The following is a 57,671-nucleotide window of genomic DNA, read 5'->3' as shown; positions in this document are numbered from 1 at the left end:
CCCTGACAGTCAGTTTCAAGTCATGTGCTTGATCGTTTGCATCCAGTGTAAGGACTGATTTGAACGTGTCGGTTGGAGAAAGCTTCACAATCTCCTTCAGATACGTTCGGTAGCGGCCTTTCAACTCCACAATAGCACCATCAAACACGGACGTTGCATAAGCATATACGATGGCTTCACGCGTCTTCTCATCCACTTCTAAGTTGACCGCAGCATCGATGGAAGCATTTTTTACGACGCCAATATGTTTATAAGGCATGAAATATTGCTTGAACGATTTTTCCTCATAAGGTTGCAACCACGTGAAATCTGGTTGGTTATCTGTGTAAACGCCTGTCATGAGCTCAATATAGGGACCATCTTCATCTGTTAGGTTGCGATCCCATGCTTGCCCGAATTCGCCGTTCCCCCACGTCCATTGCTTCTTCCCTGGTGAAACATGATGATTGGCTACGTGCAACAAACCTGCTCCAACGCCATGATCATAACCACCGACGAAATTATAATCGGATTTGTAGGCCATATACGAGGTGGGAACCGGAATGTTCTTGTAGCGTGAGATATCTACGCCGGCTGAATAATCCATTTTGTAGTACGTTCCGGTTGCGACAGGAAACCTCGAGACGTCACGTTTACCATGGTCAAAGACAGCCGTAACATCAGGCGGAAATACAGATTGCGTATGATCATTAACCGCGACCGCGGGGTTCGCCCACCACAAGAACGTTTGTGGTTCCGATGTCCGGTTATATAACTGCGCAGAAATTTCTAGATAGGCTTTGCCTGGATACAAAGTGAAACCTGCCGTCACTTTCGTGCCATACATACGATCGATCTCACTCACCCATACGGTAGCGCTTCCGTCTTCTTGCTCGGTGAGTTTATATTCAACCGGACCGTACGTATTCGGACGGTGATGCTGCGGCCAGTTGAATTCGATGCCACCGGAAATCCATGGTCCTGCAAGGCCAACCAAGGCGGGTTTAATCACGCGATTATAATAAACGAAGTCATAGTCGTTCGTTTTGTCCAGCGCACGATAAATGCGTCCGCCAAGTTCAGGCATAATCTCGATGCGAACATATTCGTTTTCCAAGATCACCATACGATACGACTGAGGCTTCTTCTCATCTTCAATTTTATCAATAACGGGATGCGGATACACCTTACCAGAGCTTCCTTGATAAACACGTTTCTCAAGGAACATCGGGTTTCGATCCGGTTCCCCAATGCCATACGTCGGGATCGACTTTTCTTCTTCCCATATGCGAACCTTCTGACTCAACATTATCACTCCTTTATCTGATTATCTCTACTTTACCTCGGATGATGGCGGCAGCCAATTGACAAAATGCTTAATGTAATGGATTATATTCTTATTATTGGAGGGGGCCTTACAAATGGATACGACAAGAAAGCCTGAAGGATTTGAAGAAGAGAAGTTATTCATTCTTCCTGAATATATGCAGACGGAATTATCCCGCTCGGAGCTGACGCGAGATTTATTTGTAAGTGATATCGGCTTCTTCCCTACTGCCCGTCATCATTATCGGGAGCGCCCTGAGGGCAGTAACTCCCATATCTTCATCTTTTGCTCGGAAGGAGAAGGCTGGATAGAATTAGGGCAACAGGGTGCCTTCACCTTGACTAGGAATCATCTAGCCGTCATCCCTGCCCACACCCCTCATCGATATGGTGCATCTAGCCATGCCCCATGGAGTATTTACTGGTTTCATCTTCAAGGTAACCATACAGCAGCTTTTATAAAAATGTACGGGATGGATACAGGTCCGCTACATTTACCCATCGGGGCAATGACCGAATACAAGGATGTTTTTGATCAATGTTACTATCTGCTATCCGATAAGACCTACTCGTTACCCATCCACACACACGTTTCGCAGTCTATCCGACAATTGATTAGCAGTATTGGTATGCGGGTAGGAGGTACGGCCAAGGAGAAAAAGAGAGAGCAATACCTAGAGGTTGCCATCCGATACATGAATGACCATTTAGAACAAGCCATTAATCTCCCTGAATTAGCCCAACACACAGGTTTGTCTAGACAGCATTTAATTTTATTATTCAACGAAGGAACAGGTATTCCACCAATTGAGTACTTTCTAAGGATGAAAATTCAAAAAGCCGCTCAAATGCTCAGTTTAACGCCTCTGTCCATCAAAGAGATTGCCTCCAACATGGGTATTTCGGATCCCTATTATTTCTCAAGATTATTCAAGAAAATAACCGGTTCCTCCCCAAGTAATTATCGAAACGTTCCTAAGGGATAACAAATTTGGTTCACAATAAAAAAAATCCCGCCCCAAAGACACGCACTTAGGGACGAGATTATTGTTCAACTTATGACTCATAAACCCCTACGGGAATCAATTCCCTTCGGGATCTTCCGTATCATAGCCAAATTCATCAAGTGCCGGCCATAGCTCAGGGGCAATCGGGTAATTCGCGAGCTCCAATGTCTGGGCTACGCGTTCCGGTTTACTCATGCCGACGACCGTGCTGGCGATTCGCGGGTCGCGAAGCGAGAATTGAAGCGCTGCTGCGGCTAGTGGTACATCGTATGCCTGGCACACTTTAGCGAAATTACGTGCTCGTTCTACTACGATTGGCGAAGCATCGCTATAGGCATACCGAGCGTATGCTTCCGGACCTTTCGCTAATATGCCGCTGCCATAAGGAGCTGCGTTAATTACAGCGACGCCTAAGCGATTAGCAACATCAAGCAATGGTTCGGCAGCTCGATTGAGCAGCGTATATCGGTTGTGGGTTTCTACAGCGCTGAACGCTCCCGTTTCCACATAATCGATGAGCATATCGATCGGTCCACCGGATATGCCAATGTGATCGATGATTCCTTGCGCTTGAAACTGTTGAAGTACTTCTAAAGGCCCGCCGGGTCCCATCACATTAGCGAAGGTTGTATGTTCAGGATCGTGGATGTAAACGTATTGCAGACGATGGAGCCCTAATCGTTCGAGACTTTCCTCGATGGAACGTTTGATCTGTTCGCCGCTGAAATCGCCAGTCTTGAAGTCGCGGTCGGCTTTGGTAGCCAGTACGTAACCAGCCGGAAGTCCTCCGTTCGCTCGAATAGCCATGCCAATCCGCCGTTCGCTTTCACCCTCACCGTATGCCGCAGCCGTATCTATGAAGTTGATCGGGCTCTCGAAGGCGGTGCGCAACGTAACTAATGCCTGTTCTTCTGACGTGCTATATTGAAACGTCTCCGGCATATCCCCGAGCGGAGCGGCTCCAATACATAGGGGTGATATGAGTAGGCCAGTACGACCAAGCGGCCGTAGGGATAATAATGCGTTCGTCATGGAATTTACCTCGCTTTCTATTCATGTCTGCCTTATAACGACACGCCAAATAATCCTCGTGTCATTTGAAAATCGATATTACCTTGCTGATAGAGACGTGGTACATACGTATGTTCCAATATTTCTTTGCTACGCTCAAGGATATGGTCCACCCAAAAGCTCGGGGTGCCCTCGAGTACCAAATCGATATCTTGCTTATGTTTTTGCAGTACGACTTGATCTGACGTCACTTGCAGCATGGGGACAAAAGGATGTGTCTGCATGGGACGGTCACCGACCAGCGCGATTATTAATTCCACACCTGTAGCCGCTAGTCCTGTTATCGTCTCTACCCCATGCTTTGTTGGAGTCTCCATAATATGAAATCCATTGTGACGAACATGTTCCCCATATGCGATAGACGGCCCCACATGAGTCGCACTAAATAGTTGCTGGTTGAACGAATCCTCGGCAAGCAATCCGCTATTCTCGGGAACGACGACCAAGCCTCCAGCTCCGACAATCATTTTGGTTAGTCGTCCCAGCTGCTCGCTGGCATCTTGGTTAATAGCCCCAACACTTACGATTCCGATGCGCAGCCCTTCCAAACCGACCGTCACTTTCTCCACAGGATCTGCCGCAATTAATCGATCGGCGAACCAAGCTTCAACCTTCTCGCTCACCTTAGCAATTCCGCCGTCAAGCTGGATGCTGGCATAACCAAGACGGCTCGCATCGACGCCCATCACATCCATCTGATGACGCATGTAGTCGTTATGCGTTTTCTCGCAGCCATGCTCCAGCAGCAAACAATGCTCTACCATCGGATGTGTAATATAGCCAATCATTGTGCGTGAAAACAGCGATTCGGCTGGCCCTCCCGAGGTGCCGCAGCCTTCCGTATGCGCCAATGTTACGAAGCGCGAGAGCTCAGGCTGCCCTGCTCCTTGTTCATTCAGGCGCTTGGTGATCATACCGGCTACCTGTCCCGCACAAAGACTGGTTGGCACAATCAAGCCGATATGGTCACTAGACTGCCGATCGCGATGCCGCGTAAAAGAAAATTGGAGCGGATTAACCATAGTAGTAGCATCATCTTCAATGGCTATCGGTACTCCCGTTGGTACAGGAGCGTGAAGCAGCGTCTCTAGCTGGCTTGCATCGTTCTGCTGCCAGTTGCGCCAAATCTGTACTTGGGCATGGCCCGCCTTCTCGCCGACACTTCGCTGACCAGAAGCAATGTGGATCGCTAACTCGAATACCTCATGGCCCAACTCATCCATCGATTTGCCTTCCAGATACTGCCCCGCGTTCACATCCATATCGTTCGCAAGCAATTGGAAGCGGCGAGTTGTCGTGACTACCTTGACCGTAGGCACATACGGAAAGTTGGTAATTGAACCATTACCTGTTGTAAAGAAGATCATGTTGCAGCCTGCGGCTACCTGTCCGGCTATACTCTCCAGGTCATTGCCAGGACTATCCATGAAATAGTAACCGCCATCCTTCATGAGCTCCCCGTACTCCGTTGCATAATCGATTCGTGTTATCGGGTCTTTCTTCATAGCAGCGCCTATAGATTTGAGATAAATGTTGTACAAGCCGCGATACATATTGCCGCCTGACGGATTACCTTCCGCACTGGTGCCGTGCCAGGACGTACGCTCTTTAAAACGGTTCACAAGTTCAATAAATTTGCGCGCGGTTTCTACGTTGCGTACTTTCGAGAGGACGTAAGGCTCTGCGCCAATCAACTCATCCGTTTCGGCTAGACTAGCCGCACCGCCGTAACGCACCAAATGTTCCGAAACCCAACCGAGCAGTGGATTCGCGGATACGCCAGAGAATGCGTCCGAACCGCCGCACTGCAAGCCGATTCGCAGGTGGCTGACGGATTCAGGCGTTCGCTGCATCGCATTGACCGTTGATAGCCATTCGCGTACTAACGCTTCACCTTTTACCAGTTCCTCTTCAAAGCTGCCTGAGAGCGATACGAACTTATGCAGAACTTCATCGATTGGATAGCTATGCTCACGTGCGTAAGCCTCCACCATCTTGTTCGTAACCGATTCATTGCCATAATCGACAACCAATACCGCTCCAACGTTCGGGTTGACCATGAAACCTGCGAGCGTTCGCAGCAGCAAGTCCACATTATTCGGCTTCTCTGTGCCGCCCTCCGTGTGGGCGACGGGAACAATTCCGTCTATGTTCGAGTCATTCTTCCATATACCTTGCAGACGAGTGGCAAGCTCAGTCACGTAGCTCCCCGTGTGCGAGGTGGTTCCGAGCAGTACGATGTAGTTCCGGGTACCTACCCCGCGATCTTTATGGCGTCGATATCCCATGAAAGTGCGCGTATCCGTAAAAGCTGGCAATGCCTGAGCCGGCAGAAAGTTCTCCTCGTCAAAGATAAAAGGAGCAATTTGATCCGCGAAATTAGGCTCCGCCGGCACCGCGAATGTCAATTGACGCACACTCAGCGCTTCCCGCACTGTTTCGTTGATCACATAGTGGCCGGGCTGAATCGGCTTACGCGCCACGCCGAAAGGCAAATGCCACGAAAGTAGATCTTCACCAGGAGCAATCGCTTTCACCGCAAATCGATGACCTTCCATCACCGTGTAATCTAAGGTGAGAATTTGGTTTTCATACTGAATGGCGGTACCCGCGTTCAATTGGCGAATCGCAACGGCGCAATTATCCCCAGGTAAGGGAAGTCTCGCTACTTCTTCAAATTGGTAAACGACGTCCATCGATGACTAGCTCCTTTGATGAGATTTTCTGAACAATTCAAGTTTACTAATATTGTATCAAGATTATGGCATTTGTTAATTCTTTACCTTTGCAGAAACATACTCTATTTTGATATTCTATAAATAAAACAAATGAAGGAAATAAGTTGATCAGAGGAGGCTCGCAACATGCAAAAACCGCTTGTAAAGAACTTTACAAACGACGATCTCCTACCATTTGATATTGTTTTTAAGGATCAAAAGACACCAATTCGAGAACTTCCTGAACATCTACATGATCGCTATGAGTTGGTTTATGTTTATAGTGGGAAAGGCACGTTTTTCTTGAACCAAATGCTCTACGAAATGAATGAAGGAGACCTTTTCATCATTCCTGGCAATACCATTCATCAGGCATTGCCAGATTCTGAATCTCCTGTGACTGCCACTGCTGTCTTTTTTGATCCGCAACTAATTGGACATTATTCAACAGGTGATTCGTTTACGAATAGGCAAGTTTTTGAGCGAGCACGAAAATACAGGAGTTACAAGCTTGTTGTCCCAGTAGCCATGCGCCCTCATCTAGAAGAAAAGCTCCAACACATGCATGATGAAATGGAACGACATGAAGCTGGTTTTAGATACGCAGTCCAACTACTTTTAAATAGCTTTCTAATCAGCATTAATCGTTTGATAGTAAAAGAATCCCATCAACAACTGGCCAAATCCGATGTCGGACCCTCCTGGTTACTTAACATCCTTCAACACTTAGATCAGTTCCACACTGACCATATCGTTGGACTTTCGTATTTGGCTAAGCAGACTTCCGTCTCAGCCCCTCATTTATCTAGGGTGTTTAAACAATTAACCGGGATGAACATCACCGACTATGTGAACGCCAAGCGAATTTCAACTGCCAAGGAGCAGCTTTTAACGACGGATTTAGGTATCGATACCATCGCTTACAATTGCGGATATGAGAGCTTGCCTTATTTTCATAAGTTATTTAAGAAGTTTACTGGCGTTACCCCAGGCCAATATCGTAGAAAAGTAATGAAAGAAATGAGCCTTCAAATAGAGAAAATGACTTAACGAAGAAAAGAGATCTACCTATGGAAGGCGGATCTCTTCAACTCTTTTACAAGAAATGATAACTAGCTGTGTCTTTGCCCTTCAAATTGTAACGTTGGTAATGCTGATAATGTGCCTTATATAAATCACCATTTTTACTTGGGGAATACGTTAAATACAACTGTTTACGACTTACTTGTGAGGTGTTAGCCCCGCTTTGGTGAGGTGTGAAGGAGTGGAAAATAATAACATCACCTGGGTTTGTTTCTACAATTTCACCCTTCTTAGGGTAAATTTCTGCAATTTCTTCCGCATTCATGTTCCTTAATTCGCCTGGTGTTGAACGCAAATGTCCGTGGTATCCAGGAAACAACTCCAAGCCGCCGTTTGCAGTTGTCGCGCCATCAATAGCGACCATCACAGAGATAAGTCCTTCGATAGGGAATCCTTGCCACCAAGACGCATCTTGATGCATCGAGTAACCATTGGACCCCGGGAGCTTATAGATCAGTTTATCTTTAAAAAGTAACGGCTCATCCAAATATATGTCACGAAGTGGAGCTAATAGTCGCTCGTCTTTCACTAAATCAGCGAACACCGCTGAAATATCGTGCACAGGATCTAGGCGCTCTATGGCAATTGATCCATCGACGTAACTTTTATGACCTGCTCGGATATTAAATTTATCCGTATATTCACCTAAAGTTAGCAATTGATCGCATTCCGTCTGAATTACTTTCGCTTCCAACTCAGTAAATACGTTACGCAAAACCAAATACCCCTGCTCGTTATACGTATTCAATTGCTCATGAGTCAAGATATTCAAGGATTTCTTTTTCATGTAATTCACAGCCTTTCATTTGTTTTTTTGCCGCAAACCAGCAATCTTCGGCTTGTTTATATCTTTATATTACAGCGAATACTTCCCTTATTCCATGCACGAAGTTATACTAATACATATACTTTTTTGTATGGAAAGGAGAACTCGTTAATTGATTCAAGACATCAAATTAACACGCTATTATTATGCTGATCAAAGAGAGCAGTTTTCACTTACTGAAGATACGTATCAAGGTTGGGTCATGTTAGCCGCCCAAGATGGCAGCTTTTCGTTCACCATTGATGGGGGGGACGATACCAAACAACAACTAGCTCAATTTGGCGAATTGATCTTTTGTCCGCCGAACCACATATTGAAACGACATGTCCTGCAAAAGCTTTCCTTTCATTTCTGCGAATTCACCTGTTTAGGAGATTGGACCCTCCCCCAAATCGTACGCTTGAAAGATATCAGTCGGCTTCGTTCCACATTTCAATACTTGCAAGAGTGGCAAGAATCGGAAGATCTTCACCAACAGTTCACATCAGATGCACGCCACCTTATCAAGGATCTTATTTTCCAATCTCATCGTGAACAATACAAAACACAGCATCATAGTGCGGGCACCATTGACCCCTTAATGAATAGGGCAGCTGCCTATATTGAAACACGGACATGTGAGCACGAACTATCCTTACAAGAGCTTGCCACAACACTCGGCATAAGCAATTCTCAACTTACTCGTCGTTTCCAAGCTGCCTATGGCTTATCCCCCGTCCGGTTTTCAACCAAAGTGCGATTAACCCGTGCTCGGCTTTTACTCGTTGAAACCCAAGATTCTCTGGAAAACATTGCGGAGCAATGTGGTTTCCAGAATGCGTTCTATTTCAGTCGCGTTTTTTCACAGCACATGGGGATAAGTCCTTCTGGCTATCGTAAGAATTATCGCGTTTAACACAGCAAATAGCGGCAGCCTCAGACGATAAAACACGTCCTAGGCTGCCGCTATTTGCATTCATCTTATTTAATTCCCGTCATCGCTAGCTATTCTACTATCCGCTTATCCGCATTAAGTGCCTGGACGGACAGCACGCTGTGAGTCCCGGTACCTTTCCAGACAACTGTAACTGTGCGGCTCTCCCCAGGGAGCAGATGGAATCCGCTGTGGCTAATATACCCCCATCCTTCGGCATCCAGAGATCGTTCATCATCGATTCGGACAAGCAAGGCGGCACACTCCCCTCGGTTTGTAACCGTAATGCTCCAATTTGGACCCTTGCAATCCGATTGAATATCCAGCACAGTGCGTGGAAGATCCAGCATCGGCTGAAGATTTTCCGTCGTCGTGAACAGATAACGATTAGAGGCAATTACAATACCAGATGGCATCTTGAGCTGAAGTGTAAGAAAAAACAGATTGCCATGAATCTTAGGTAATTGACAGCTGATATCTCCAAAGCTATCCGCTACATTAGCTCCCACATTTATCCTACGCATACCGCTTGCAAAGCCGTTGCCATTATCTCCTTCCATCGACCAATGTAGCTCCGCCTCTGTGTAATCTTGGGTACCGCCGTTGGTCACCCACAATTCCGCTTTAAAATCCAAATCGTTCGCCCAAGCTTGCTTTGCGAATTTGGCCGTTACGGAAACAGTGTTATACGCTTGTGCCGAGGCGTAATACAAATGCTTCGGTCGGCCGAAATAATCAATGGCCGACGTGCATGCTGCCATGGGATATGGTTCGTTGAACATCCACGGCAAAACACCGCTGTTGCGGAATTTGCGAGCACGATTCCTCTCAATCGCGTAACGCACACCCTCCGCCTGCAAGTATTGGGTTGCTTCAATGGCCGTCTCAAGGTCGGAGAGTTCGCCGAAAATGTCACGCCATTGCTTTTCCTGCACCCACCAGGAGCCTAGGTGATACCACACGGGATTGTGCAGCGTAACCGGCCAGCGGTTTTCCGGCTTCAGGGTCGCCTCCAGCGCCTTCAGGTTCGTGAGGCCGTCAGCTCCGAATTCACTGTGTAATAAATTAGCTCCGGCATTGAAAAGCGTATATTGCGCAGTCAAGCCCTCGTGGTGCCAAGGACCATGGACATCGTGCAGGTCATCCGGCCGGTTCCGACTCATGTTAATACCGTTGAACGGCAGCGGACCTGAAGGTGAACAAGGCAGCCATAAGCGGTCTGGATCGAGTCGTTTGACTATCGCTTTGAGCGCGGCAAGCACAGGTTCTTCCTCGTTTAATGGAAGCTTGTCCAACGACTCCAGTTCATTCCCCCCGCACCACAACACGAGTGACGGATGGTTTCGCTTGAGGGGGATGATGCTCTCCGCTTCCTGTATAACTTGGTTGATGAACGATTCATCCTCTTTCGGCTTACTGTTAAAAGCGGAGCTGGTCAGGTTGAACTCCTGCCAGACCATGAGCCCGAGCCGGTTACATAGGTTATAGAAAGCATCTGTCTCAATGAGGCCCACGCCATTGACTCGAATGAGATTTACATTCGCTTCCTTCGCAAGCGTAAGTAGATGCTCTAGCTTTTCCAAGCGCTCTACCCCGTAAAGGACATCGATCGGCACCCAATTATACCCTTTGACATATACCTTTCGGCCATTCAACGTGAATGTGTACGGCAAAGCCGTCGGATGAGAGGTTTCGTTAGGTGAAAACTCCACCTGTCGGATGCCAAATTCGGTCTCCCGCTGATACATCACCTCTTCAGCGCCTGACTCCCTTACACTAACTGTCAGCTGGTATAGCGGCTGCGCACCTTCCCCATTCGGCCACCACAGCTCCGGATCGTCGATGGGCATCATGACCTCGAGCTTCGTTACTCCTTCAGTTAACTTCTGCGCAGAGCAGGTTAAGATGGCGACTTGGCTCCCGTTATGAGCTATCGTCAGATCGATTTCGGCAGAGATAGCCTTTCTGGATATAAGCTCGATGTCTACGGAAACCTCCGCACGGGTATAATCCATGTTTAGCTGCGGCCGGATGTAAATATCTTCGACCGTTACGGGTCCGGAAAATGCAATGTACACTTCCTGCCAAATACCCAGATGAATCATACGGGGTGTAAAATCCCACCAATAATTCATTCTTGTTTTCGTATGTCCGACTTTGGACGTTCGCCCCATCTGGGACTCAGAAGGAGGAGCCGGATCAAGGACCACGGTCAACAAGTTATCTGCCCCGTATCGGAGATGGGAAGCAACCTCATACTCGGCAGGTACAAACATGGACTCATGACTGCCAAGCAACGTACCATTTAGGTAAATGTGCGCTCTATAATCAATACCGTGCAGGTGCAACCGTGCTTCGCTTCCCTCTTTCCCCCCTTCAACAAAAAACGTCTTTCTATATACCCATGAGCGCTGTGGAATCCACTCCAGCATAAGGCTGTTTTGTTCAAAATAAGGATCTGGCACGATTCCATTGTCCCAGAGGTCCTGGTGAATGCTCCCTGGAACCGTCGCCTTAACCCACGGCCGAGGATCTGTCGGTTCGTCACTTTCTACCTGTTTGGTCCGCCATGCTTCGTCGATAAAATCTAATATTTTCCAGTCATTACCTTTTAAAATAAGTTTGCTATTCATGCTTGATTCCTCCTGAGAGATAGCCTTATCTAAACGCTATATTGAATCCTTTCACCCGTACTATCCAAATACGTGATGACAGTTCGCTTCGTTTTCAAATCGATAAATAACGTACAGGAGTGGCTATCCTTACACCAGGACAGATGAACTTCATCCTTAGCGGATTCCAGAACTTGAAAGTCCCCATTGAATGCGGGATAGTCATTTCGAAATCGAATAAGCTTTAACAAGCGTTGAACAACGTCTTTTTTCAAAGAAGCTTCAATTTCTTGCATGGTGTAGTTGTGACGGTTCATGGCACGATTTTCTCCCGTCGCTTTGACAGCCTCATTATCATTTTCCCCTGCCAATAAGCCAACATAATACACTTGCGGAATACCCGGAGCAAAGAATTGAATCGCCCTTGAAGCTATATAGGCATCATCATTGAAACCCAGTACCGAATAGTAGGTTCCGCCAATTTGGTGAACATCAAAACCACCTTCGCCTTTATGCTCATCGGACACGATCAAACTAAGTGTTGAGCCTCTTTCTACACAAAGATCGACTACATTTCTGGCAGCCTTCGTATCGACAAGACCAGCCAAATCAGGTAAAACAGGAATGCCATCATGGCAGTCCAACATGGTAAATTGCTTGCTCGGACGTACTTTTAAATACTCGCAAAGCTTCTGGCTAGAATTGTTCAACATCGTCTCAAGAATCGTATATGGCAAAATAAAATCATAGATCCAGTATCCGCGTTCAGCCAGTTTATTTTGGATCTGAGAATGAGCATGCACTTCAGGCAACAGCTCGATTCCTAAGGAATCAGCCATTTCCTTAATCCAATCAAGAAAATCGTAAATTTCTGGCTCTACGAAGAAACAGCTTGTTCCCAGCTTCTTAATTACAAAGCCGACAGCATCGAGTCTCACCGTCTTCACATTATTTGCGGAGAAGTTGGTGAAGAAAGCGGTTAATAGCTGTTTAACCTTGTCCGATCGAATATCGAGGTCAATCTGCTCGGAGGGATCTTCCTTGCCGAATGTGGTCCAAACGGTTTCCTCGGTACCCGTTTCTTCAATGTGAAAAGTAGAATAGGGTCTAGGTCTTCTTAAGAAGATTTTATCGACATCATCCTTAACAGGCTTTCCATCCTCCCAGACCTTATCTAACGTAATAAATAGATCTGCATATTCGGAACGGCGTCCGTTTTTCAAAAAATCCTGAAAATACGTTGATTTCCTGGAAATATGGTTAACCATTAAGTCGACAAGCACATCATATTGACGCCCTATCGCCTTTATATCCTCCCACGTGCCAAACGTAGGCTCTATTTCCAAATAAGTTAATGGTGCAAAGCCTCTATCCCCTGACGAAGGAAACGGAGGCAAGATATGAATGCCGCCTTTAAACAAATCTGAGAGATAGTTGCTCAGCACTTGATGTAGGGATTGTAAATCACCGCCAAGGGAGTCTGGGTACGTAATCAGTTGAACTTGATTCTTCTGTGGCATCGTATTCCTCCTAGAATTGAGATGTATGCGTTATCGTTTAGCGTTCATTTCTAGACGGTTGTCTTACCCACATGTCGTATTCTAATAGCAATGGGCGAAGGTGAGCGAAGCCTTTTTGAAAAATGGACTGGTACTGATCATATATAGCACGATCAGGCTTATAGATGTGCAAGCGGCCTGTTGGAACAGCACGCATAGCTTCTTCAAAGGAAGCGTACACACCGGCACCCACCCCAGCCGTTAGCGCTGCGCCGAGCAGCGTTGCCTCCGGCAAATCGGGATGATGCAGCTCGATCCCCGATACGTCTGCTTTGATTTGCAGCCAATGTTTGTTTTTGGCCCCGCCACCAACAACCACCAACTTGATAATGGGTTCTCCGCCTACTTGTTCAGCTTGAAGTCGCAACCACTCCATGTGGTAGGAATTTCCTTCCAGAATAGCCTTGAACATGTCACCGCGACGATGGCGGGAAGTCAGACCAATCCAAGCTGCTTGTGCCATAGCATTCGGAGCTGGTGCACCGCAACCGGACAAATAAGGATAATACAGAATACCAGTTGGGCCTGATTCAACCTGATCGAGCAAGCCCAGAATATCCGAATACGATAAATCTCCTGTATCGAGGAGGTCTCTTAACCATTCAACGGAACCACCTGACGCAGAGTGACCTCCCATCCAAAACATTTGATTCGCCAAAGGATGCCGTCCAAATGCTAGCCCTGAATGGTAATCGTTTAGTCCAAGCGCTCTAGCACCAAAGCTTCCTACTAATGTTTCAGCTGTGCCCATGGAGTTGTACACGTTACGTTGCTCAGGTTGACCTATCGTCAGTGATGCGCAGACATGATCATGCCCAGCGAGACAAACGATGGTCGAAGGCCCTAAACCGAACCTTTGACCCACATCAGGGAGAACCGTGCCAATAGCCGCACCCGTAGCAACGACTGTAGGGAAGTGACTTTCTTTTAAACCGAAATGATGAATCAAAGGCAAGTTCCACTCCCGCTTATCCATCCGATAGACGAATGTTCGGGCAGCAAGCGTTTCTTCTTCCGCAAATTTCCCCGTCAGCAAGTAGGCCACATAGGAGGAAACAGACAGCCACACGCTGCCATGGAGTGCTTCAGGCTGTGTTTCTTGAATCCAGAGCAGCTTGGACAACCCTTGTTTGAATGATGGGTGCAGTCCGCTTTGGCAAAACTGTTCATACGCGTCGATCTCCTGTTTGATTCGCTTCTCATGAGGAAGTGAGCATGATTCGAACCACGGTATAATCTTCGTTCGAGCCGTACCTGCTTGGCGATCGACTAACAGCCCGCTTTCCGCCATACTTGTGATGCCAACGGAGCAAACCGTCGTGACTCCTGCCGTGGAAATAACCTCTTGAATAAGCAATGCAATGGTATGCCACAAATCCTGAGGATCGTAATACACGTAACCTTCTGAATGCTGCTTCTTCTGGTTTACTCGAATTGCTGTAGCAAGCAGCGCCCCTTTTTCATCCGCAATGCCTGCTTTGATATTCGTTGTTCCGATGTCTAGGGCTAGAAACACGGCTGCCGCCTCCTTTAATCACGTTCATCCCTTCTACTCCGCTTAGCCTCGCAAAATGGATTCACTGTTCGTTTCAATATCAAGCTGCGTCTGAAGTGGGTACGTATGCCGATAAGGCTGCTCATTATCCAGCCAACTACGTAAGCTTACTGGATCCTTCGTGAGGAACTCCCCGCTAATCGCCTTTAATTGTTGAAGTGCTTGCTTCGCTAGAAGCGATCGGCCATCACAGACATATTGGATCAGCACATCATAACCAAGCCTGCTTCCACACCGGGCAAGTGCCCTGCCAATGACCAGTTCCAGCATCGCTCTCCTCTCCAAAAAGTAGTCGGATTGCGGAACACTCGAGCTCATCTGGGCATGTAAATAGGGTATCTGATGCAATCGCTCTAATAGAGGAATCGCATCGCGATCTCCAAGTCTTTCGGCTCCTTGACTTACCGCATCTACGTAGTAATAGAGACCTAGCCAAGTATCTTTAAAGTCTTCTTCACTTGGCTGCATCAGCTCGACAACCCGCTCCCATACGGCTATTGCACGTGAGTCCTGTGTTTGTGCAAGGGAGTATAACAAGTACACCACATCTGGCATCGCGCCGTGATCTGGAGGTAGTTGGACATACATCATATCTGCCGTCCGACGTGGAAGTTCCGTACCCTGCAGCTCTTCCATAATCCGCGCGATTAGGACCGGAACAGCCGCTTTACTTCCAAGAGTGGCTAGTGCTTGCGCCAGTCGGAGCTCCCGCATCCCTGTTGCATGCTCCATCGCCTCAATTAAATAAGGAACAATTCGCTGTCCTAGCGAGCATATTTCTACGAAAGGAATGCACTCCTTGTAGATTTCATTCATACGCATATTCGCATATTCATAGAGCGGCTGATCCGATTCTATGTTATCTACTAAAAGCTTGAGTTCTTCATTTGTATATTGGATAGGCGCAAGTTGCCTGGTTCTAACTGCTTCTGACAAAATTCCTTCACGAATTAAGCGATCTTGCAGCTCCTTAATACCAATTCTCCTTGGAGGAACACCAGTTCGTACGGCTAATGCAGCAGCAAGCGCAGCTACACCTCCCAAATTTTCCAAATCAGACTGCATCCGAATCGCAGGCAGCGCATCATGCGTTGCAGAAATGGCTTTCCCCGCGACTAATACACCTTCAATGCCCTTTGGCAGCAGCAAGCGATAGGGAATTTCAATTTCTAAATTAGGTGGGATAAGTCCAATATTTATCCAATCTGCCCCGCTGACTCCTTTTACATCATGATTGCTAAAATGAACATTAATCACATCCGGCCAACTACGTTGCAGCAACTGGTCGGATAGCTGCATCACAGTTTCGCCTATAATATGCCGGCTTTCCCGTGTGGCAACATAAATACCATGGTCATGCAATTGCGGGTCACCTCTTCGGCGTCCAGCCATGATTGCGCGTGTGTAGTCCACAATATCCGATACATCGACCATACTTGTAAAATTGTTCTGAATCTTGTCAGGTTTACTAAATTGTGCAAGGGAGTACCACATAACGGTATGATCTTTCGCAGAACCGTACACAAATTCTGCGCCTGCAAAAGCTGCCACATCGCCATCGCCTGTCGCATCAATTACGACATCCGCGTAGATGGCAACAGGGCCCCAACGCGTTGCGACGAGCACACCGCATACGGTGTTGTTTTCCATCAACGCTGCATACGTAAAAGCATTAAACAGTAAATCGACATGATGGTGCTTTGCTTCTTGCTGCAGCGCGAACATCTTCGCTTCAATGTTCCATTTATGACCCTTATAGCCGATGCCTTGCTGGGCAGTTAATACAGCATTATGGATGCGAGCTGCGAAGCCTTCTCTGCGGCCAAACCAATAGCTGTCTACCCCGCCAAAGGTTCCTGTTCCACCCAGCCCAGGATTCATATCCACGAGCATCGTACTTACACCTTCGCCTCCCGCTGTGATGGATGCGCATGCACCACTGGAACCTCCGCCAATCACAAGGACCTCGACTTTTGACAAGGTAGGAACATTGGTTACTACACGTTTGCTTGCATACGGCCTTACAGCTTGTTGCTCTACGACAGGTTCATCTAGGAACTTAGCAGCTAGTCCCATACCCGCAACTGTTGCTTGCGTTGGATCTAGATACTGACTCTGCTCGACCTCCGCTCCTCCATGAAGAGGCACAGGTCCGTGAAGCTCAAAGGATGACGAGCACAAATTCGCTTTACGGAAAGCAGGAACATTCTGTACTAGAAAGGCAGTCAAGTCCATGCCCCGCCTACGAGCTTCAAGTTCGCGTTCACCGGCTATTTCTAGCTGGTTACCACTCGCCATAACCATCCAATATTCTACGTAAACATGCTGCCCATCCCGATACCCATGTACCAAGTTCACTTTGTTATCCAGCAGTCCTAGACTATTCGGAACAATGAGTTCATCCGCTTGATCATCTTCCTCAGGCCAAGATACGCCAGTAAACTCTAGCGTTCTTGCAAACGCTGCCGTTTTCCCACAGACATATGACTCAACAGAATGACCCGTCAGCTGTGCGACCACATTCGTTTCCGTCATATCGATTAAACGCTTACAAAGAATCACTTGGCTGCCCGTTTTATTCGCGATCACGAGTCCTTCCCGTTCGTTACTGTGAGGATTGGTAACGATGGCAACTGGAAGTGAAGCATAGAGGAGCGTTATATCGTGCGCGATCAGCTTATCTTCCAAGGCACGCTTCAGCCGATCAGGATGCAGCGGCAAATACGTTTTGTCAGCCGCATACGTTTGTTCACCAGCTTGATCTATGACAAATTGAATAAGCTCAGGACGATTCCAGCTGGTAGAAAGATCAAGCCACGGACGAAGAGAGGCGGAGAGTTCCCGCCCCAAATACGTACGTGGCTCGATGATCATGATCCGTTGTCCGGCTTTCGCCAATTCCACTGCGCAGGCAATGCCAGCGAAAGATCCGCCAACGATGACAACATCTTTCTCCGCCAGAACAGGCGTATCTGCTTCCCACTGGGTCATCATTTCCATGTCATCTCACCTCATTTGTGCACAACGATTGTTTATTCCGTAACGGAGACTACAATCTGAAGCTTGTCTTCCAGATTAGGAATCTCAACTTCATACAATTGTTTGCTTACCACTACGACAGGAAGCCTCTTGCCATTGACATCCACGACAACTTCTCTGCCTGCTGACATGAACCGGAACTTCCCGCCCTCTTTCAATTGAAACGACACGGTAGAACCTTCCGACTTCACATGGCTTACTGCATCCGCAGCGACATATTTATCGGTCAAACCAATCGGTGTTGCCGCACCGGCAACTGGAATAAATAAGTAAAGCGCGCATTGTGTTGGCTGAAGCACGAAGTCATGGTGTTCATTCGCATGCATGAGCTTCATCTCGCCAGAGAAATGTTCGTAAAGCACGAACTGCTCACCTTGTAATCCCGGTACATCGGAAGGGCTTACCGATCCCTTGATCTCGTCTTTATGCTTACCAATGTGGAACGCAGCTACGACGCCTGAATCTCGCGCAGTGTTCCATAGTTTTAAAGGTATGGTGTCCTTCGTCGGATCTAGGAATAAGCAGTCTGCCGTTGGGCTAGGCGTTTGTTCACAACGAATAATACTTCCGTTTTGGTAAATAAGCGGCCAAATTTTCGTAGGATCGGTGTTGCCCGGTGCATCGCTGAAATAAACAGGCCCACCGCTGACCGAGCGAAGTACCGCATTTTGAATATCATCATGATTCTTCGTCCAGTACATATCCCAGTCACCATAATAGAACGCACCGTGATAATAGGAGTTGTAAGCATTTTGCAACGCATGCTCGGCAAAACCGAATTCATCTTGAGGAACGAAGTCATCGCTGTTGCGAGAAACCGAAGATTTCGGACGGTGCCACATATTTTCAGCCGCCATCCCCATACAGTTAATGATTGTGTTGTTAAAATGTAGGGATGCCGATGCTTCCAGTGCCTGATGAGCCGCAGCTGCCGCTTCACCGATCGACCATTCATGCTTCGTGAAATTCAAGACAGCACTTTGACTGTCTACTTTGACAAAATCGATACCTTGACGCTCCAAGAAAGCATGCCAGGCATGCCAGAAACCAAAGCCGCGTCCCGCATCCGGATAAGGAATTAAGCTCCCTTTGGCATTGCTGTAGAGATAGTCGCTATATTGCTTCGCGATTGGAGAATCTGGATGAATACCTCCCCAATAACCTGCGATCGTATGCCAAACGCCAACCCAACGGATACCATGCTGCTCTTTCAGCTTGCGGACCGTAGCTCCAAGCCCTTGCGGGAACTTTTCTTCATCTGCTTGGAATGAGGATAGCTTCTTATCGATTGTTTGTGACCAACCATCATCAATCATCACCCATTGCACAGGCAGTCCTGCTGCTTGCAGCTCTTCCGCTTTGATCAGCAAACCTTTCTCATCCACTTGATGATAGAAAGCATCCCAGCTGCACCAGCCGAGGGAATCTAGAATTTCAGGATAGGCTTTCTGCGCGCGAGGCAGTGTCGGGTACTCCAGAGCATGTAACGCTGCGTCAACTTGATTCTCCATTAACTGATACGGATCTGCTCCTGTGCCTAGGACAAAAGATAGTGCCTGACATTTCGTTCTTCCACCTTGTTGGGATGACACTCGGATTTGCAATCCTGACTCAGCGCCGCATACATCTGTACGGAATTCCGGGCCGCAAACGGGCAGCAGATGGTAATAGGAAGCATCTTTCCCCTTACGCCATAGTAAAGATTGTGTACGTTCAGGTAACGTTGACCAATCATGGTTAAAATGCGGCCGAGTCCACCAGTCTTTATGCTGATAGTTGGCCATCAAACCGTCTACTTCCTCCATGTCCTGTGCATGGATGATAATGCCATTCTGTGCGGCGAAGCAAAGCTGTCTACCGAAATCATTGGCATTGATCAACTCACCCTGCACCGAGGCCAGGACTACGGAATCATAAGCGCGAAACCTCAGCTGAACCACCGCCGTATCATTTTCGCCACGGAAAATCTGATTTGTTTCCGTATAAGCGCCGCGCTCATCCGAGCCTGCTGTTACTTCACTCTCACTACTTAGAAGCGGCAATGCTGAACCATTGTCAGTTGTCACCGTAACTCGAATACGGCCAAGAACGGACTGTAAGCCGTTTGAACTTATCTCAATTCCTTGTAGCATATGGTCCTCCCTCTCTATTTCTGCTGTTGCTCATATTCATGAAGTGCAACCGATAAACTGGCGGCATCTCCGACATTATCTTGTAATCCAGAAGGAACAATTCGGCAAACGCCAAGGGCAATTGGTAGAGCCTCTCGCTGCAGCTCAGCCATAACCAGAGGGGCTAACATCGCCTCTTGGCGCTCATAGATACTGCCAATGACAATCGTATCTGGATTCAGGATATCCACTAGAATCGCCAATCCGCGCCCAAGCTGCTTACTCACGATTTCAATTACCCTTTTCGCTAGTTCATCTCCAGCATGGGCAGCTGCAAACACAACTTTCGCCGTCAACTCTTGTTGATCGGCCTGCAAAAGTGTCGACTCCCCTACGCGTACACCATCTTCCACGAACTTTTGAGCTAATCTAGCAATCCCGCCGCCACTGCAAAAGCCTTCGAACGAGCCATATTTCCCATATCCGAGAGGTCCATCTTCCGCTAAACGGATATGTCCTACTTCGCCAGCCATATCGTTGGCCCCGCCATAAATGCGGCCATTTAAGATCAGACCAGCACCCATGCCTGTTCCAAAGGTCAAGAAAACCATATTTTCCGAACCTCGCCCGGCTCCCCATTTCCATTCCGCCAATGCACAAGCGTTAGCATCATTTTGCAAGCCAACAGGAACGCTGAACCGATCTCGAAATGGCGTCAACACATCAACGCGATCCCAACCGGGCAAATTGGGCGGTGAAAGAACGAGCCCCTCTTTACTGCTCAAAGGTCCGCCGCAGCTAATACCGATGGCCTGTAAAGGTTCCGCTTGGTTGCGCTTCAGCAATTGTTCCAACGCATCGCCAAGCTGGACTAGCGCCTCTCCTGGCGTTGCAGGTGTCGGAAAGCTTATTTTATCGATAATGTTAACCGTCTCAGAAGCCGATCTCCCAAGTACCGCTGCACATTTCGTACCACCGATATCAATACCGCCTAACAGGAGACTCATACGAAGAATGCCTCCTCTAACATCATACAAAGCACATGGTATATCGGAAGATGGCGTTCCTGAATGTCTGGTGTTGAGCTGTATGGCACGCGAATGATAACATCGCAAAGTTCTTTCAGTCGACCGCCGCCTTCCCCCGTTAGTCCAACCGTCGTTACGCCCATGGATTTGGCGACTTGTACAGCGTGAACGATATTAGCCGAGTTCCCAGATGTACTAAAAACAACAAGGATATCCTCTTGTTGACCGTACCCATATACTTGCTGTGCAAATACCATGTCGGGAGCTACATCATTATTGAATGCCGTGGCAAATGCGGTATGGCTCACTAGCGAAATCGCTGGAAGCGCCCCTTGCAAATGATCCGCCAAATAGGTACCCTGCTCTTCGCCGTGAACCAACATGAGATCTCTTTGCTTCTTAGGGAGTTTGCGAGGTGACATAAAACCTTTCATTAATTCACCAACCACATGCTCACAATCCGCTGCACTTCCTCCGTTGCCGGCCAGCAGCATTTTGCCTCCCTTTTCAAACGAGAGCTTCATCGCCTCAAATGCGGCATGAATAGAAGCACGACATGGTTCCAAATCAGGGTATTTTACGAAAAGTTGCTCAAACGTTGCACTCATGCGCTAATCTCCTCCCTGCTGATCTTAAGTTTGTTTCAAATGTTCAATCGCTTCTATGAAAAAGGATTCCGTGCCGAAGCTGCCTGATTTCAATACCAAAAACCTTTGCGGCATCTGGAGGGTTAAACAGGATGGCAATCCTGGTTGAATTTCTTGCCAAATACTTAGTCCGTCAATATTTAGCTTGTCGCAAACGGCTGCTGACGTTTCTCCGCCAGCGATGAGCAATCGTTGTTGCCCTGTCTTATTGACGACAGACCGAACCACGTCGGACAGTGCACTTGAAACGAGCACAGATACTTCGGTATTGTCGAAGCCAAGCTCGGCTCCTTTCACTTTTGTAGCCGCGACCTTCATCGGACTGTTCGAGGCATGAATGAGGACATCTTGCCCTTCTTGGAGCAGCAGCGAAGCGTCTTCAACGATTTTGGCGCAATGCACCTGCTTTTCCAATGGATCAAATAACAGCATGGATTCGAGCTCCAGGGCATGCAGCCCTTGCTTTTTGGCATAGACGATTTGTGCCGCGCTTTGCGGCATTAAGCTGCCTGCCGCACAAAGCACAGCTTGTCTTCCAAGCTCAGGGAGTTTCGTCCCTTGTTCCCCCCATTCAGCAGCTGCTGACTTTTCTAGTAAGGCTAATTCCTCCGCTAGCGCAGAACTGCCGCAAAGAATGGGTTCATGTTGAACAGCTTGCGCGATAATTTGCAGTGATTGCTGATCTCGTACGTCTAAAATCACATACTGAAAGCCTTCGTTCTTCTTTCTAGCGATTTCATCTTGCAGTACGTATGAGCCTTGATCAATCTGATCTATGGGAATGAGTCCAACTTTACGAACCGTTTGTGATTGTAGAATCTGAACCAAATTGGAGTGAAGCATAGGATGGACAGGATCACTTCGAAATTCTGATTCTTCCAGTTTTTTACCATGTACATAATGAATACCGTCTAGTGTTGTGCGCCCGTTTTTCGGAAAACCAAGGACAATGATGCCAAAAGATGCCTCTAGGGCATCTAGCATGGCATCGAATTCGGCGCCGATATTGCCTCGAAACACGGAGCACGTTTTATTCATAAAACGTGTAACGCCCGCATCCTTCAGCTTCTTCGTCATCTGAAACACTTTCTTGTAAGCGACTTCTGGCGTGTCCAATCGGGAGTGCGTGTCAAGGACGAGTACCTCTGGCTCAACTCGTTCGGTTTGATTCGTCCACGATTCCATCGGGTAGACATGCGTTGTAATCCCTGCCTTCGCGTACATAATCCCGATGTCATTCGCGCCTGTAATATCATCTGCGATAATACCGATCATTCCGTTAACCTCCTTCTTGGCCGATAACCAGACTCATTCAAGAAGCTCTGAACAACATCTTCTGGCAGCTTGCGCAAGGAAATACCTGAGCTCTTCGCCACGACATACATGTGGCAAGCCATTTCAAGGGTATGCATAGCCATCCTTGCCTCCTTCACGTTCTTGTCGTAGACAAGAACGCCGTGGTTTTCGAGGAAGAGAACGCTGGCTTTGCCCGCTTTCTCACGCACAGCTTCACCGAGCTCGCGGGAACCTGGATGAAAATAAGGAACGCGCTCAATTCGCTCTAAGTAATACATCGTTTCTACAAACCACTCGGACGGCAACGTTTCTGACGAACAGGCTAGCATCGTGCTGTAAAAGGGGGAAGCATGAAGGACAGCGCCTACGTCTGGGCGGGATTCATAAATCGCCTGATGCATGGGGACTTCCTTCGATGGTTTCTTATCTGGCGAAGTCGCCTTGCCCTCTGAGATCGAGCACTCGACGAAATCATCTTCGCCGAGCTCTCCTAAATCCGTTCCGCTAGCGGTAATTAGATAATGGCCATCTCTGGTTCGTGCACTGATGTTGCCGGCGTTTCCCCAAGCTAAGCCGTTATTTAGCATGTATCGCCCAGCTTCCTGCAACTGCTGCCAAACCGATGCGTCCATTTATTCCACGTCCCATTCCAACAGATTGGTTTCTTTTATCGGTAATTCTGGATTGTACGGCACGCGGAAAGTTTTGATTTCGCATGGTTTGAAATCCGCTTTAATAACACGATTCCATCTAGGCAACATAATTTCTGCAGAAGTTGCCGTTTTGTTCGTCTCATATACACGAATAATGAGATCCTGATTATCTTCGGCTTTCTTAATCGCACTCACAATAATATTGTCTTTATTGACGTTCACATAAGAATCCGTTTGTGCTAGCTCTCCTTGATGGAACGATTCGATCACGGCAATCGGCTTGCAGTTCAGTTCCGCTGCACGCTTGACTGTGCCTGCTTGTTCCCAACTTCCTTCATGCGGCAGCAAGGAGTAGGAGAAACGTTGGATACCTTGATCGATAAAGGAGTACTCCCCATTAGGATCTGGTTCGAAAGGTACGTGATGCGCGTAAATCGGACTTCTTAGTACCGTCATCGCCATTTCCTGGTTATGAATGCTATAGCTGTATTTCGCATCGTTCATCAAGCTAAGGCCGTACATGATATTGCCCTTGCGAGTAACGCCGGAATAATCAATCCACGTTAACCCTGGCTCTTCTTCCCCATTATGCTCACGTTCTATCGTCCCGTAGGGAATTTCGTAGGTTTGCTTACTGAAGATGACATTCACTGGGAATACCAGCTTCAACATTTTGAACGATTCGCGCCAGTCTACCATCACCTGAACATCGATTTGATCGCGATCAGCGTACATAGCGAAATCTTGAACAAGCTTGGAGCTGCCATATTCGCTGACAACACGAATGACCGATTTCACAGGACCATGCTCGACGCGGAATACCTTTTTAGCTTTAAAGGCACCTGCTTGTTGATTAAAATGCAGAACATCATGGCTCCATGTATCCGATTTATCATCGAGTACGATCGGCTTCGCGCCATCACCTTTGAACACTTCATGATCGGCAACTTTATCGAACAAGCTTTTAATAAAGCCTGTTTCTTTATCAAACTCCAAGCGGAAACGCTTGTTTTCCATCATCACATCACTGGCAACAATCGGTTCTCCAACTGGTTTATGTGAAGCTGACTCCGCTACTAATTTATACACGCGATAACCCATGGATGGCAGATCGGCCATAAAGCTTAGACGGAAACGGCCATTAGCAGATGCTTGAGATTGTACCGTTTGGAACGGTACTGGGTTCCCTTTGTCATCTAATAAAACAGTCGTTGGTTTGATACCGCCGACTTCAAGCTCCACATTCACACGGCTTTCCCATGCATGCGGGTTAAAGACAACGATAGGCTTCATGGTAACATCCTGTTCGATGTTAATGTTCCACGATAACGATTGAACCGCGTAATTCAGTGAACGATCGGCAATCGCCATGGCTTCGCCGTACAAGTACATCGCATCTTCATATGCAGGCTCAAGGCTTGTTCCTGCGAGAATGTCATGGAATTGATTGAAGAGTACATTTTTCCATGCTTGATTGAACTCTGCCGGATAGGGTTGCCCTGTAATCCATGAAGCAAGCGCGGAGTACTTTTCAGCTGCCATAAGGCGATTCTCCGCTTTACGATTCCAATGCTTAATGCCCGAGTGAGCCGCATAACAACCGCTAGCATGGTGCTGTAAGTCATCATGGACCACCGGCAAGTTTAAATTTCTGCTTTCCATTTGCTTGAAATACGCATCTGGTGTCGCAAATTCAAGTTTAGGCAGTGATGGGTCCGCGTTCATGCGGCGAATGCTCTCGATATTTTCCTTCGTCGGGCCTCCACCATGATTACCAACACCGTAGAACAACATAAGTTCGTTGAGCGGCTCTTTGAATTCGCCTAGACAGCGGCGAACATGGTTTTCCAAATCTTTGCCCCATGATAAATACTCATACATAATGCGGAAGGTCATGACTTGTGAGCCATCATCGGATTCCCACATGAACAGACGACTTGGCAATCCTTTTTCATTCGGCATCGGACGCATCATCACGTAATAGTCCATACCGCTTTTCTTCAGAATTTGCGGAAGCATGCCGTTATGCCCGAAGCTGTCTACGTTATAGCCAACTTTAGCCGTTACGCCGAACTTCTCCTTGAAATAATGTTGGCCATACAAGCCCTGACGGACAAAAGATTCCCCATTTGGAATGTTGCAGTCCGGTTGAATCCACCAACCGCCAACAATGTTCCAACGCCCTTCTTGGACACGTTTCTTGATTTCAGCGAACATTGCAGGTTCATTATTCTCAATCCATTCGTACATCGCAGCAGAGCTGGAAGTAAAAATGAAATCTTCGGATTCTGTCATACGATCTAGTGCAGAACGGAAAGTAGCTTTCGCTTCTTGGAAGCCTTCTTGCCATTGCCATAACCAAACTGGATCTAGATGTGCGTTACCGATCATGTAGAGCTTATTTTCATTCATCATGAGAACCTCCAGATTAGTTGTTAAAAGCGTCTGCTTTCCCTGTGCTGCTCAAAAATTCATTCATTTTTTCCATTACGGTTTGCGTTACCGCATCACGGCCAGCTTGCAGCATCTCAGGTGACAAGTTCTTGCACTCTTCGTTCGTCATGCGTTCTTCACGACCGAGAGCTTTGAGCAGGGATAGTTCCAAATCAGTAGCAATATTCACTTTGCTAACGCCGCCGCCAGGCAGATGATAGGCATTGCGCATCATTTCCGAAGGCACACCGGAACCCCCATGAAGGACAAGATGTACAGGCGTTAATTTACGAATCTTCATCAGTCGATCATAGTCAATTTTGGGCTGCTTAACGACATACACACCATGTGCGGTACCGCAAGAAACCGCTAACGCATCAATACCCGTAATCGCCACAAACTCAGCCGCTTCCTCAGGGTCTGTGTATAGTTCTTCATCTTTATCTGTCTCTACAAAATCGGTTGTTCCGATCATCCCCAACTCGGCTTCTACGGATACACCTTTTGGTCGTGCATAGTCCACAACTTCTTTACTAATCGCGGCATTCTCATCAAAAGGCTTCTCAGAAGCATCGATCATAACGGACGTAAATCCTGCTGCAATCGCCTCTTTAATCGTTTCTAATTCCTTCGTGTGATCTAAGTGAAGGACAACTGGAACGGTAATTTTCATTGCTTCCACTTGACGGTAGAACTCTTCTCCGAATTCAGCTGCTGTAATGCCATAGCGAACTAATTCTTTATGTGAAATCTGAACGATTAACGGTGAGTTCGCTAGTTGCCCTGCCTTCAAAACAGCTGCAATCATAGGTGTATAGCGCGGTGAAAAAGAACCAATCGCAAAATGGTTTGCTTCCGCTACCTCTAGTGCTTGTTTCAACGTAATAACTGATGAATTCGTGGATGTTTGTGTCATGGTGAACTCTCCTTTGTACTCCTATTTTTATCTCTATCTATTAAAGCTGCTCAATCACTTGTTTGACACGCAGCATGCCTAACCTTGGACTGCTAAGAAAACGTGTTTGCTCTTCTGACGTAAACTGCGAAATGACTCTAGCCATGGAAGCTTGTGCAAGAACGACCAGATCTGTTTTAGATGCAAGCTCACGTAGAACCTCAGCTAATTCCACATCATGTCCCTCTTTATCCCCAGCTAGCAGTTTCTGATAAGCCGATTTAGCTACAACAGCTTCAATGTGCACCGCTTTGCCAGCTAGCGCCGCTTTACCGGAAATCAATCGTTTTGTCGGTTGGAGTGTTGTTTCGAGCGTTGCTGCCACCCCGATGGTTTCCGAAGAACTCACGGCGAACTCTGCCATCGCATCATCAATCCGAATGATAGGAATGCTCAGCTGAGGACCTACACGAGAAACGAGCTCACCAATCGACGAGCATGCGCTTAAAATACAAGATGCGCCTGCTTTCTCTGCAATGAGTGCGTATTGACGAAAGCGATCTTCGATCTCATCAATTTGCCCACCGTTTGCGGCAAGCTGTGGCAAAATCGAGTCATCTACCCAGTTCATCACTTCAACGCCTGGCAGAAGCTCATTCGCTAACGCTTTTAGACTGTCTACCGTGACGGGGGTTGTATGAATAATGGCAAGTTTATGCTTCATGACTATCGCTCCTTTGCATCCTTTGTAGGGCTTCTTCATAATTTCTAAAATAACCGGTTACGACTGCAGCGTGAATGGCTGCGCCGAATGCTGCTTCTTCCTCCACTTTCCCAAAGGTTAAGGGTAGCTGCCATTTCAACTGAGCGATATGTTGCATCGCAGCATTTTTACGAAGTCCATTGCCTGATGCAACCAGCCTGGCTAACTTGTCAACAATGTGAGTAGGAAACTGCTGTGTACAACCAACTAATTCATCTAAAATGCCATGAAGGAATCCTGCTGTTAACTGTTTGGCATTGAAATTATCTGCTCGAATTCCTTGAATAAAGCCCGTGGCTTCCGGATGCTCCCTAGTTCCGTAAAATTGGGTTCCAACTCGCAGTGGTGGTACAGCCTCCGTCATCGCTTCTTCCGCCAAGCGATTCATCGCCTCGTAGAGTCGGTTTTCTTCCGCCTCCGCAAAAGCGCCAAGCACAGAACGGAAAAATTGTTCTAGCACTTCATACGATTTACCACCGCTAAGTGAAGCCCCAACAAGCAGATAGCCCCCGTCTATGAATGGACGTGTTTCCAGCATAGGAGATTGCATAAAACTAGGAGAATATACGGACACTTGCGAGCCAGTTCCCACATTAACAAGTAAATTACTTTCGAAAGTAGGCACTGCCCCCAGAAAGCTGGCTTGATTATCGCCGATCGCACAGACGACCTTCTTGCCGTCAGCTGTTTCCCCAATAAGCTGTCTGTCCGTTGCAAGCTCTGGTAAAAAGCTGGCATCCATCCCTGCTGCGCTCAGCTTTTCGTTATCAAATCTTCCCGTCTCCAGCGAATAGAGTCCAATACTTGCGGCGTTCGTCCGATCCATGAACGGAGCAGCCTCCCCGCAAAGCTTCATAGCCACATAATCACCAATCGTGCACAGCTTTACAGCACCCATTGGAATTTCATCTTGCTGTGTCATATAAAAGTGTGTGACTAAGCCAAACCCTGTATTAACCGGATAACCGGTCCTGTCATTTAATGTTGCTGCATAGGTTTGACCCGAAGCATAATGAAGATCTCCACGGCCATCCTGCCATGTAAAGAGCGGGCTAACCGCTTGACCCTCTTTGTCAACATACAGCACGCCGTGCATTTGACATGCAATACCAATGGCATCAACGTTAGTCCAGTCTTCCTGGCACTCTGCAAGTAATGCATTTACCAGTTCTACAATCCGATCCCCATTTTGGGTACGTTCCCAAAATTCCGTAGCAGGTATTTCCGAGTCATTTGCTCTAGATGCGATACGGATAATGGATCCGTCTTGGATATTGGTTACGACGACACAAATGGATGTTGTGCCAATATCAATGCCCGCCGTATACATCAAGCAGCCCCTCCTTAGCGATCGAATAAATTCAATTCATTTTCATAAGACTGGGAGGCTTGTGCTGCATATAAAATAAGTCCAATACACCAGGAATGAGATAGTGTCAACATCATTCCCTTAGGCTGAAAACAATTTGTATTGTAGAATCGTTCGGTAACCATTCCTTTATAAGCATTGAAATCGCCATCTTCCCTGGCAATAAATTGCAAGAAGCAAGATATATGATCACGGGTACGATCTAAATAGTAGCGATCGCCTGTATATGTCCATAGACGCAACATCTCAGGTACTGCGAATAGCCCATAATTGTGTAAGTGTTGGTTCGAAGTTGAGGCCTGATCTGCTCCACGTGAACAATAATTGTATTGGGCCAGCAAGGAATGCTTCGGAAATTGTAAATTATATGTCCAGCGGAATGTCATCATCCAGTCTGCTGCGCTTGAGGCAAGTTCTAACCAGAGTGGCTGATGGTTCCACTCATACAACAACACATAAGAAACAACCGCATTGTAAGCATCTTCTGACGTTGGTGTTAAATGAACATCTTCGGGTGCACCGTAAATATACTCGTCACGGATAAACCGCTCGTAATAACTTCCTCCACGAACTGCTGCAGCTGAGAATGCATCTTCTGTGAAATACTTTGCTCCCTCAAGTAAGGCTGCAATCCAGAGCATACCGCCTGCGCCGTCCCACTCTTGCACTTCACCCGTCTCACAATCGTAATAGGAGCCGAAGTTTCCATCCGAACGTTGATGATTAACCGCATATCGTAGGTTAGACAGCACGGCATGCTCCCAATCCGGATGCGCGATGCCCGCTTCTCGTTCGAAAGCTAACGCCCGAACAAGAAATAACGTAGCTTCCGAGACCGTTCTTGCTTGAAGCCAAGTCCTCTTCGGATTCCAGCCAGCCGTCCAACCTCGGCCAAGCTCCCAGGAAGCCCAGAAGGTTCCGTTCGGAGCAAGACCTGTTGCAATTTTATTCAAGACTGCAATCCCTGCATCCGTATAGGAGGAGTTGACTTTTTTCCTACCGTACATTAGCAAAGCATAGGCATAAGGCACACCGCTTACCCAGCTGACATGCATGTGAGGGCGATCGCCCATCCCTTTTACATTGTTATTAAACTCTCGGTCGAACGCTGCGGTTTCCCTTAAGATGTCGTTCTCTTTGTCATAGTGCCATTCGTATAGGCCATGAGCCGTTAATTCTGCAGCTTGTTCTAAGCCCATCCACGGATTAAGACCGTGTTCTTGGCGATGTATCGCATACATTTGACGAACAAATGGATTATAGTTGTGTGGATCTGGTGTACCTGCATACACATAAAGATGAAGATGCACTTTTTCATTTGGCTGGAAGGTATGCATAACCAAATCAGCTGGTGCAGGCACGGCGTTGCCAATAAACGTGACGGGTTCCTCTTTGTAAGGAAAGTTAAGCCAAATTTCCGTACCTGTCGCATTGCCGCGGAAGCCCAATCCGCTAATCCCGAGCGAGGACATTTCTTCGGTACAAAGCGCACCGCACATGCCGTCATTCCACGCGAATACAGCTGGAAGTGCTGCACGGTCTGCACGAAAAGACCAATAGTCGGACACCATTTGCTGCGGATTGCCGCCTTGGAAATCATACCGCGGATACGGACGCAAGTTCTTCTCGAATCGATTCTCTTTATAAAATGCTCCCGGAATCATCCAGTCTGGTTTACCTGCACCTTCTAACTGACAGCCAAACTGCAGGTTATGGGCAGATGCTTCCTTACCTCTATATTGAATGTCTACAAACACTTCGTAATAGTCGCAAATATCTTGGTGCTGTTTCCATGTTGAGCTCACCTGAAAGTTTGCGGATTGCCCCGACACTTCAAGCCCCTCCGAAGTCGATGATGCTGATCCCACAGGGACGATTTCCTTATCCCCCTGTGGGTTGCTTACCGTTAGCAATTGGGCAAATGACAGACAGGCTTCCTGCCCCGATTCTGAATGTCGAATCTCAACTGCTTTTCTGAACCCGCTATCCGATAAACGCCACTGCATCATCCCTGTACCTCCATGTCTTTCAACTGATAGATGTCAATTAAATTTAAACGGAAAATCCGATCGGCAAATGTCATCGCTTCGGTTTCATCGAGTGCGCCTTCGGCTACCTTTTCCGTCAAAACATCTCCAACCACTTTCCTTGCTAGCTTCTGGTGAGCATACGTGCCTTCGATATAGTTATAATCGCCGCCAAAGCCCTGTATTTTGGTCATCGGTACCATTTCAATGAACTGATGAAGGATTTGTTTAGCCGCCGTCGGAGAAATGATGTATAGCCAGGTCAAATCGGCATACACGTTTTGGAAATTTTTCACGATACTTAAGTAGGGTAAATAATAAGGATAGCCACTGTGGAGCAGAACGAATTTCGTATCCTTGTACGCCAGCAGCAAAGGAATGAGCAACTCCACATTGGAGTTCGTAATCGTATTGCCGTTGTTTGAAACACTGACTTCATGATGTCCGGTATGAATTTGAATCGGGAGTCCATAGGCTGTAGAACGCTGGATAATAAAATGGATCAAATAGTCCTGAAGTGCCACAGTTTCCGCTTGTGAGAGCGACTCTTCCAAGGTGCAGCCCATTAATCGATTAAACGCGAGCTCTGCCTCGTGAAAGGTCGGTTTTCCTGAAGCTAAGGAGCGCCAGTACGCATGACCGAACTTTGTTGCAACCATGCCTTCCTGGACATATCTATGCAATAAGGCATCCACTGCATCTAAATATTGGCGCAAATGATATACGTTCACGCCAGACATCCGTTCTACAGCGGTAATATCCTTCAATGTTCGTAACTTAAATGCGAAATCCATAAACATAATGGGACGAAAACGATCGTAGTCCAATTTCGTTGTTTGGATGAGTGTAAAGGCAAGATCAATACCGGACCTTTCGGCCATGACATGCTCATACCAATTCGGGTCGTGCGTGGCTTGCAAGACCTTTTCATTCGCCTCTAGCAGGCTTTTCACGTTCCAATCCGTTACGTCATATAAATCTTCCATCGCGGTCCGGAACATCCGAGCATACGTTGTATTTTTCGTTTTATGCCAATACTCCATAAACATCGAAGCTTTTTGCTCCGCAGCCAAGGAACTCTGTCTTCCCAGAACACCTTGCTTCATGCCTGCACTATAAAAATCAGAGTCCAAATAATGCAAAAGGGAGAATAGATCGTGATTTTCTCTCTTACGAATTTGCGGTGTTGCTAGATGTTCATGACCGTCAATGATGCGGATTCTGTTAACATAATCATGAAGGATGCTCATTTCCGGGTCTCTCTCCTTCTACATGCGCGGCTGCTTCATTCGAAACAGCCGCCCTCTATATTTGTCATTATTGAAGCTCTGGGAACGCTGCTTTCACTTCTTTTTGGAAAGATGCTACAACATCCGCATAACTTTTGTTATCTGTAATCCCTTGACCAGCTACTTTTCTCCACGTACTCAGGATGGAGTCGCTGTACTTATCAGACTTAATAACAGGCATCGCCTTCATCATCTCGTAGTAAGGTTGAAGCACTTTTTGATCGCCGGTCAGTGTGCCCGTGTATTTATCTACATTTGCATCATAAACACTTTGCAGTGCTGGCAAGTTTCCTCTTGCTAGCAAATCTGCATTTTGCCATTCTGCGCTTGCAGAGAACTTGATAAATTCATTCGCAATGTCTTTATTCGCTGTCTTATTGTAAATCGCGCGGAATGTTCCACCGTTATAGAAACCTTCTGGTGTTTTGGCAACGCCAAATTTGCCGACCGCTTTGTTGTCTTTGTTGCCAATCATGAACGACGCCCAAGCTGGCATAGCCACGAGTACAACACTGCCGTCATTCAGGGCATTTCCCCAACCTGCTGACATGAAAGGCAGTTTCGCATCTACGTTATTCGCGCGAATATCTTTCTGCGTGTTATAGACTTTTTCCCATTTCGCATCGATGTTTAATTTGCCATTCACATAGAAAGGCTGTGTATTATAGCTGGCAATATCGAACAAATCACCTGTATTCGCGATCAGATGAACTTTGCCGTCGCTATCTTTTGCCACTTTTTTACCAAGCTCAATCATTTTATCGTAGGAGCTCACCATTTCGCTGATTTTCGCTGAATCATCGGTTCCAAGGAACTTTTTCGCATTTTCTTTCAAGTACCAGAAGCCGCCTGGCGAAGATTGGTCAGAGATCGCTTTAATTTTGCCATCCGATGATTTACCAAGCTCAGCTACATAAGGAATATAATTTTTTACAAGTTCATTGGCACCAATTGGCGCTAAATCCATTAAGAAAGGCGATTCAATGAATTTACCTACATAGCTTCTTTCAAGATCAAGCACGTCAGGTACATCCTTGCCGGATTGCAAGGCAGACAACAGCTTGATTTGATATTGATCACCTGGGAATACTTTGACATCCACTTTCACATTTGGATATTTCTTCTCAAATGCCGTTGCAATGCCCTTTGTTCCATCAAAGAAAGTCCAAAGAGAAAGCGTACCAGCGAGCTTAGCTGGGTCTACTGCTGGCGCAGCTGTTGCAGCTGGACTTGTAGTTGCCGAATTATTCGTATTCGATTTCGCACCACATGCTGTCAAAACCCCTGTAGTTAGTACTGCAGTCATTAAAATAGATGCCCATTTTTGTGCTTTCATGAGAATTCGCCCCTTTGATGTGATTGATATAGTCGTTCTACTGGCTTGAACATAGTAGGATTATTTCCTATTAGAATAGAAGCGAATAGGTTCAGATAATCTCAACATTTCTTGGTGAGCATCACTCCTCTCAATATCCGTTTACTAGCCTTTAACAGCCCCGGCTGCAACACCGTTAATAATCCGTTTGGACATAAAAGAGAAGAAGACCAGAATTGGAATAACTGAGATAACAATCCCCACGTATTGTGCACCAAAGTCGGAGGAGAACTGCGATTTGACACTCGCGATCATCACCGGAAGGGTCTGCATATCACCGTCGAATAAAATAATCATCGGAACTAAGAAGTCATTCCATTTTCCAATGAAAGCAAAGATCGCTAACGTGGCCAGTGCTGGACTCATTAAAGGTAAAATAATGCGATGGAAAATTTGCATTTCTCCATACCCATCAATTCTTCCAGACTCAATAATTTCAGATGGCACCGAGGTGTCAGCAAACTGTTTGACGAGGAAAATACCAAAAGCATTGTACATGGATGTCAGCAACAGTGGATAATACGTATTCAGCATATGGAAGACATCCATTAATTTATAAAACCCGATAATCCCGAGTTGTCCAGGAATCATCATCGTTGCAAGCACCATCATGAACAGCACGCTTTTATAGCGAAAATTGTATTTGGAAAAGCCATAACCAGCTAAAGCTGCAAAATACACATTAATTAGGGTTGCCGTCACCGTGATGAAAACTGTATTACCAAATCCCCGCCATATGTTAACGGTTTCAGTCAAACGATGATAATTGACCAAGAATTGATTCCCAGGAACGATCAACAGCTTCCGAGCTATGTCCGAATTCGTATGCGTGGACGTAATCAGCATGCTGTAGAAAGGAAGTAAACAAGTCAGGGCTATCGCAATTAAACCCACATAGATGATGATTTTCAATAGTAACAGATGGAGTTCAAACGGTTTCTCTTCACTTCTAACCACTGGATGTTACCTCCTACTCGTTTAACTTAGATGCTTTCGCTGTAATCGCCGTTAAGATCATGACAACTACGAAAATGCCATATGCAACTGTTGCTCCGTAGCTATAATTGAAATTTTTGAACGCAGTTTCATATAAATACATAACCATTGTTCTTGTCGTATTGTCTGGACCACTCCCCAACATCAATGGGGCATCAAACAATTGCAACCCGCCGATAACGGAGGTAATGAACGTAAAAAGTAACACTGGACGCAATAAGGGAAGAGTAATATACAAGGTGCTTTGCCATTTGTTAGCGCCATCAATTTTGGCCGCTTCATACACTTCATCCGAAATGGACTGTAAACCAGCGATAAATACGATTAAATTAAACCCGAAATACTGCCAGCAAATGACACCAGATACAATCGTGCGCGACCACCAAGGGCTGCTGAACCAATTCACCGGCTCACTCACAATGCCCAGATCCATGAGTACTTTATTCACCGAACCTGTTTGCCAGTCGAACATTAAACTGAACATGACACCAAGCGTAATCGGCGTAATAATATGCGGAAAATAGTACACAGCCCGGAAAAAATGTTTACCGCGTATCCACTTCTCATTCAATACAATCGCAAGTACGAGCGCTATGATGAGCTGCGGAACAATTGACATGATCCAGATGATCATGGTGTTCCCTATCGTTTGATAAAAGTACGTATCATGCAAAAGCCGCGTGTAATTCGCGAAGCCGATATAAATCGGATCCGAAAATCCATCCCATTTGGTAAAGCTTAAATAGAATGTATATAAAATCGGGATCAAACCGAAGATGCCAAATCCGATAAAAAATGGGGCAATAAATAGATAGCCGTAATTCGACTTGTTGATTTTAGAAATCATCGCTCACAACCCTTTTCTAAAGTGTGGTACAAGATTGACGAATCATCAGTGTCGGTTTATACAAATGAGCTGTTCGTTCAACATCTTCTCCTTCGATCTGGGCAAACAACCCCTCAGCAGCCTTCATCCCTACGTCTTGCAGAGGCTGGCGAACGGTTGTCAATTTGGGCGACACCCAGCTGGACAACGTAATATCATCGAACCCGACGATGGACATCTGTTCAGGAACTTGACGTCCTGATTCCTGTATCGCACGAAGTGCTCCAATTGCCGTTTCGTCGCTGGAAGCAATAACAGCTGTGAAACCTTCATGTTGTAGCAGTTCATTCATAGCTTCATAGCCGCCTTGATTGGTCCAGTCCGAGTTCACGATCCACTCTGGCCTGCACTCCATTTCCAATGCGCTCATCGTTTGTTGCAAGCCCTTCAACCGATATTTAATGGGACCCATATGAGCAGGACCCGAAATATAAGCAACGCGGCGATGTCCTAATCCATGTAAATAGGTCACCAAATCAGCAACCCCAGATGCGTTATCAATATCCACTGAGAATAATCCGTCCAATTCCCCATGATCCCCAATTAAAGCTAGCGGGTAGGGCACCTCGATCATACGTGCCAGTTCCTGCTGATCTCTTTTCTGAAAGCTTAGCAGGATAATCCCATCTACATGTCCTTCATACAGCAGATGGAGAAAGGAAGCTTCGTGCTTAGAATTCGATGTACCGCTATAAAAAATACAATTGTATCCTTTACGATTCGCAACAGCTTCAATCCCTCGAATAATACCTGAGTAAAATATGTTAGAAATGTTATCGACAACAATACCAATCGTATTCGTCCGACTCATTACTAATCTTCTTGCATTTTCATTGCGATGATAATTAAGGGATTGGATGGCTCTCTCTAACGCCTCTTCTGTGTCTTTCTTCACTTTCTGACCATTTAAATAGCGTGAAACCGTGCTCTTGGATGTATTCGCTACTCGAGCGACATCATGTATTGTTGGCCCCATCTTCTGCCTCCTTTATTCATTTACGAATCATATATTCCCATCAATTGGGAACGTTCCCAAACTAGTGTGCGCAATCTTGTTTCGTAACTTGTCATCGTCGTTTTCATTATTGGGAACGTTCCCACATTTCATTCAAAAAAAATGACCTTTCGGTTCATCGTTGTCATCCAATTTTGGGATCGTTCCCAAAATGATTTATTTTAGTTCTTGTACCTATATGTTATCGCTTTCAGTTAAGATTGTCAACGAATAAATTTCCATTGCCTTATACGGTGTGTGAACTCGAATAATCCGAAAGAGCCGAACTAAATTACCACAAATGACTCCTATCCGTCAAAAGTATTCATTTAGTTCGGTAGCATCGGACTACTCACCCTTTTATGAACGGTATCCCCGATTTAGTTTGTAAATATCGGACTATTAATGAATGTAAAAAAGTTTATATACGGTTTAGTCATTTTTATGAAAAAGATCAATTTCAAAAACGGTTTTCTGTATACCTCAATGACTCATTCGTCTTCATGTTGAAGGAGATGCTTAACCGGACACACCATCACTTCAACACCTAACTGACTAATCTCGTCAAGTAAACTCTGTTCCACTAAGTCACTGGTTACTAGGATATCAACATCTTGAAAGCTCGAAAATGAGATCAATCCTTGCCGCTCGAATTTACTATGATCTGCTACGATAACAATCTTCTGCCCTGCTGCGATCATAGCCCTCTTCACTTCGGCTTCATAGAGATCAGAACTTGTAAATCCTTTGCGTTTGGAAATCCCCGAGGCGCCTAAGAAAGAAAAATCAGCATTATATTTTTGCAGCTCAAGTTCGGCTTGCGGCCCCACAAGGCTCATCGACTTCTTAATTAGTTTGCCCCCGATTACAAACACGGAAGCTTCTTCATTCTGGCTGCTCTCTTCCGCAACATTCAAACCGTTCGTGACCACCATGAGATTCGATACATGACGTAAATGACGAGCGACACACCATGTCGTGGACCCCGAATCTAGAATGACAATCTCTTGGCCCACCACCAAAGAAGCAGCCATTTTACCGATGGCATCCTTCTCCTCGTAGTATTGAAATTTGCGCTGTTCAACAGGTGGAATCTGTTGCGAAGTCGTCTGCAATTCTTCGAGAAGAATGGCGCCGCCATAATTTTTTTGAATAATGCCATCTTGCTCCAATTGATTCAAATCACGTCGGATCGTTTCTTCGGAAACACTAAATTCCTTCACCAAATCTGCGACTTTGACACTGCGCTCTTGGAAGAGCAATTCTTTAATTTTGGTTCTGCGATGTATGGCTATCATGCCCAATCCCCCTCTAATCCTCGAATACCTTTTCACCTATTAGTTTCCGTATCAGAAAGGGATTTCTGACTGGGGAGTTTACAATGGAGATAAAGCAATGTTGCAAATCTAATATCGCTTTTCTTTGAGATGTTGTCAACCTTTTAGGCTGATTCTCTCCACTCCCATCGCTGCCTTCACCGCCTTACCATTCAATCAAATCTGTCTCTACGATCGGTAGGCTCTGATCCAATGGAACGCGGAACGTTATAATTTCACAAGGACCAAATCGCGCCTTGATCGTTCGATTCGCATGCGGCAATTGAATGATTGCATCGGTTGTTTCTCTCGTTGTCTCATAAGCACGAATAATTAGATCACAGCCATCTTCCGCTTTTTTCACTACGCTAACAATAATGTTGTCTTTATCTACATTTAAATAGGAAGCTTTCTGCGCTAGGGCACCTTCATGATAGGACTCGATAATCGTCGTCGGACGTTGGTTCAATTCAAGTGCATGCTTAATGGTACCCGCCTGCTCCCAGCTTCCTTGATGCGGCAGCAATCTGTACCTAAACGATTGAATCCCTTGGTCAATAAAGGAATAGTGACCATGAGGCTCAGGGACAACTGGATCATGGTGGGCATAAATCGGGCTGCGAAGAACGGTCATCGCCAACTCTTTATTCATAATGCTGTAGCTGTATTTCGCATCATTCATCAACGACACACCGTACGATGTCCCGCTATGTTCGCCTCCATCCCTCAAGATACCGCCATAATCTACCCAGCTCTGACCTGGCTCTTCTTCACCATTGTGTTCTCTTTCCTTGAAACCATAAGGAATTTCGTACGTTTGTTTGGTAAATATCAAATTAATTGGGAATACCAATTTCAACATTTTGAACTGCTCACGCCAGTCCACTGTCACTTTGACGTCGATGTAGTCCAGTTCTTTGAATAGTGTGAAATCCTGAACAATTTTCGAGCTGCCATATTCACTAGTAACACGGATCACGGATTTAATAGGCCCATGTTCCACACGCTGGACGCTTGTTGCAATGAAATCGCCAACTTTATTGTTAAAATGAAATACATTATGACTCCACGTATCCGATTTATCTTCGATAACAACTGGTCTAGCCGCGGGGCCGCGAAACACTTCGTACTGCACTTTCTTATCAAAAAGACTGGAAATAAAGCCTGTTTTGGGATCAAACTCCAAGCGGAGTCTATCATTTTCCAAGGCATAGTCATTCGCTTTAATCGGCTGAACGACTAACTTGGGTTCCAGCGACGTTGTCTTCACTTTATACACGCGGTAACCCAACGAAGGCAGCTCCGCTATGAAACTTAGACGGAATCTACCGCCAGCCGTTGCCTGTGATTGCACCAATTGGAAAGGTATCTGTTTCCCCGTATCATCCACCACGATGGTCGTTTCCTTGATACCGCCAACTTCAAGCTCTATGTTCACCCGGCTGTCCCAAGAATGCGGATTAAAAGCCACAATTGGCTTCATGCCCTCTTCTTGTTCAATGCCAATATTCCAAGATAGGGATTGAATGGCATAATTCAATCCACGTTCTGCAATGGTCATGGCTTCACCGTGCATGTTGCGTGCATCTTCATACGCCGACTCAAGACTAGTTCCAGCCAAGATGTCATGGAATTGGTTGAATAGGACATTTTTCCAAGCGCGGTGATAATCGGCTGGATAAGGCTGCCCCGTAACGATTTCTGATAGTGATGACCACTTTTCCGCTGCTAGGAGTGTATTCTCTGCTTGTCGATTCCAGTGCTTAATACCTGAATGAACTGCATAACAACCACTTGCATGATGTTGAAGATCATCGTGTACAACCGGTATAGGTAAATCCAAGGCTTCCATATCGGTAAAAAATTCATTCGGAGCCGCCATTTCCATCGTCGGAAATTCTGGTAGTGCGTTCATCCGCTTGATGCTGTTGATGTTCTCCTTGGTCGGGCCACCGCCATGATTACCAACCCCATAGAAGACCATCAAGTTGCCGAACGGATCTTTCAACTCTTCCATGCAGCGGCGTACGTGCTTTTCCAAATCTTTGCCCCATGTGCAGTATTCAAATGGAATTCGATACGCCATGACACGACTGCCATCGTCGGATTCCCAATGGAATAACCGCCCTGGCAAGCCTTTTTCATTCGGCATGGGACGCATAAAAATATAGTATGGCATTCCGCTTTTGAGCAAAATTTGCGGCAGCATGCCGTGGTGTCCGAAGCTATCAACGTTATAACCTACCTTCGCGGTTACGCCGAATTTCTCTTTGAAATACCGCTGACCATATAAGCCTTGACGGACAAACGACTCCCCGCCGGGTACGTTGCAATCTGGTTGAATCCACCAGCCTCCGACAATTTGCCATCTGCCTTCGCGGATGCGTTCCTTAATTTCTTCAAACATTTTACGATCGTTGTTTTCCACCCACTCATAGTTCGCAGCGGAGCTGGATGTGAAAATAAAATCGTCATATTCCTTCATGCGATCGAGCGCTGAGCGAAATGTTGCTTTGGTTTCTTGAAAGCCTTCCTGCCATTGCCATAGCCAAACTGGATCCAAATGGGCATTTCCAATCATGTAAAGTTTCTTATTTTTCATAGGTTCTCCCTACCTTCTATCTACATAATTACTTTCGTTGGAGCAAGCGAGTTAATACTGGAAGGTTTCACACATCGGTTTAAACCAAGGATTAAAATACGTCCCTAGCTGTCTTCGTGCTTCAGCAACTTTCTTCTTCGCGTCATAGACCAGTGTCGGAGGCAAATGTCCGAAGGTCATCAAGTCAAAATCATAGGTTAACAACTTATCCAAAGAATGTTCCCATGCTGTCAGATCAGATCCAACCCTGGGATGGTAGCCGCCCCATAAGGTATCGCCAGCAATTAATACGTTGTGTATGCCATCTTTTAATAGAAGAGACACACTCCCAGGCGAATGCCCTGGGGTGTGAATCACTTCCAATGTGAACTTGCCCACTTGCAAGATTTCTCCATCGTTCAGCGTCCTGTGAACTTGTACAGCTGGAAAAGGCTTGCCGTAAAGAAAAGCAGCCGTTCGATCATAATCGCCTTGTTCCACTTGCTCGCGATCATTTTCGTGAATCCACAGTTCAGCCTGACTTTCCTCGGCAAGCTGAGCAAATCCGCCCACATGATCCCAATGACCATGCGTGGCTATTACTTTTGTAATATCTCCTGGCTGTAATCCTAACTCGGCTAGGTTGTGCTTCAGCGCAGGATAACCTTCGGAACCACCGCAATCAATCAGGATAGGCTCGCTTCCTGTAAGTAAATAAGCACTTGCATCCCATGGATGGGTCAGTTTATCGCCCGAAATAGCATAGAAATTATCGGTAAGTTTGACTGCTTTGGGCATTGGGATTCTCCTTTAAGCCATGACTGCTAGACAAAGTGACCTGCTTGCGCTTTGCTCCCTAAGAAATGAGTCATTTTATCCATGACTGTATTTTCTACGGCGGATCTCCCTAGTTCTAAGAGCGATGGCTCCAGAGCCTGACATTCTGCATTCGTTAGTCTTTCTTCGCGTCCCAATGCGCCTAAGAAAGCAAGTTCAAGATCTGTTGCAATATTAACTTTACTCACACCGCCGCCTGGAAGTTGAATTGCGCCAGCCATCATGTCAGCTGGCACACCGGAACCACCATGCAGGACGAGATGTACAGGCGTAAGTGAACGAATAGCTTGTAGTCGATCGACATCGATCTTAGGCTGCCTAACCATGTACACGCCGTGAGCAGTTCCGCAGGAAACAGCCAATGCATCAATCCCCGTCTCATCAACGAAGCGGTGTGCTTCCTGTGGGTCCGTGTATAACTCCTCATCTTTATCCGTTTCTACAAAGTCCGTTGTGCCAATCATGCCAAGCTCGGCTTCAACGGATACGCCTTTCGCGCGCGCATAATCTGCTACTTCCTTCGAAGTGGCGATGTTTTCATCCAAATTTCTTTCTGAAGCATCAATCATGACTGAAGTGAAACCAGCATCAATCGCTTCAGCAATCGTCGCCAATTCTTTCGTATGATCGAGATGCAAGACCAACGGCACGGTGATTTGTTCTGCAACCACTTTGTCATAAAACTCATCGGCGAATTCCTTTGGTGTAATGCCGTAGCGAACCAATTCTTTATGTGAGATTTGTACAATAGCCGGTGATTTCATTTTCTCAGCTGCCCGTAACACGGCCGTTATCATCGGTGTATATCTAGGGGAAAACGAGCCGATAGCGAACCCAAATTTCTCGGCTACCTCCAAGGCTTGTTTGAGCGTTAAGACGTTCTTTGGTCTAATTCCTGTTGTCATGTCAATTTCTCCTTCGTTGTGAAATAGATTTCAAGTGTGATAATTTCTGCACCATTGGCATGCAGGGTGAATGAACCATCGGCATCGATGTTGAGATTCTCCCGATCCATCGGCTGTTCATTTAATTTTAGGTAACGAACCTGATGAGGCTTGGTCTTCAGATGCATGCTGGCCATGGTGGCTGCCTTCGACGTATTCCAGAAGCGCACAATAAGCGCATCGTTTTTTTCGGATTTTTTACAAGCGCTAAGCATAAGTGTATGATCGCCTTTGAGCTCCAGCCAACCGCCAGTTTGACCTAAAACGCCATCATGCTTATCGGTGACTGAGCCGTAGCTTGCCGTTAAATATTCATGTACCTTGGTAGGGATTTTGGCTTCCAGCCAATCTTCCTGATGGACAAATATGGCATATTCCGCTTCATTCATCCCCAAGCTTTGTGCGTCAGGTACAGGTGTTTCAGGTCCAGCCCCACCGTGTCTAACCAGGGTATCTTCACGAGATAACCAGCCTACAGCCCTGAGGAGCGTGATCGCCAGTGTGCCTTGCTCATCGTTCAACATTTCATACTCCGTCAGCCCTTTATTGGCGACTGTCAGTCCTTTATTGCGGCCTTTAACACTGACAAAGCCTTGCTGCGGCTTCTGCGGCACGTACGTTTCCGGCCATCCATTCCCCATGTCCAGAACAGCTGCTTCTCTTTCCACCACATCGAAATGACCTTCTGCATGCGAGACCTTAAACATCTCACCAAGAGGGAATAATACCCTCAACCGATGGTCTTCCGCTCGATTGTTCCAGACCGTTCGTACATCCACTCGTTCGGATCCCGTTGTTAAAGTCACATAATTCGTTATGTGGTAATCCGTGTATGATGCCATTCTGCTTAACCGATCCTCACTAAGTTTCGTCGGCAAGGACCAATGGATGTCTACCTGAAGAGTGACTTTCGCATAGCCGATTTCCGCTCCAGAAACATGTACATTTAACGAATCTTCGGTCGTATGTCGTACGTGATCGATTAATGGCGCCGCATAGTTATACGTGTCCCCTGCGTCTCCACCACTTTCAAATGCACCTAAGCCATCATAGATGCGACCGCTTCGTTTATCCGTGATACGCAGTGTACCATTCTGTGTATGAACCTCCACACGCAGTAATCCGTTCTCTATTGTGTTGTTACTAATGTGCAAGTCAGATTTGGCTTCACTGCCCTTAATCTTGGCAGCTGGCAGCAGCGTGTTGAAATAGACTTGTTTAGGATCACAAGCAGTCTCTCTTGGTCGTAGCACATACGTCTTGTAACCAAGACCTGGAAGATCTTTCGCAGCGAAACAGACTTCCGTATAAAAATGTTTATCCGTCATCGGCTTCATGCCGCTGACATCTTTCACTTGAAAGGGAACCTCGCGTTCATCAGAATCCACAAGCACATACGTTTTAGGGTGAACGGTCAGCTTGCGATCGATCCAAACTGTAACGGTATCACTCCTCGTCCAACAGAGAGAGTTATGGATAACAAGCGCGACAGCATCCTCAGGCAGCTCACTTGTATCAATGAGATTGTTGATGTGCTGAACGCTCTTCTCCGTCACAATGTCAGCGATTTGTTTGGATTGTGCGAAGCGAGGGATCATCTCCCGATGGACTTCATCAATACTACAACCGCAAATACTATCATGGGGGTGATTCTGAACAAGAAGCTCCCAAGCCGTCCACAGAAGTGCCGCTTCATACTTGCGCCCATGTAGCCAAGCTAATGCTGATAATGGCTCTGCGTAACGCTCTAGGGCTAACTGTCCTTTGAAGTTATCCTGTTTCAGGTACATTCGTGCAGACAGCACACCAGGTAATACATGAGGCAGCTCTTCTCCGAAATTCCTGAGCTCCCCTTTGATTACTTCCAGAGTAGGATTTTGTGCACGGACAGCCTCCATGAACTCCTTCGTTGTTCCCCAGTGCAGCTCCGCAACTTCCTGCAAATCCTCTTGAACCTGCTTTATTAATCGGGGCAATCGGGCATCGATATGTCTATGATCACCGCCGTATGGCATTAGCAAGCAATCTGTGGTAGCCCGCGTTGCCCAGCGTTCAATTGATTTGCGGACTCTGCCATACGTTTCTTCATACGTCTTTTTCGGATTATCGAAGTGGAGAAAATCCACCATATAATAGCCATCGGGGAACCAATACGTAAAAACTTGCGTGCCATCTGGCGCTTCCCAAAGAAATTCTTGTTTAAAATTGGGAGATGGTCCACCCAGCCCTCGCCAAACCATCGCATTGTCGATGCCAAAGCCTTGCAGAATCTGCGGCATTTGCGAGATATGACCAAAGGTATCCGGGATATAGCCGACATCCAGGTTCGTAAAACCAAGCTTTTCGGACATCCGATTCCCCAACATCAGATTGCGTACATGCGCCTCAGCGCTGACAAGAAACTCATCGGGCAAAATATACCATGGACCGCATTGAATACGATTTTCATGGATAAATCGCAGCAAACGCGCTTGATTTTCTGGCCGAATCTCCAAATAATCTTTCAGTACGATCGTTTGACCGTCGAGTAAGAAACAGCGAAACTCTGGATCTTTATCGAGTGTATCCAACAGTTCGTCGATCAGTTCCACTAAACGGATGCGGAAATCCTGCATCGTCGCCCACCACTCCCGATCCCAATGGGTGTGATGGTACACAAAAACACGAAATTTACGATCCAAGACATTTCCTCCTAACCTTTTGTACCCGCGCTGATGTTCATACCTTCAATAAAGTAACGTTGGAAAATAAAGAAGATTGCGATAACTGGAATCATTACCATGACAGAACCGGCCATCAATAAATGCCATTGACTTGTGCCCGAGCTGACCTTGAAAGCTTGTAAACCAATCTGTAAGGTGTACTTCGCTTCATCGTTCACATATAGGAGCGGACCAAGGAAATCATTCCACGCCCCAGTGAATGTCCCGATGGCTACGGTCGCAAGTGCAGGCTTGGCTAGAGGAAGCATGATTGAACGCCAAATATAGAGGTGGTTTGCACCATCGATTTTCGCTGCTTCCACAAGGTCATTTGGAATACCCAAGTAAAATTGGCGAATGAGAAAGATATGAAATGCACTTCCAAAAAAACCGGGAATAACGAGTGGCAAATACGTGCCTACCCAATGTAATTTGGAAAACAAAATGTATTGCGGGATCAGTGTTACGAATCCAGGAATGATCATCGTTCCAAGAATAATGGAGAAGAGTAAACCTTTCCCTGGAAACCGAATTTTTGCGAATCCATACGCGATGAAAGAATTTGAAATAACATGCGCACACACAGCAACCGTAGCGATTAACAGTGTATTCGCCGAGTATCTTGCAAAATTGCCAGCTTGCCAAGCTTCTTTATAGTTGGACCAAACGAATTTCTCAGGGAACCAGGTTGGCGGATACGAAACAACTTCCTGTAGTGATTTCAGCGAGGTTTGAATCATCCACCAAAACGGCATAAGAAAGGATAAGCTGCCCGCAATTAGAATCAGGGTTACGACCCATTTAGAGATTCTTTCCTTATTGCGACGGCTTTGATGATACGATTTCTTAGTACCTGTTGCAGCAACCGTCATCGCGAATCTCCTCCTTCATAGTGAACCCAATATTTGGACAGCACCATATTAATTACGGTAACAAATATGGCGATTACAAAAAGGAACCAAGCCATAGCCATCGCATAACCCATATCGAATATTTTGAAAGCTTTCAGGAACATATGCAGGTTGTAAAATAATAGCGAGTTCGATGGAGAACCCGGCGAACCAGGGTCATCAGCCATGACGTAGCCTTCTTGGAAAATTTGAAAACCGCCAATTAAACTAGTTATAACATCAAAGAAAATGACAGGCGTAATCATCGGGACGGTAATATGCCATAGCTTACGAATTTTAGAAGCACCATCAATCTCAGCGGCTTCGTATAAATGATCGGATACCCCTTGCAGTGCTGCTAGAAACAGCAGCATGCCACCTCCGACAGCCCACATTTTCATCATAACAATCGCATTTTTCGTCCAAGCAGGATCTGATAACCAAGCAGGTCCCTCGATGCCAATCCAGCCAAGCACGGTATTAATGAGACCTGATTCCGGATTAAGCAGCATCATCCAAAGCATATAAACAGCAACACCGGACAAAACGGTTGGCAGATAATAAATCGTCCGAAACCATCGCATACCGGGAATTTTCACATTTAACAAAACAGCAAGAATAACAGAACCCATCGTCGTTAAAGGAACGGCAAGTGCAACATAATAAAGCGTATTGCGGAGTGACTTCCAGAACAACGGATCTTCGGTAAACATGCGTCTATAGTTATCGAGCCCGATATAATCCATGCGCGAAGTGATGTCATAGTTCGTAAAGCTGGCGTATAAAGAGAACAATAGCGGCCCTGCGGTGAAAATGAGAAAGCCTATAAACCACGGAGCAATGAAACTGTATCCTTCTAGTGCTTCTTTTTTATCCAAGGACCACTTCCTTGTTTTTTTCGGTTGTGGTTCTTTCGTCAATTGAGGATTCACTTGTTTCCCTCCTTATATGAAAAGGGTGGAGTAGTCATACACTACGCCTCCACCCTTTCTCTCTAAAGCTTATTTTGTATTTGATTTAACTAAATCTTCGACCGCTTTTTGCGCTTTATCCAAGGCTTCTTTCGGTGTTTGTTTACCTAAAATCGCTTCATCAATTTGTGGATTTACCAAGTTGAGGAAATCGGGTGCTGTTACTGGGACCGTTCCCAAAATTGTTGATTTCAAGTTATCAACTGTAAACTTATAGACCGGATCCTTAATCAACTCTGGATCATTGGACGCTTTAATATTAGATACATTATCGAAGTTGAATTGTGCCCAATATTTCTGTGCATCAACATCTGTCATGTATTTCAAGAACTCCCAGCTTTCATCTGGATGCTTAGCGCCAAATGGAATTTCAATGGTGAAGCCTCCACCGTTACTCCAGTTGCCGCTGCCTGGTTTGAATTCAGGCATTGCTGCGACACCAAAGTCTTCTTTCTTCGGTGCAAAGTCACGAATTTGTGTCCAGAAAGTTCCCGCATCGATCTTCATCGCTAACTTACCCGCAATAAGGGGATCATTCGTTTTACTGCCGAAACCAGCTTTGAAGGCGTCGACTTCTTTTTTGCCTAGTCGGGTATCCCAACTGTTATACCATTCCAAGGCAGCAATTCGGTTAGGTGAATTGATATAAATCCCTTTGTCGTCAAGCCAAGGTCTTCCGCCATCGGCATTATTCAAGAACATATCTTGCCCACCTGCAATACGTGGATGGAAGCCTAAACGCTCAATTTTACCATTGTTAATTTTGTCGATTTTCTTGGAGTACTCTTCCATTTCAGCCCAAGTTTTTGGCGGTTTCTCCGGATCAAGACCTGCTTCTTTAAAGAGTGCTTTGTTATAGAACAATACGCGAGTATCTGTTACAAATGGAAGCGCGTACACTTCATTTTTGTATTGCATTGCATCTAATAAGTGCGGGAAGAATCGATCCTTAATGTTCTCTTTCGCCAGATATGGCGTCAGATTCATAACTTGCTTTTTGCTTGCGCGTTGAGCAACTTGGCTAATATCGTGGATGATAACATCAGGTGGATTACCCGCTGCAATGGCTGCTAGTTCTTTCGTCCAACCATCTCCATAAGGTAAGAACGTATGTTTTACCGTGATGCGATCCTGAGAAGCATTAAAGTCACTAATGATTTTCTCAATAATAGGACGACGTGTAGTAGAACCCCAGTGCGTCCAAAAATCCAGTGTTACTTTGCCCTTCGGTTTCTCTACTGCTGCACTTGCAGTTGGACTTGCTGCTGTTCCAGCGGAAGCACTAGGACTTGCCGTATTGCTCGTGCTGCAAGCCGTCAACACTAAGCCTGTAGTAAGCGCCGTGCTAAGTACGACCAACATGGATTTATTTGCTCTCTTCATACGGTTACATTCCCCCTAATAAAATGGTTAGACAACCAATGCCACATTGCGGATTAACAATCCCACATCTTGAAGCGCTTTCAATGTGGTTTCTTGAAGCCTATATCTATATAATACTCAAAGATTCCACATTGTCAATTCATTTTTAACCGCTTACAAATGTGTTTATGTGGCTTATATTAAATAATCAGTCATAACCACACATTATTTTGCGTTAGATCCCATACTAATAATAAACTCCATTCCCTAGCCCTATTCTGCATAAAAAGAAGTAGACTTCTATACCATTTTTTTATAGATTTACGGTAGTGACACTTGAAGGAGAATGCCTCTTGCCGAACTCTATGCAACCGCCTGCTGATCGCATTACCGACCGTTTTTTTCTGCCTGATATTCAATCTACGTTTGTGTTGAAGGAAGGCCATTGGCGGACCGTCGAACCTGGATGGAAATGCCGCAAACACGATCACCCGATTTTTGAATTGAACGTGGTGCTAGAAGGCGAGCAATGGATGAGAGTGGAAGAGACGGTGTATCAGATGAAAGCCGGCGATCTTGTGCTCATTCCGCCTTGGCATGTCCATGATTGCGGGGCGTGTGAGAGTGGAAAGCTGGTTTACTTCGTGGTTACGTTTGATGTGGACGATTTTGCCCTGAAGGAACTGCTCTGCCTGCATCCCGACAAGCATCACCCCGTTGGATCTCCTATCGAACAAGCTTGCAACACCCCGTTAGTACAGCTTATTGAACTGGCTTGGGGGGCCGATAATCAGACATCCGTATCGTTAGCCGTGCGTATGAAAATATTGTCGGTACTATTCTCTTTGTTCTCAGCGCTGGCGCAGGTTCAGATGGAGGAGCAGAAGGCGGGAAATGAAGGGAATCTGCTTAGCTACAATATCGCTCGACGGATGGCGCAAGTGTTGGAGACAGAAGCGAACTGCGGAGAATCTTCCCAGAGTCGGCTTGATACGAGACTCGGCAGCATAGCAGAGCAGATGGGGTACAGCTTGTCCTACTGCTCCAGACTGTTCCGCGAGGTGTATGGGCTGTCGCCCCGGCGATACTTGTCAACCGCTATTTTGAAGCGAGCGAAGCTAGAGCTCATGAACACGAAGCAACCGCTCGAGACGATCGCCCAGAAGCTGGGCTTCAGCGACAGCGCGCACTTCAGCAAGCAGTTCAAGCGATGGTCCGGTATGTCCCCAACCGAATATCGTTCTCAAGAACAACCATTCTAACGAAATAAAGCCAGCCTCCTGTTCACATGGAGCAGGAGAGCTGGCTTTTGATAGATTTTATTAAAGCTTCAAATTTGTCAAATAGATAGTGTTCTGGGATACTTGCCACAGCTCGATGCCGTTCTGACAGAAAGACGTACTGGCAACGCCAGTCTGCACACTTGCCTCTGTCCGACCCTCCGGTGTTACCATGTGGAGATGGCCATTTGACTCGACGAGCACAAACTTCCCATTCAACCAACTCAAGTATACGATCCCGTGCTCATACAGCTTGGTATGCAGTAGCTTCCCTTGAAGATCATACAGACACAAGAAGCCTTGGCTGGTCGTCGCCGCAAGCCGCTCCCCGTCAGCCGAGAATTGCAATGCGGACACCGCACCGCCTAATCGATTCATGAACAAAAGACGATGCTCAGATTGTTGGAAATCGGCTTTGAGCGCCGAATCTTCATGCAGTCCCGTTGTTTCGTATACCCAGAGGTTCCTGCCGCGGTTAGCCCCACATGCTAGAATACGGCGCGTCCCAGCCACCGTCCAATTCAATGAGGTCGTCCGGCTAGTCCAACCTTCCACAGTGAACTCCGCTTTCACTTTGCCATCCATCGTTAGAATGCGGCATGTGGATTGATCCGTGATGATGTCGCCCCCTACGATGAGCTCTTCCACCCCGTCTCCATCTACATCGCCGACTTGGATCCGTCCGGGCAACCCTTCCTTATACCACCAGCTCCAGCGCTCGGTTCCGTCTTGATCGAAGAAGCGCAGCTGCATATCACCGCACCCCACAGCAGCACCCATAAATTGGTCGCCTGTGGATGATGCGACTGACACTGCCACGAGGCGCATCGGGGCAGGTCCTGTCAGTTCCCACCATGGGTATGGACTTGGATTCCGGATGATGCGTGATTCCTTATGGACTGTGCCTGCTCGACTAAGCACGGAGAGTCGGTCTTTTCCATGACCGGCAAAAACCGTCTCCTCCTCATTCGTTCCAGTCACATCCACATCATGCACACAACCTTCCAGCTTCGCTTCCCAAATAATCTTTCCAGATGGATCTATTCGATAGACACTACCCGAATGAGTGCCACACACGAAGCCACCCGCTCCTCCTGCAGCCATCTTGAAGCTTGTAATCGATGAAGGAAGAGATACGAAAGGCTTCGTCACGAGTTCCTCTACAGTCGCAGAAGCCGTTGTTATGACTACAGCAGCAGATGGCTGGCGAGACTTGACTTGCGAGACCGCCTCCCAGCTCTCTTCCCCACAAATCACAACCGCCTTGGCTCGGTCATCCAGCTTAATCAAGCCATGCCTCTCCCCAGCCGCCGCAATTTGTGCCAAGTGACTGAACACGACTGACTCCCCCGGACAAAGCCGGGTGGTACTGCGAGCGCGGAAGGCGGTTAGCTCCACCTCTTGCGTATAATAACGGCGCTTATATGCCTCCACCGGATCGTCGTCTAACGTCAACGGTTGCGGCTCACCAGGGTGTACCCGATAGAACAACGACACCGGCACTTCCGTAAGACTACAGCTGGAAGGGGATGTGCATCCACTCTGAAGTCGGAACTCCACCGGATCGCCGGCTTCTGTGTTTCGGCTGCTAGTCATAAGCGAGCCGTTCAGCTGAGCGCGAGAAGGCGTCCGGAAATGTGCTTCTACCGCGTACTCCCCGTCTTCCAGAGCAACGACGGTATCTTGAATAACGGCATATTTCCCAGGGCGCATCCAGATTTCCCGGTACCAGTCGGTTCCCGCGTATCGGGCCAGCTTGAGCCGTACATAATAAGTCCCGTCCGGTTCTGTTGCTTGCGCCTCGCACTCAGCGAAGCTTGGTAGAGGGCCGGTTTCTCCATCTTTTACGACCGTCACAAGACTATGGCTCTCCGGCTCCGGAAACAGAAGCAAATCCTCCGTCACAATGCAGCTGACACCTAGCCTAGCATAATCATGGATACCCATTGCATCGGCATAGGAGTGGGATGAACTCTTGGTACTAAGCCCGTCAATCAGCATGTAGTCGTCTTGCTTCTGCCACCCTGCTCGGATGGAGATTTTGTCAAAACAAAGATCGATTGGTGCCGATGGGGGTGTGTCGAGCAGTAAAAGCGCTAGATCCGGCTCCTTGTCCCACGTCTCATAAATCAAAGGATCCAGAGGGACGACGGTTACACCTAGCCCAACTGCGGGTACGGTTGGCGTCAACCCAATATCAAACGTCCGCAGCCCGCCAATCGTTCCCCACTCGTGGTACAATCGACGATGCACGGGTGCCAGCTCATGCATGTATGTGTATCGTGCGTCCTCGTAATAGGCGGCAGCAGCTCGCAAACTTGGTCCTGGGAACGATTGCAGCAGGATGGAGTCGCCCGCATTCGGCATCCAGCCGATGTTATTGACAATCGCCACCGCACAGTCAGCTGCAGCGCGCGCCCCGCCGCTCTCAAAAAATCGGTGATCTCGATCCATTAAGCCATAATCGATCAACGTTGGCTGCGTCATCCACCAGCCGTGACACATGCCGTCGCACACCGGCTTCCAGCCACCGGCCGAATAAGGCGCGAACACGCGATCTGCGGTCTCCTTCCATACTTTCGGTTCTTCCATCCCCGGATAGTGAGTCGTGAAATAATCGGAGGCGAATACCAGCGCGAGCGCGGGAATAGTACCATGGTTTTGCCTTGGAAAATGGCGAGACTGATACAGCGGTTTCTCTACATATCGATACCCTTCCGCGCTCTCCGCCCAATCATAGATGAACTGGGTCATCTTCTGACGAAGGGGCTCTGGGACTAACCCAGACACCTCTAACAAGCGGAACAACACGACACGGCTGCGGATGCCAAGGTGGATTTGTACGATTTTATCATCAATCAAGACGCCGTTACGAACTACAATCTCTGACAACCTGGCGTATTCGTCCAAGCAAGACTGATCGCCAATCAAATACCCTAGGACGCCCTTCATCACATCCTCATGACGGATGCTTACTTGCCAATCGTGCTGATGCGGCTTGGGCGCCTTGAACTTGATCACTTCATGATCTGGAATCGGTAAACGCATTGCCTTAACTTCAGCCAGATGCGGAATCGATGATTTCATTTGCTCTAGCAGAATATGGAGCCCACCCTGGAGCCCGTCTTCATCAGAATACCCGAGATGAATGATGTTATGACCGCTTCCGAGCGGGTTCAACAAAGTGCGAACTTCAAATCCAGATGGCCCCGGATACCACCGATCGGTTAAGCAAAACCAGCGAAAATACAGTTCCTTCACGCATAGGCTATCCGCCAAGTTGCCGATCAGAAAAACAGGTCCTTGCGCCTGATACAGGATCGCTGGCATCGGATCTTCGAGCACGACAATACGCAGGTCAGCATTTACCTGACGCAGCTTGGCCTCGATGGCGAGTGCGGCTCGAACACCTTCAGTGTCTCTTGGCGCTGCAATCACAATTGGCTGCTCTGGAAGCAGGTTGGTGTAGTAGTTGATTTCTCGGGCTTGAATGCGTTGACGGGTCATGGATGGAACTCCTTTCAGAATGCGCGTGTGAACAATAAATTAGTAAGCATATCTATATAAATTTGTGCCTACTCGATAATAAACATTGCCTAATTCGTCTTCAGCCAAAGCGCTCGCACCACTCGGAACCAGGATGGATACCGCTTTGGTCGAAGCGTCGATGGTAAACAGTTGTCCGTCTAACGTCCCAAGAACGTCCCCGAATTTACCCTCAAGCAGCGTCCCGTCACGCCAAATATAGGCATTGCCACTATAATCGACACCTGAGAATTTCAGAGCACTATAATCGAACAAGCCTGTGGTTGGGTTATAAATAATCAAGTAACCCTCCAGAAGCCCCCATATTTTACCGTCAGGGCCAACCGTCAATGCAGTCAAAGCTTTTTTGGACACCGGAAGTGTCTTCACCGTCGTTGTATCCGTCGCGATATCGTAGATTGCCAGCTTCGCTGCGCTTGTTGTAGGTGTCGCACTTTGTCCGCCGGAAACAGTCGTACCTGCATACACTTTGCCGTCCTTGTAAGCGATGGAGATGACGCTCTGATCTTGAACGAGATTACGTTTGACAATTACATTGCTGGTTGCGGGATCGTAGATCGTTAATGCGCCACCCAGTGCGCCAGCTACCGGTGTTGTGCCCATGAACACTTTGCCGCCTCCGGTAGCTAGCACGTTCGGTCGCTCCTGATCATATGCAGATGTATCGAACAACAATGTAGGACTCCAGCCGTTGGAAGGCGTTGTCGCATACAATCTGCCTTTCGGGTAACCGCCCATGTACAATGTACTGCCCATTGAGGCAAAAGATTCGATTTGACCGATATTCCCTTGATAAACGTTCTGGTCTGTACGCAGCGGAGAATAGATCCCCATCCCTCCTGAGTAATAGCCGCTTGTATAAATTTTGTTATCGGGTCCCGATCCTACAGCATTAATGGAAGTGGCAATCCTAGGAATGTTTAAATCACTATATGTGATTGTCCCGGTTTGAATATTGTACTTGAACATGCGAGTCCCTGTTTCTCTGAAACCCACGCCGACTAACGTTGTTCCTGGGTAGTTCGCTTGATCATCCAGCTGAACAAGCCCCATACGTATCGGGTGAACAGTTGCATCTGCGCTGAGCGAGCTGTACGTTTTGCTTGCTATATCATAGGCTTGAAGAATTCCGTTAATCGTAAAATAAACTTTGCCGTTATATACCGGAGATTGGTTCTGCGAGGCAACCCCGCTGATTTCGGCATCTACCGTTGTCGTGATCACACCGTTCACGTTGCTTACATTCAAGACAACCAGCTTGTTGCTCGGACCTAACCGCGCGAACAGCTTGCTGCCCTCCAGATTCAAGCCGAGTACAAAATCATCGCTTGCGTATGTCGAAGGCAAGATGTTATCCGTCTGGCCTGTCGTATGGTCAAACCGCTTGATTGCCGCAACAGGTCCCAGACCAACGTAGGACACATTATTCACGGTATCGTAAGCGATGCTGCGCACGTAAGTTTCGCTTGTCGTAAACGGCATGTTGCCCAGCTGTAAGTAGGCTCCGTTGTAGTAACGGAAAAATCCAGCGTTCGGATAGGTGCCGCCATAAATTTTTCCGCCGAGCCCCGCCGTAATGTTGTAGATATGCGTCTGTCCTGACAAAGCAGTCCCGAGGTCCGTCGCAGTTGTGGCTCCAGGTGTATATTTGTATACCTTGGCCTGCGGGTACGTGGCGGCATAGATGTACCCATCCGAACTAGTCGTGGCCCCCCAAGCTCCTTCCGTTTCGCCAACGGATCCCAGGTTTACCGTGCGAAGCACACTGCCGGAATTGATGTCCACAGCCGCAATGCGAGCTGGTGTGCTTTTGCTGCCTTGCATCGTAACGTAGAACACTTCATTGCTGCTCTCCATCCCGATTGTCGCGCCTTGCGGTGTTGCATTTGTTAAGGTTGTGCCTAAGTTCGTAAACTCCTGGGTGATATATACGTCATCCCAATATACGGTGCCAGTGTTCGAGGTACTTGTGTATAGCATGGCGCTCGCTGTCGCCGTGTTGGCGGGAGCTGCCAGCTTCACTTTCATGTAGGTCCACTCTTGTGTAGGTGTGTTTTTGTCCGCGATCTGGGTACCAAGGAGATTGCCCGAGGCATCGTAGAAACGGATATATAAGTAGGCCTTCCCAGTCTCGATATAAGCCCACGCATAAACCATATACGTTTTGCCTGCCGTCGCCGCAATCCGATTGCTCTCCAATCCATAGCTATCAGTGGCGCTCGTGTCCGTCATTTTGACGCTTTTGGTACCAGTATGCGCTTGCACAGTCGATGAAGAGAAGGCTCCGCTGCTTGCCGTGGTGCTGTACGTCCATCCGGTCATTCCGGATTCGAAGCTAAAGTTAGTCGCTAGCATATCCGCAGCAAGGGCCGGCACAGCCGCAAGCAGCATCATTAGCAGCATACATCCAGTAAGAAGCAGCGTAAGCAGTTTTCTTTTCATTTTCATTTCAACTTACCTCCTAAGGGGGATTTGTATTGAAATTCTTCGAACAGCAAACCTCAGGCATCACCTCCATACCTGTTCTATACCTGTATAATTTTATTCTACAAGCTAAGGAGTAACGACGGGATGGACAAAATCGTGAAATGTTGGACAAATCGGGTGTTAGGGTGAACAGACGGAAACGGAGCACGAATTGCACAAAAAAACACGTTGCCAGTTTGGCACGTGTTTTTGAACATTGACGCAAATGCAGTCGCGAATAAATTGTAACAATTTTACAAAATATATAGGCAAACTGATTCTTGGATAGAGGTCTAAAAATGAATAACTTCCGTAACGACTATAAAAACCGTTATTATCAAGCTAATGTTACTTCGTTCGGTACAATCCAACTTCATCAACGAAATCCCCTTATCGTTGCGTTATGGTCAGTTGCATTTCCAGGATTCGGTCACTTCTTAGTACACAAATTTATCACTGGCTTTGCCTTGTTTTTTTGGGAATTTTATATCAATCAATTAACCCAGCTTAATACAGCCATCATGCATTCCTTTAACGGCAATTTTTCACTAGCAAAGGCTGTATTAAATGAAAAATATATATATCTTTATATTCCCGTTTATTTATTCGCTATTTGGGATAGCTACCGAACTACTGTGGATGGCAATAAGTTGCACTTGCTCGCCAAAAGGGAAAATGCCAGTTACCCAAGCTTCTCAATGAGCCCTTTCGAGATGAACTATTTGGACAAGAAAAAGCCATGGCTTGCCTTGGTATGGTCGATGACAATCCCAAGTCTCGGACAACTGTATATACATCGGATCTTTGCAGCTGCTTTAACCCTTCTAATGACGATGTTCATTGTCATTCATTCCAACATGATTGAAGGCCTTCATTACTTTTTGTTAGGAAACTTTCCGAAATCAAGAGAAGTTATGGGCGCTCAGTGGTTTCTATACTTCCCGTCGATTTATTTCTTTGGTATGTACGATTCTTACTCCAATGCCGTAGAGCTAACCAAGCTTTTTGATTGTGAACAAGCCGATTTTTTAAAAAGAGAATTTCAATCGCAAGACTTCGTTGTACATAAAGGAGAAAAAATCTAATGTGCATACAATTCTTCTCTACGTTTCAACATTCACATTATGTAGAGCTTGCTATAAGTAAACTAAAGGAAAATGAGGTCGTCAATATCTACGCTGTTCCACTTGATAATCGTTCAATCGATATGAAACTGGTTGATAACATACACGGTGCAGACGGAACCTCGTTAGTCGATATTGCACTTGTACTTGCCATGATGGGCGGGACGATAGGGGTATCCAGAGGATTTGTACTCTACTGGGGCCCTGTCTTTTGGGGACTAATTGGAGCAGCTATCGGTTTTGCTATCGGTTTTATATATGATTTTACAAAGAATATCATTAAACGAAAAAAGCTAAGAACTGCGAAAAATATAATAGGTGAAGTTATATTGATTGTTCAATGTACAAATGAGCAAGCCGCGTTTGTAGAGCAGACTTTGTGGGGAAGCTTGGCACTAGGACTCGCCAAAACACACATGCCAACCACTCAACTTGAGTCAAACTCTTGATATCTGGACGTGTTGCGATTAAACGATAGTTTCATCAAGAATTTTGTCTTTTCTTTATTATTTCAAACATTCCTTTCATCATTACTGCTTTTAAAATATAAAGGGGAAATGAATACATGTATTTCCAATGTAGTATTTTGTACAGTCCAATCCAAACACTAATCGGTTCACAAAGAAATGCGAAAACCGTCGCCATCAGTATATTGGCAATTACATATGAACGCCACCCTGTAAAATATTGAAATAATAACATATGCAATACAGGCAGAATTCCCAAATCAAAGGAGGAAGACTCTGGTATAGTTGGAAATAGTTTATGTGGGTATACCCACAGATTTAATTCATAACCTATGTGGTCTAAAAGAAAAATTAGAAAACTCATCGCAACGCCGAATAAAATAATATCTGTAAGTCTTTTTTTATCAGCTAGTCTCCACCATACTACCCATGGAATTATTAAAAGAGCTAGAAGCAGCCACCACTGTAATGTAAACAAATCATAATGCAGCCAATATTGTTGCCAGTGGTCCGTCAATTCCTTATGAACATATACAATTTCCTCAAGTAATTCATCCATTTTGAGCACCCAATCCACCCTTATTCTGTATCCTAATGGTTTAGTTTAACCAACCGCAACAAAAAAATTATTGGTTTACATTAATAGAGTAGGCCCATGCATAGTTGCATGGGCCTCTCACAGAACCGAACGTGCGGGTCATCGCATTCGGCTCCTCCGTGCTTATCCCCTCTGGGG

General features: G+C 46.6%; 40 protein-coding genes (1 of these 40 running past the window's edge). 6 read left to right on the top strand and 34 right to left on the bottom strand.

Annotation, left to right across the window (positions count from 1 at the left end):
* Nucleotides 1-1,288, bottom strand: partial view of a DUF5107 domain-containing protein gene (locus J2736_RS21450; protein WP_310500636.1) — the beginning only. Its footprint begins 2,051 nt before the window's first position; only the first 1,288 of its 3,339 coding nucleotides appear in the window; its start codon is at nucleotides 1,286-1,288; the stop codon falls past the left edge of the window.
* Nucleotides 1,289-1,400: 112 nt separating this feature from the next.
* Between J2736_RS21450 and J2736_RS21445 the strand changes: the two genes are divergently transcribed.
* A complete protein-coding gene (locus J2736_RS21445) occupies nucleotides 1,401-2,291 on the top strand; it encodes an AraC family transcriptional regulator (RefSeq protein ID WP_310500635.1) in 891 nt (296 codons plus the stop codon).
* A gap of 96 nt (nucleotides 2,292-2,387) precedes the next feature.
* On the opposite strand, the gene J2736_RS21440 is transcribed toward J2736_RS21445, so the two are convergent.
* Nucleotides 2,388-3,344 carry an aldo/keto reductase gene (locus tag J2736_RS21440; protein ID WP_310500634.1) on the bottom strand — a complete coding sequence of 319 codons (957 nt, stop codon included), beginning with the start codon at nucleotides 3,342-3,344 and terminating at the stop codon, nucleotides 2,388-2,390.
* A gap of 32 nt (nucleotides 3,345-3,376) precedes the next feature.
* Nucleotides 3,377-6,079 carry a UxaA family hydrolase gene (locus J2736_RS21435; protein WP_310500633.1) on the bottom strand — a complete coding sequence of 901 codons (2,703 nt, stop codon included), beginning with the start codon at nucleotides 6,077-6,079 and terminating at the stop codon, nucleotides 3,377-3,379.
* 168 nt (nucleotides 6,080-6,247) lie between these two features.
* Here J2736_RS21435 and J2736_RS21430 point away from each other — a divergent pair, with 168 nt between their 5' ends.
* Entirely contained in the window at nucleotides 6,248-7,150 is a 903-nt protein-coding gene (locus tag J2736_RS21430; protein WP_310500632.1) for a helix-turn-helix transcriptional regulator, read from the top strand.
* A 46-nt stretch (nucleotides 7,151-7,196) separates the two neighbouring features.
* Here J2736_RS21430 and J2736_RS21425 read toward each other — a convergent pair whose 3' ends face one another.
* A complete protein-coding gene (locus J2736_RS21425) occupies nucleotides 7,197-7,970 on the bottom strand; it encodes a phytanoyl-CoA dioxygenase family protein (protein ID WP_310500631.1) in 774 nt (257 codons plus the stop codon).
* A gap of 151 nt (nucleotides 7,971-8,121) precedes the next feature.
* Here J2736_RS21425 and J2736_RS21420 point away from each other — a divergent pair, with 151 nt between their 5' ends.
* A complete protein-coding gene (locus J2736_RS21420) occupies nucleotides 8,122-8,904 on the top strand; it encodes a helix-turn-helix domain-containing protein (protein WP_310500630.1) in 783 nt (260 codons plus the stop codon).
* Between the two features lie 89 nt (nucleotides 8,905-8,993).
* On the opposite strand, the gene J2736_RS21415 is transcribed toward J2736_RS21420, so the two are convergent.
* The 27 genes from J2736_RS21415 to J2736_RS21285 form a co-directional block, all read right to left on the bottom strand.
* Complete coding sequence (locus J2736_RS21415; protein ID WP_310500629.1) at nucleotides 8,994-11,555, bottom strand: glycoside hydrolase family 2 protein; 2,562 nt, start codon at nucleotides 11,553-11,555, stop codon at nucleotides 8,994-8,996.
* Between the two features lie 29 nt (nucleotides 11,556-11,584).
* Nucleotides 11,585-13,054 (bottom strand): sucrose phosphorylase, encoded by a 1,470-nt coding sequence (gene gtfA, locus J2736_RS21410; RefSeq protein WP_310500628.1) that lies wholly within the window; start codon nucleotides 13,052-13,054, stop codon nucleotides 11,585-11,587.
* Nucleotides 13,055-13,091: 37 nt separating this feature from the next.
* On the bottom strand, nucleotides 13,092-14,609 hold the full coding sequence (locus J2736_RS21405) for an FGGY-family carbohydrate kinase (RefSeq protein WP_310500627.1): 1,518 nt from the start codon (nucleotides 14,607-14,609) through the stop codon (nucleotides 13,092-13,094).
* Between the two features lie 42 nt (nucleotides 14,610-14,651).
* Complete coding sequence (locus J2736_RS21400; protein WP_310500626.1) at nucleotides 14,652-17,648, bottom strand: FAD-dependent oxidoreductase; 2,997 nt, start codon at nucleotides 17,646-17,648, stop codon at nucleotides 14,652-14,654.
* Nucleotides 17,649-17,680: 32 nt separating this feature from the next.
* Nucleotides 17,681-19,819: a Sip1-related alpha-galactosidase gene (locus J2736_RS21395; protein WP_310500625.1), complete on the bottom strand. Its 2,139-nt coding sequence runs from the start codon at nucleotides 19,817-19,819 to the stop codon at nucleotides 17,681-17,683.
* A 14-nt stretch (nucleotides 19,820-19,833) separates the two neighbouring features.
* Nucleotides 19,834-20,805, bottom strand: a complete 972-nt coding sequence (locus tag J2736_RS21390) for an ROK family protein (RefSeq protein WP_310500624.1) — start codon at nucleotides 20,803-20,805, stop codon at nucleotides 19,834-19,836.
* On the bottom strand, nucleotides 20,802-21,434 hold the full coding sequence (locus J2736_RS21385; RefSeq protein ID WP_310500623.1) for a D-sedoheptulose-7-phosphate isomerase: 633 nt from the start codon (nucleotides 21,432-21,434) through the stop codon (nucleotides 20,802-20,804). Before J2736_RS21385 ends, J2736_RS21390 begins: the two co-directional genes overlap by 4 nt.
* 24 nt (nucleotides 21,435-21,458) lie before the next feature.
* Nucleotides 21,459-22,748, bottom strand: coding sequence for a four-carbon acid sugar kinase family protein (locus tag J2736_RS21380; protein WP_310500622.1), 1,290 nt, complete (start codon nucleotides 22,746-22,748; stop codon nucleotides 21,459-21,461).
* On the bottom strand, nucleotides 22,745-23,401 hold the full coding sequence (locus J2736_RS21375; RefSeq protein WP_310500621.1) for a class II aldolase/adducin family protein: 657 nt from the start codon (nucleotides 23,399-23,401) through the stop codon (nucleotides 22,745-22,747). Before J2736_RS21375 ends, J2736_RS21380 begins: the two co-directional genes overlap by 4 nt.
* Nucleotides 23,402-25,837 (bottom strand): alpha-mannosidase, encoded by a 2,436-nt coding sequence (locus J2736_RS21370; protein ID WP_310500620.1) that lies wholly within the window; start codon nucleotides 25,835-25,837, stop codon nucleotides 23,402-23,404.
* Nucleotides 25,838-25,850: 13 nt separating this feature from the next.
* Complete coding sequence (locus J2736_RS21365) at nucleotides 25,851-26,771, bottom strand: class II fructose-bisphosphate aldolase (protein ID WP_310500619.1); 921 nt, start codon at nucleotides 26,769-26,771, stop codon at nucleotides 25,851-25,853.
* Nucleotides 26,772-26,811: 40 nt separating this feature from the next.
* Complete coding sequence (locus tag J2736_RS21360) at nucleotides 26,812-27,474, bottom strand: aspartate/glutamate racemase family protein (protein WP_310500618.1); 663 nt, start codon at nucleotides 27,472-27,474, stop codon at nucleotides 26,812-26,814.
* A complete protein-coding gene (locus tag J2736_RS21355) occupies nucleotides 27,464-28,843 on the bottom strand; it encodes a sedoheptulokinase (protein WP_310500617.1) in 1,380 nt (459 codons plus the stop codon). Before J2736_RS21355 ends, J2736_RS21360 begins: the two co-directional genes overlap by 11 nt.
* Before the next feature lie 14 nt (nucleotides 28,844-28,857).
* Nucleotides 28,858-30,891 carry a hypothetical protein gene (locus J2736_RS21350; RefSeq protein ID WP_310500616.1) on the bottom strand — a complete coding sequence of 678 codons (2,034 nt, stop codon included), beginning with the start codon at nucleotides 30,889-30,891 and terminating at the stop codon, nucleotides 28,858-28,860.
* A complete protein-coding gene (locus J2736_RS21345; protein ID WP_310500615.1) occupies nucleotides 30,888-32,159 on the bottom strand; it encodes an amidohydrolase family protein in 1,272 nt (423 codons plus the stop codon). Before J2736_RS21345 ends, J2736_RS21350 begins: the two co-directional genes overlap by 4 nt.
* A gap of 67 nt (nucleotides 32,160-32,226) precedes the next feature.
* Nucleotides 32,227-33,534, bottom strand: coding sequence for an ABC transporter substrate-binding protein (locus J2736_RS21340; protein WP_310500614.1), 1,308 nt, complete (start codon nucleotides 33,532-33,534; stop codon nucleotides 32,227-32,229).
* 144 nt (nucleotides 33,535-33,678) lie between these two features.
* Nucleotides 33,679-34,530: a carbohydrate ABC transporter permease gene (locus J2736_RS21335; protein ID WP_310500613.1), complete on the bottom strand. Its 852-nt coding sequence runs from the start codon at nucleotides 34,528-34,530 to the stop codon at nucleotides 33,679-33,681.
* Between the two features lie 13 nt (nucleotides 34,531-34,543).
* A complete protein-coding gene (locus tag J2736_RS21330) occupies nucleotides 34,544-35,416 on the bottom strand; it encodes a carbohydrate ABC transporter permease (protein WP_310500612.1) in 873 nt (290 codons plus the stop codon).
* 16 nt (nucleotides 35,417-35,432) lie between these two features.
* Entirely contained in the window at nucleotides 35,433-36,431 is a 999-nt protein-coding gene (locus tag J2736_RS21325) for a LacI family DNA-binding transcriptional regulator (protein WP_310500611.1), read from the bottom strand.
* 509 nt (nucleotides 36,432-36,940) lie between these two features.
* A complete protein-coding gene (locus J2736_RS21320) occupies nucleotides 36,941-37,747 on the bottom strand; it encodes a DeoR/GlpR family DNA-binding transcription regulator (RefSeq protein ID WP_310500610.1) in 807 nt (268 codons plus the stop codon).
* 184 nt (nucleotides 37,748-37,931) lie between these two features.
* A complete protein-coding gene (locus J2736_RS21315; RefSeq protein ID WP_310500609.1) occupies nucleotides 37,932-40,367 on the bottom strand; it encodes an alpha-mannosidase in 2,436 nt (811 codons plus the stop codon).
* Nucleotides 40,368-40,418: 51 nt separating this feature from the next.
* Nucleotides 40,419-41,144 (bottom strand): MBL fold metallo-hydrolase, encoded by a 726-nt coding sequence (locus tag J2736_RS21310; RefSeq protein ID WP_310500608.1) that lies wholly within the window; start codon nucleotides 41,142-41,144, stop codon nucleotides 40,419-40,421.
* A 26-nt stretch (nucleotides 41,145-41,170) separates the two neighbouring features.
* The gene (locus tag J2736_RS21305) at nucleotides 41,171-42,088 is read right to left on the bottom strand and encodes a class II fructose-bisphosphate aldolase (protein WP_310500607.1); all 918 of its coding nucleotides are present in this window, start codon (nucleotides 42,086-42,088) and stop codon (nucleotides 41,171-41,173) included.
* Nucleotides 42,085-44,808, bottom strand: coding sequence for an alpha-mannosidase (locus tag J2736_RS21300; RefSeq protein WP_310500606.1), 2,724 nt, complete (start codon nucleotides 44,806-44,808; stop codon nucleotides 42,085-42,087). The genes J2736_RS21305 and J2736_RS21300 overlap by 4 nt, the downstream gene beginning before the upstream one ends.
* An 11-nt stretch (nucleotides 44,809-44,819) precedes the next feature.
* Nucleotides 44,820-45,701 (bottom strand): carbohydrate ABC transporter permease, encoded by an 882-nt coding sequence (locus J2736_RS21295; protein WP_310500605.1) that lies wholly within the window; start codon nucleotides 45,699-45,701, stop codon nucleotides 44,820-44,822.
* Nucleotides 45,698-46,651: a carbohydrate ABC transporter permease gene (locus J2736_RS21290; RefSeq protein WP_310500604.1), complete on the bottom strand. Its 954-nt coding sequence runs from the start codon at nucleotides 46,649-46,651 to the stop codon at nucleotides 45,698-45,700. Before J2736_RS21290 ends, J2736_RS21295 begins: the two co-directional genes overlap by 4 nt.
* Nucleotides 46,652-46,720: 69 nt before the next feature.
* Entirely contained in the window at nucleotides 46,721-48,073 is a 1,353-nt protein-coding gene (locus J2736_RS21285) for an ABC transporter substrate-binding protein (RefSeq protein WP_310500603.1), read from the bottom strand.
* A 332-nt stretch (nucleotides 48,074-48,405) separates the two neighbouring features.
* Here J2736_RS21285 and J2736_RS21280 point away from each other — a divergent pair, with 332 nt between their 5' ends.
* On the top strand, nucleotides 48,406-49,314 hold the full coding sequence (locus J2736_RS21280; RefSeq protein WP_310500602.1) for an AraC family transcriptional regulator: 909 nt from the start codon (nucleotides 48,406-48,408) through the stop codon (nucleotides 49,312-49,314).
* Between the two features lie 60 nt (nucleotides 49,315-49,374).
* Here the strand turns inward: J2736_RS21280 and J2736_RS21275 are convergent, their stop codons facing one another.
* Together J2736_RS21275 and J2736_RS21270 are read right to left on the bottom strand one after the other, a co-directional pair.
* On the bottom strand, nucleotides 49,375-52,839 hold the full coding sequence (locus J2736_RS21275; RefSeq protein WP_310500601.1) for a WD40 repeat domain-containing protein: 3,465 nt from the start codon (nucleotides 52,837-52,839) through the stop codon (nucleotides 49,375-49,377).
* A gap of 39 nt (nucleotides 52,840-52,878) precedes the next feature.
* Nucleotides 52,879-55,326: a carbohydrate binding domain-containing protein gene (locus J2736_RS21270; protein ID WP_310500600.1), complete on the bottom strand. Its 2,448-nt coding sequence runs from the start codon at nucleotides 55,324-55,326 to the stop codon at nucleotides 52,879-52,881.
* A gap of 317 nt (nucleotides 55,327-55,643) precedes the next feature.
* Here J2736_RS21270 and J2736_RS21265 point away from each other — a divergent pair, with 317 nt between their 5' ends.
* Together J2736_RS21265 and J2736_RS21260 are read left to right on the top strand one after the other, a co-directional pair.
* Nucleotides 55,644-56,429, top strand: coding sequence for a hypothetical protein (locus J2736_RS21265; protein ID WP_310500599.1), 786 nt, complete (start codon nucleotides 55,644-55,646; stop codon nucleotides 56,427-56,429).
* Complete coding sequence (locus J2736_RS21260; RefSeq protein ID WP_310500598.1) at nucleotides 56,429-56,917, top strand: hypothetical protein; 489 nt, start codon at nucleotides 56,429-56,431, stop codon at nucleotides 56,915-56,917. Before J2736_RS21265 ends, J2736_RS21260 begins: the two co-directional genes overlap by 1 nt.
* A 34-nt stretch (nucleotides 56,918-56,951) precedes the next feature.
* On the opposite strand, the gene J2736_RS21255 is transcribed toward J2736_RS21260, so the two are convergent.
* Nucleotides 56,952-57,494, bottom strand: coding sequence for a CBO0543 family protein (locus J2736_RS21255; protein WP_310500597.1), 543 nt, complete (start codon nucleotides 57,492-57,494; stop codon nucleotides 56,952-56,954).
* Nucleotides 57,495-57,671: the final 177 nt, after the last annotated feature.

This window comes from Paenibacillus qinlingensis, from assembly GCF_031455095.1.
In the GTDB taxonomy this organism is placed as follows: Bacteria; Bacillota; Bacilli; order Paenibacillales; family NBRC-103111; genus Paenibacillus_E; species Paenibacillus_E qinlingensis_A.
This window is presented reverse-complemented; position numbering and strand designations above follow the sequence as displayed.

Coding starts and splice junctions, on each gene's coding strand:
- J2736_RS21445 (WP_310500635.1), top strand. CDS start 1,401: ATGGATACGACAAGAAAGCCTGAAGGATTTGAAGAAGAGAAGTTATTC.
- J2736_RS21440 (WP_310500634.1), bottom strand. CDS start 3,344: ATGACGAACGCATTATTATCCCTACGGCCGCTTGGTCGTACTGGCCTA.
- J2736_RS21435 (WP_310500633.1), bottom strand. CDS start 6,079: ATGGACGTCGTTTACCAATTTGAAGAAGTAGCGAGACTTCCCTTACCT.
- J2736_RS21430 (WP_310500632.1), top strand. CDS start 6,248: ATGCAAAAACCGCTTGTAAAGAACTTTACAAACGACGATCTCCTACCA.
- J2736_RS21425 (WP_310500631.1), bottom strand. CDS start 7,970: ATGAAAAAGAAATCCTTGAATATCTTGACTCATGAGCAATTGAATACG.
- J2736_RS21415 (WP_310500629.1), bottom strand. CDS start 11,555: ATGAATAGCAAACTTATTTTAAAAGGTAATGACTGGAAAATATTAGAT.
- gtfA (WP_310500628.1), bottom strand. CDS start 13,054: ATGCCACAGAAGAATCAAGTTCAACTGATTACGTACCCAGACTCCCTT.
- J2736_RS21400 (WP_310500626.1), bottom strand. CDS start 17,648: ATGGAAATGATGACCCAGTGGGAAGCAGATACGCCTGTTCTGGCGGAG.
- J2736_RS21395 (WP_310500625.1), bottom strand. CDS start 19,819: ATGCTACAAGGAATTGAGATAAGTTCAAACGGCTTACAGTCCGTTCTT.
- J2736_RS21390 (WP_310500624.1), bottom strand. CDS start 20,805: ATGAGTCTCCTGTTAGGCGGTATTGATATCGGTGGTACGAAATGTGCA.
- J2736_RS21385 (WP_310500623.1), bottom strand. CDS start 21,434: ATGAGTGCAACGTTTGAGCAACTTTTCGTAAAATACCCTGATTTGGAA.
- J2736_RS21380 (WP_310500622.1), bottom strand. CDS start 22,748: ATGATCGGTATTATCGCAGATGATATTACAGGCGCGAATGACATCGGG.
- J2736_RS21375 (WP_310500621.1), bottom strand. CDS start 23,401: ATGGACGCATCGGTTTGGCAGCAGTTGCAGGAAGCTGGGCGATACATG.
- J2736_RS21370 (WP_310500620.1), bottom strand. CDS start 25,837: ATGATGAATGAAAATAAGCTCTACATGATCGGTAACGCACATCTAGAT.
- J2736_RS21365 (WP_310500619.1), bottom strand. CDS start 26,771: ATGACACAAACATCCACGAATTCATCAGTTATTACGTTGAAACAAGCA.
- J2736_RS21360 (WP_310500618.1), bottom strand. CDS start 27,474: ATGAAGCATAAACTTGCCATTATTCATACAACCCCCGTCACGGTAGAC.
- J2736_RS21355 (WP_310500617.1), bottom strand. CDS start 28,843: ATGTATACGGCGGGCATTGATATTGGCACAACATCCATTTGTGTCGTC.
- J2736_RS21350 (WP_310500616.1), bottom strand. CDS start 30,891: ATGATGCAGTGGCGTTTATCGGATAGCGGGTTCAGAAAAGCAGTTGAG.
- J2736_RS21345 (WP_310500615.1), bottom strand. CDS start 32,159: ATGAGCATCCTTCATGATTATGTTAACAGAATCCGCATCATTGACGGT.
- J2736_RS21340 (WP_310500614.1), bottom strand. CDS start 33,534: ATGAAAGCACAAAAATGGGCATCTATTTTAATGACTGCAGTACTAACT.
- J2736_RS21330 (WP_310500612.1), bottom strand. CDS start 35,416: ATGATTTCTAAAATCAACAAGTCGAATTACGGCTATCTATTTATTGCC.
- J2736_RS21325 (WP_310500611.1), bottom strand. CDS start 36,431: ATGGGGCCAACAATACATGATGTCGCTCGAGTAGCGAATACATCCAAG.
- J2736_RS21320 (WP_310500610.1), bottom strand. CDS start 37,747: ATGATAGCCATACATCGCAGAACCAAAATTAAAGAATTGCTCTTCCAA.
- J2736_RS21315 (WP_310500609.1), bottom strand. CDS start 40,367: ATGAAAAATAAGAAACTTTACATGATTGGAAATGCCCATTTGGATCCA.
- J2736_RS21310 (WP_310500608.1), bottom strand. CDS start 41,144: ATGCCCAAAGCAGTCAAACTTACCGATAATTTCTATGCTATTTCGGGC.
- J2736_RS21305 (WP_310500607.1), bottom strand. CDS start 42,088: ATGACAACAGGAATTAGACCAAAGAACGTCTTAACGCTCAAACAAGCC.
- J2736_RS21295 (WP_310500605.1), bottom strand. CDS start 45,701: ATGACGGTTGCTGCAACAGGTACTAAGAAATCGTATCATCAAAGCCGT.
- J2736_RS21285 (WP_310500603.1), bottom strand. CDS start 48,073: ATGAAGAGAGCAAATAAATCCATGTTGGTCGTACTTAGCACGGCGCTT.
- J2736_RS21275 (WP_310500601.1), bottom strand. CDS start 52,839: ATGACCCGTCAACGCATTCAAGCCCGAGAAATCAACTACTACACCAAC.
- J2736_RS21270 (WP_310500600.1), bottom strand. CDS start 55,326: ATGAAAATGAAAAGAAAACTGCTTACGCTGCTTCTTACTGGATGTATG.
- J2736_RS21265 (WP_310500599.1), top strand. CDS start 55,644: ATGAATAACTTCCGTAACGACTATAAAAACCGTTATTATCAAGCTAAT.
- J2736_RS21260 (WP_310500598.1), top strand. CDS start 56,429: ATGTGCATACAATTCTTCTCTACGTTTCAACATTCACATTATGTAGAG.
- J2736_RS21255 (WP_310500597.1), bottom strand. CDS start 57,494: ATGGATGAATTACTTGAGGAAATTGTATATGTTCATAAGGAATTGACG.